The organism is Roseivirga sp. AWQ4_251 (assembly GCF_056158225.1).
The window spans coordinates 746956-803438 of record NZ_JBSWSW010000001.1 but is presented as its reverse complement, the minus strand read 5'-3'; the positions used below and the strand labels follow the sequence as shown (position 1 = coordinate 803438).

65 protein-coding genes (1 of these 65 running past the window's edge) are annotated in these 56483 nt (G+C 39.2%); 56 read left to right on the top strand and 9 right to left on the bottom strand.

The window, feature by feature from the left end:
• From ACXACJ_RS03685 to dapB, 5 genes are all read left to right on the top strand, one after another.
• On the top strand, positions 1 to 493 hold the 3' end of the coding sequence (locus ACXACJ_RS03685) for a prolyl oligopeptidase family serine peptidase (RefSeq protein ID WP_475132921.1). 1598 nt of this gene lie to the left of the window's left edge; 493 of the gene's 2091 nt are visible here — the last part of the coding sequence; its start codon lies beyond the left edge, outside the window; it ends in the stop codon at positions 491 to 493.
• A gap of 324 nt (positions 494 to 817) precedes the next feature.
• Positions 818 to 1582 carry a ParA family protein gene (locus ACXACJ_RS03680; RefSeq protein ID WP_475132920.1) on the top strand — a complete coding sequence of 255 codons (765 nt, stop codon included), beginning with the start codon at positions 818 to 820 and terminating at the stop codon, positions 1580 to 1582.
• Positions 1583 to 1669: 87 nt separating this feature from the next.
• The gene (locus ACXACJ_RS03675) at positions 1670 to 2578 is read left to right on the top strand and encodes a ParB/RepB/Spo0J family partition protein (RefSeq protein WP_475132919.1); all 909 of its coding nucleotides are present in this window, start codon (positions 1670 to 1672) and stop codon (positions 2576 to 2578) included.
• On the top strand, positions 2578 to 3162 hold the full coding sequence (locus ACXACJ_RS03670) for a DUF5683 domain-containing protein (protein ID WP_475132918.1): 585 nt from the start codon (positions 2578 to 2580) through the stop codon (positions 3160 to 3162). The genes ACXACJ_RS03675 and ACXACJ_RS03670 overlap by 1 nt, the downstream gene beginning before the upstream one ends.
• Complete coding sequence (gene dapB / locus ACXACJ_RS03665) at positions 3159 to 3875, top strand: 4-hydroxy-tetrahydrodipicolinate reductase (RefSeq protein ID WP_475132917.1); 717 nt, start codon at positions 3159 to 3161, stop codon at positions 3873 to 3875. Before ACXACJ_RS03670 ends, dapB begins: the two co-directional genes overlap by 4 nt.
• A 64-nt stretch (positions 3876 to 3939) precedes the next feature.
• Here the strand turns inward: dapB and ACXACJ_RS03660 are convergent, their stop codons facing one another.
• Positions 3940 to 7170: a S41 family peptidase gene (locus ACXACJ_RS03660; protein WP_475132916.1), complete on the bottom strand. Its 3231-nt coding sequence runs from the start codon at positions 7168 to 7170 to the stop codon at positions 3940 to 3942.
• Positions 7171 to 7553: 383 nt separating this feature from the next.
• Here ACXACJ_RS03660 and ACXACJ_RS03655 point away from each other — a divergent pair, with 383 nt between their 5' ends.
• The 4 genes from ACXACJ_RS03655 (at position 7554) to ACXACJ_RS03640 (ending at position 10179) form a co-directional block, all read left to right on the top strand.
• The gene (locus ACXACJ_RS03655; RefSeq protein ID WP_475132915.1) at positions 7554 to 8204 is read left to right on the top strand and encodes an alpha/beta fold hydrolase; all 651 of its coding nucleotides are present in this window, start codon (positions 7554 to 7556) and stop codon (positions 8202 to 8204) included.
• A gap of 41 nt (positions 8205 to 8245) precedes the next feature.
• Complete coding sequence (locus ACXACJ_RS03650) at positions 8246 to 8425, top strand: hypothetical protein (protein WP_475132914.1); 180 nt, start codon at positions 8246 to 8248, stop codon at positions 8423 to 8425.
• Positions 8426 to 8571: 146 nt separating this feature from the next.
• Positions 8572 to 8916: a YciI family protein gene (locus tag ACXACJ_RS03645; protein ID WP_475132913.1), complete on the top strand. Its 345-nt coding sequence runs from the start codon at positions 8572 to 8574 to the stop codon at positions 8914 to 8916.
• A gap of 33 nt (positions 8917 to 8949) precedes the next feature.
• Positions 8950 to 10179: an RNA polymerase sigma factor gene (locus ACXACJ_RS03640; protein WP_475132912.1), complete on the top strand. Its 1230-nt coding sequence runs from the start codon at positions 8950 to 8952 to the stop codon at positions 10177 to 10179.
• On the opposite strand, the gene ACXACJ_RS03635 is transcribed toward ACXACJ_RS03640, so the two are convergent.
• The 5 genes from ACXACJ_RS03635 to ACXACJ_RS03615 form a co-directional block, all read right to left on the bottom strand.
• The gene (locus tag ACXACJ_RS03635; RefSeq protein WP_475132911.1) at positions 10176 to 11426 is read right to left on the bottom strand and encodes a metallophosphoesterase; all 1251 of its coding nucleotides are present in this window, start codon (positions 11424 to 11426) and stop codon (positions 10176 to 10178) included. The two genes, ACXACJ_RS03640 and ACXACJ_RS03635, sit on opposite strands and share 4 nt — an antisense overlap.
• 140 nt (positions 11427 to 11566) lie before the next feature.
• Entirely contained in the window at positions 11567 to 15040 is a 3474-nt protein-coding gene (locus ACXACJ_RS03630; RefSeq protein ID WP_475132910.1) for an efflux RND transporter permease subunit, read from the bottom strand.
• Between the two features lie 27 nt (positions 15041 to 15067).
• Positions 15068 to 16234, bottom strand: coding sequence for an efflux RND transporter periplasmic adaptor subunit (locus tag ACXACJ_RS03625; protein ID WP_475132909.1), 1167 nt, complete (start codon positions 16232 to 16234; stop codon positions 15068 to 15070).
• Positions 16224 to 17579 carry a TolC family protein gene (locus ACXACJ_RS03620; protein WP_475132908.1) on the bottom strand — a complete coding sequence of 452 codons (1356 nt, stop codon included), beginning with the start codon at positions 17577 to 17579 and terminating at the stop codon, positions 16224 to 16226. Before ACXACJ_RS03620 ends, ACXACJ_RS03625 begins: the two co-directional genes overlap by 11 nt.
• Positions 17563 to 18378, bottom strand: a complete 816-nt coding sequence (locus ACXACJ_RS03615; RefSeq protein WP_475132907.1) for a TetR/AcrR family transcriptional regulator — start codon at positions 18376 to 18378, stop codon at positions 17563 to 17565. The genes ACXACJ_RS03620 and ACXACJ_RS03615 overlap by 17 nt, the downstream gene beginning before the upstream one ends.
• 28 nt (positions 18379 to 18406) lie before the next feature.
• Between ACXACJ_RS03615 and ACXACJ_RS03610 the strand changes: the two genes are divergently transcribed.
• The 4 genes from ACXACJ_RS03610 (at position 18407) to ACXACJ_RS03595 (ending at position 22036) form a co-directional block, all read left to right on the top strand.
• Positions 18407 to 19216, top strand: coding sequence for an alpha/beta fold hydrolase (locus tag ACXACJ_RS03610; RefSeq protein ID WP_475132906.1), 810 nt, complete (start codon positions 18407 to 18409; stop codon positions 19214 to 19216).
• A gap of 51 nt (positions 19217 to 19267) precedes the next feature.
• A complete protein-coding gene (locus ACXACJ_RS03605; protein ID WP_475132905.1) occupies positions 19268 to 19735 on the top strand; it encodes a RidA family protein in 468 nt (155 codons plus the stop codon).
• 201 nt (positions 19736 to 19936) lie between these two features.
• Positions 19937 to 20818, top strand: coding sequence for a hypothetical protein (locus tag ACXACJ_RS03600; protein WP_475132904.1), 882 nt, complete (start codon positions 19937 to 19939; stop codon positions 20816 to 20818).
• A gap of 99 nt (positions 20819 to 20917) precedes the next feature.
• A complete protein-coding gene (locus tag ACXACJ_RS03595; protein WP_475132903.1) occupies positions 20918 to 22036 on the top strand; it encodes an Sb-PDE family phosphodiesterase in 1119 nt (372 codons plus the stop codon).
• Between the two features lie 76 nt (positions 22037 to 22112).
• On the opposite strand, the gene ACXACJ_RS03590 is transcribed toward ACXACJ_RS03595, so the two are convergent.
• Complete coding sequence (locus ACXACJ_RS03590) at positions 22113 to 23261, bottom strand: MFS transporter (protein ID WP_475132902.1); 1149 nt, start codon at positions 23259 to 23261, stop codon at positions 22113 to 22115.
• 250 nt (positions 23262 to 23511) lie between these two features.
• Here ACXACJ_RS03590 and ACXACJ_RS03585 point away from each other — a divergent pair, with 250 nt between their 5' ends.
• The 3 genes from ACXACJ_RS03585 to ACXACJ_RS03575 all read left to right on the top strand — a co-directional run bounded on the left by ACXACJ_RS03585 (position 23512) and on the right by ACXACJ_RS03575 (position 25459).
• The gene (locus ACXACJ_RS03585) at positions 23512 to 23865 is read left to right on the top strand and encodes a hypothetical protein (RefSeq protein ID WP_475132901.1); all 354 of its coding nucleotides are present in this window, start codon (positions 23512 to 23514) and stop codon (positions 23863 to 23865) included.
• Between the two features lie 137 nt (positions 23866 to 24002).
• A complete protein-coding gene (locus ACXACJ_RS03580) occupies positions 24003 to 24506 on the top strand; it encodes a hypothetical protein (RefSeq protein WP_475132900.1) in 504 nt (167 codons plus the stop codon).
• A 206-nt stretch (positions 24507 to 24712) separates the two neighbouring features.
• Positions 24713 to 25459: a carboxypeptidase-like regulatory domain-containing protein gene (locus tag ACXACJ_RS03575; protein WP_475132899.1), complete on the top strand. Its 747-nt coding sequence runs from the start codon at positions 24713 to 24715 to the stop codon at positions 25457 to 25459.
• Positions 25460 to 25468: 9 nt separating this feature from the next.
• Here ACXACJ_RS03575 and ACXACJ_RS03570 read toward each other — a convergent pair whose 3' ends face one another.
• The gene (locus tag ACXACJ_RS03570; protein ID WP_475132898.1) at positions 25469 to 26473 is read right to left on the bottom strand and encodes an LLM class flavin-dependent oxidoreductase; all 1005 of its coding nucleotides are present in this window, start codon (positions 26471 to 26473) and stop codon (positions 25469 to 25471) included.
• A gap of 77 nt (positions 26474 to 26550) precedes the next feature.
• The gene (locus ACXACJ_RS03565) at positions 26551 to 27336 is read right to left on the bottom strand and encodes a hypothetical protein (protein ID WP_475132897.1); all 786 of its coding nucleotides are present in this window, start codon (positions 27334 to 27336) and stop codon (positions 26551 to 26553) included.
• Between the two features lie 109 nt (positions 27337 to 27445).
• Here ACXACJ_RS03565 and ACXACJ_RS03560 point away from each other — a divergent pair, with 109 nt between their 5' ends.
• From ACXACJ_RS03560 to ACXACJ_RS03365, 40 genes are all read left to right on the top strand, one after another.
• Positions 27446 to 28384, top strand: coding sequence for a helix-turn-helix domain-containing protein (locus ACXACJ_RS03560; RefSeq protein WP_475132896.1), 939 nt, complete (start codon positions 27446 to 27448; stop codon positions 28382 to 28384).
• 97 nt (positions 28385 to 28481) lie between these two features.
• Complete coding sequence (locus ACXACJ_RS03555) at positions 28482 to 29249, top strand: SDR family oxidoreductase (RefSeq protein ID WP_475132895.1); 768 nt, start codon at positions 28482 to 28484, stop codon at positions 29247 to 29249.
• 216 nt (positions 29250 to 29465) lie between these two features.
• Positions 29466 to 29681: a DUF5071 domain-containing protein gene (locus tag ACXACJ_RS03550; RefSeq protein ID WP_475132894.1), complete on the top strand. Its 216-nt coding sequence runs from the start codon at positions 29466 to 29468 to the stop codon at positions 29679 to 29681.
• 4 nt (positions 29682 to 29685) lie between these two features.
• A complete protein-coding gene (locus ACXACJ_RS03545; protein ID WP_475132893.1) occupies positions 29686 to 29859 on the top strand; it encodes a hypothetical protein in 174 nt (57 codons plus the stop codon).
• A 1-nt stretch (position 29860) separates the two neighbouring features.
• Positions 29861 to 30256: a hypothetical protein gene (locus ACXACJ_RS03540; RefSeq protein WP_475132892.1), complete on the top strand. Its 396-nt coding sequence runs from the start codon at positions 29861 to 29863 to the stop codon at positions 30254 to 30256.
• A gap of 48 nt (positions 30257 to 30304) precedes the next feature.
• Positions 30305 to 30559 (top strand): hypothetical protein, encoded by a 255-nt coding sequence (locus ACXACJ_RS03535; RefSeq protein WP_475132891.1) that lies wholly within the window; start codon positions 30305 to 30307, stop codon positions 30557 to 30559.
• Positions 30560 to 30637: 78 nt separating this feature from the next.
• Positions 30638 to 31234: a hypothetical protein gene (locus ACXACJ_RS03530; protein ID WP_475132890.1), complete on the top strand. Its 597-nt coding sequence runs from the start codon at positions 30638 to 30640 to the stop codon at positions 31232 to 31234.
• A 75-nt stretch (positions 31235 to 31309) separates the two neighbouring features.
• Complete coding sequence (locus ACXACJ_RS03525) at positions 31310 to 31933, top strand: hypothetical protein (RefSeq protein ID WP_475132889.1); 624 nt, start codon at positions 31310 to 31312, stop codon at positions 31931 to 31933.
• A 64-nt stretch (positions 31934 to 31997) separates the two neighbouring features.
• A complete protein-coding gene (locus ACXACJ_RS03520; RefSeq protein WP_475132888.1) occupies positions 31998 to 32555 on the top strand; it encodes a hypothetical protein in 558 nt (185 codons plus the stop codon).
• Positions 32556 to 32647: 92 nt separating this feature from the next.
• Positions 32648 to 33337, top strand: a complete 690-nt coding sequence (locus ACXACJ_RS03515; RefSeq protein WP_475132887.1) for a helix-turn-helix transcriptional regulator — start codon at positions 32648 to 32650, stop codon at positions 33335 to 33337.
• 84 nt (positions 33338 to 33421) lie between these two features.
• Entirely contained in the window at positions 33422 to 34372 is a 951-nt protein-coding gene (locus tag ACXACJ_RS03510) for an alpha/beta fold hydrolase (protein ID WP_475132886.1), read from the top strand.
• Positions 34365 to 34943, top strand: a complete 579-nt coding sequence (locus ACXACJ_RS03505) for a YdeI/OmpD-associated family protein (RefSeq protein ID WP_475132885.1) — start codon at positions 34365 to 34367, stop codon at positions 34941 to 34943. The genes ACXACJ_RS03510 and ACXACJ_RS03505 overlap by 8 nt, the downstream gene beginning before the upstream one ends.
• Before the next feature lie 291 nt (positions 34944 to 35234).
• Positions 35235 to 35726, top strand: a complete 492-nt coding sequence (locus tag ACXACJ_RS03500; RefSeq protein WP_475132884.1) for an SRPBCC family protein — start codon at positions 35235 to 35237, stop codon at positions 35724 to 35726.
• A gap of 8 nt (positions 35727 to 35734) precedes the next feature.
• Positions 35735 to 36595: an alpha/beta fold hydrolase gene (locus ACXACJ_RS03495; protein ID WP_475132883.1), complete on the top strand. Its 861-nt coding sequence runs from the start codon at positions 35735 to 35737 to the stop codon at positions 36593 to 36595.
• A gap of 584 nt (positions 36596 to 37179) precedes the next feature.
• Positions 37180 to 37353, top strand: a complete 174-nt coding sequence (locus ACXACJ_RS03490) for a hypothetical protein (RefSeq protein WP_475132882.1) — start codon at positions 37180 to 37182, stop codon at positions 37351 to 37353.
• 89 nt (positions 37354 to 37442) lie between these two features.
• Positions 37443 to 37700, top strand: a complete 258-nt coding sequence (locus ACXACJ_RS03485; protein WP_475132881.1) for a hypothetical protein — start codon at positions 37443 to 37445, stop codon at positions 37698 to 37700.
• A 190-nt stretch (positions 37701 to 37890) separates the two neighbouring features.
• Complete coding sequence (locus ACXACJ_RS03480; protein ID WP_475132880.1) at positions 37891 to 38589, top strand: GIY-YIG domain-containing protein; 699 nt, start codon at positions 37891 to 37893, stop codon at positions 38587 to 38589.
• 122 nt (positions 38590 to 38711) lie between these two features.
• Positions 38712 to 39455 carry a hypothetical protein gene (locus ACXACJ_RS03475; protein WP_475132879.1) on the top strand — a complete coding sequence of 248 codons (744 nt, stop codon included), beginning with the start codon at positions 38712 to 38714 and terminating at the stop codon, positions 39453 to 39455.
• 148 nt (positions 39456 to 39603) lie between these two features.
• Complete coding sequence (locus ACXACJ_RS03470; protein WP_475132878.1) at positions 39604 to 40368, top strand: hypothetical protein; 765 nt, start codon at positions 39604 to 39606, stop codon at positions 40366 to 40368.
• Positions 40369 to 40520: 152 nt separating this feature from the next.
• A complete protein-coding gene (locus ACXACJ_RS03465) occupies positions 40521 to 41345 on the top strand; it encodes a hypothetical protein (RefSeq protein ID WP_475132877.1) in 825 nt (274 codons plus the stop codon).
• A 221-nt stretch (positions 41346 to 41566) separates the two neighbouring features.
• The gene (locus tag ACXACJ_RS03460) at positions 41567 to 42331 is read left to right on the top strand and encodes a fatty acid desaturase family protein (protein ID WP_475132876.1); all 765 of its coding nucleotides are present in this window, start codon (positions 41567 to 41569) and stop codon (positions 42329 to 42331) included.
• Positions 42332 to 42412: 81 nt separating this feature from the next.
• Positions 42413 to 42916 (top strand): hypothetical protein, encoded by a 504-nt coding sequence (locus ACXACJ_RS03455; protein WP_475132875.1) that lies wholly within the window; start codon positions 42413 to 42415, stop codon positions 42914 to 42916.
• Positions 42917 to 43153: 237 nt separating this feature from the next.
• The gene (locus ACXACJ_RS03450) at positions 43154 to 43882 is read left to right on the top strand and encodes a hypothetical protein (protein ID WP_475132874.1); all 729 of its coding nucleotides are present in this window, start codon (positions 43154 to 43156) and stop codon (positions 43880 to 43882) included.
• Positions 43883 to 43913: 31 nt separating this feature from the next.
• Positions 43914 to 44288, top strand: a complete 375-nt coding sequence (locus ACXACJ_RS03445) for a barstar family protein (RefSeq protein WP_475132873.1) — start codon at positions 43914 to 43916, stop codon at positions 44286 to 44288.
• Between the two features lie 109 nt (positions 44289 to 44397).
• Complete coding sequence (locus ACXACJ_RS03440) at positions 44398 to 44871, top strand: CYTH domain-containing protein (protein ID WP_475132872.1); 474 nt, start codon at positions 44398 to 44400, stop codon at positions 44869 to 44871.
• Positions 44872 to 45103: 232 nt separating this feature from the next.
• Positions 45104 to 45448, top strand: a complete 345-nt coding sequence (locus ACXACJ_RS03435) for a PadR family transcriptional regulator (protein ID WP_475132871.1) — start codon at positions 45104 to 45106, stop codon at positions 45446 to 45448.
• A complete protein-coding gene (locus tag ACXACJ_RS03430; RefSeq protein WP_475132870.1) occupies positions 45438 to 46028 on the top strand; it encodes a hypothetical protein in 591 nt (196 codons plus the stop codon). Before ACXACJ_RS03435 ends, ACXACJ_RS03430 begins: the two co-directional genes overlap by 11 nt.
• Before the next feature lies 1 nt (position 46029).
• The gene (locus ACXACJ_RS03425; protein ID WP_475132869.1) at positions 46030 to 47364 is read left to right on the top strand and encodes a serine hydrolase domain-containing protein; all 1335 of its coding nucleotides are present in this window, start codon (positions 46030 to 46032) and stop codon (positions 47362 to 47364) included.
• A gap of 107 nt (positions 47365 to 47471) precedes the next feature.
• Complete coding sequence (locus ACXACJ_RS03420; protein WP_475132868.1) at positions 47472 to 47984, top strand: MepB family protein; 513 nt, start codon at positions 47472 to 47474, stop codon at positions 47982 to 47984.
• A 15-nt stretch (positions 47985 to 47999) separates the two neighbouring features.
• Positions 48000 to 48491, top strand: a complete 492-nt coding sequence (locus tag ACXACJ_RS03415; protein WP_475132867.1) for a hypothetical protein — start codon at positions 48000 to 48002, stop codon at positions 48489 to 48491.
• 175 nt (positions 48492 to 48666) lie between these two features.
• Positions 48667 to 49770, top strand: a complete 1104-nt coding sequence (locus ACXACJ_RS03410) for a DUF5677 domain-containing protein (RefSeq protein WP_475132866.1) — start codon at positions 48667 to 48669, stop codon at positions 49768 to 49770.
• Between the two features lie 119 nt (positions 49771 to 49889).
• A complete protein-coding gene (locus tag ACXACJ_RS03405; protein ID WP_475132865.1) occupies positions 49890 to 50036 on the top strand; it encodes a DUF2256 domain-containing protein in 147 nt (48 codons plus the stop codon).
• Entirely contained in the window at positions 50033 to 51505 is a 1473-nt protein-coding gene (locus ACXACJ_RS03400) for a cryptochrome/photolyase family protein (RefSeq protein ID WP_475132864.1), read from the top strand. Before ACXACJ_RS03405 ends, ACXACJ_RS03400 begins: the two co-directional genes overlap by 4 nt.
• Before the next feature lie 321 nt (positions 51506 to 51826).
• The gene (nhaD, locus tag ACXACJ_RS03395; protein WP_475132863.1) at positions 51827 to 53104 is read left to right on the top strand and encodes a sodium:proton antiporter NhaD; all 1278 of its coding nucleotides are present in this window, start codon (positions 51827 to 51829) and stop codon (positions 53102 to 53104) included.
• A gap of 137 nt (positions 53105 to 53241) precedes the next feature.
• Complete coding sequence (locus ACXACJ_RS03390) at positions 53242 to 53565, top strand: ArsR/SmtB family transcription factor (RefSeq protein WP_475132862.1); 324 nt, start codon at positions 53242 to 53244, stop codon at positions 53563 to 53565.
• Between the two features lie 9 nt (positions 53566 to 53574).
• Positions 53575 to 54036, top strand: coding sequence for an SRPBCC domain-containing protein (locus tag ACXACJ_RS03385; protein WP_475132861.1), 462 nt, complete (start codon positions 53575 to 53577; stop codon positions 54034 to 54036).
• 27 nt (positions 54037 to 54063) lie between these two features.
• A complete protein-coding gene (locus tag ACXACJ_RS03380; protein ID WP_475132860.1) occupies positions 54064 to 54429 on the top strand; it encodes a hypothetical protein in 366 nt (121 codons plus the stop codon).
• A gap of 86 nt (positions 54430 to 54515) precedes the next feature.
• Complete coding sequence (locus ACXACJ_RS03375; protein ID WP_475132859.1) at positions 54516 to 55094, top strand: YdeI/OmpD-associated family protein; 579 nt, start codon at positions 54516 to 54518, stop codon at positions 55092 to 55094.
• Position 55095: 1 nt separating this feature from the next.
• Positions 55096 to 55719 carry a YdeI/OmpD-associated family protein gene (locus ACXACJ_RS03370; RefSeq protein ID WP_475132858.1) on the top strand — a complete coding sequence of 208 codons (624 nt, stop codon included), beginning with the start codon at positions 55096 to 55098 and terminating at the stop codon, positions 55717 to 55719.
• An 84-nt stretch (positions 55720 to 55803) separates the two neighbouring features.
• On the top strand, positions 55804 to 56436 hold the full coding sequence (locus ACXACJ_RS03365; protein WP_475132857.1) for a hypothetical protein: 633 nt from the start codon (positions 55804 to 55806) through the stop codon (positions 56434 to 56436).
• The last annotated feature ends 47 nt before the right edge of the window (positions 56437 to 56483 follow it).

The following is a 56483-nucleotide window of genomic DNA, read 5'->3' as shown; positions in this document are numbered from 1 at the left end:
TGAAGGTTATACAAGTTCAGAATATTTAGGGACTACAGGCGGGTCAAACGGTGGGCTAGTTGTTGCTTCAGCTGCAATATTAAGACCTGACCTTTACAAGGTAGTAGTTCCTGTAGCCTCGCCAAATGACATGATCAGAGTTGAAAAATTCACTGTAGGAAAGTTACACACTCAAGAATATGGCTCTGTTACTTCTAAAGAAGGATTTGAAAATCTAAAGCAATACTCACCTTTATATAACATTAAAACAGATGTAAATTACCCTGCAATGCTTATTGTCACTGGAGATAATGACGATAGGGTCCCTCCATTCCACTCATATAAGTTTGCAGCTGCCCTTCAAAATAGATCAGCACAAAAGAACCCCATTTTTTTAGAAGTTGGTAATGACCAAGGACATAAAGGGCAAGAAGCTCTTCTTGAAAAAATTCAGGAAAAATCGGATATATATGGCTTTATTATGGGTATGATTAATAACATAAAGTACTATTGAAAAAATATTTAAACACTCAATTTCCCTGCTAACAAGCAGTTATAAAGAGTTCATACATTCATCATTTTCAATTGACCTTGAGGACTTATTTCTTTCAATGATTCTTATATCTTTGTAGGCTATTGTTGAACCATCTTTTGCCTAAAACGAAATGTTCCCTGTCGGTTTTCAACAATGTACATTTCGGTTCAAAACAATGGATTATTGCTTCTTTACACCTCTCCATTACACTTATAATTAAGCAGTTATGGAAAGAAACAAAAGCAATTGGCTCAACTCTAATCACCAAATAACTGGACTAGAACCACTTTTTAGAATTGACGAATGGGTAAAATAATTGCCATAGCTAACCAAAAAGGCGGAGTGGGTAAAACTACATCGGCCATGAACCTTGCTGCAAGTTTAGCGGTATTGGAATACAAAACCCTTGTAGTAGATGCCGACCCTCAGGCCAATACTACTTCAGGCCTTGGTTATAACCCAAGAGAAATCACCAACAGTATTTACGAATGCATGGTGGGCAAGGAAGAAATCAGTAATTGCATTATCGATACTGAAGTAAACTTTTTGCACCTGCTGCCATCACACATTAACCTTGTTGGTGCTGAAGTTGAAATGGTAAACCTTAACAAAAGGGAAGAAAAAATGAAGGAAGTTATGAGCCAAATTAAGGACGATTATGACTTTATCATTATCGACTGTGCCCCTTCTTTAGGCCTTATCACCATTAACGCCCTGACAGCTTCCGATTCCGTTATCATTCCTGTTCAGTGTGAATATTTCGCTCTTGAAGGATTAGGCAAGCTCTTGAACACAATCACAATCATTCAAAAGCGTTTGAATTCAAAACTGGAAATTGAAGGCATTCTGCTCACCATGTATGATGTTCGACTAAGGCTATCTAACCAAGTTGTGGAAGAAGTAAATACACATTTTAAGGATATGGTTTTTGAAACAATCATACCTAGAAATGTAAAATTAAGTGAATCTCCTAGCTTTGGCCTACCTGCCATTGTACACGATGCAGAAAGTAAAGGATCTCTGGCGTATCTTAGCCTTGCAAAAGAGATTGGAGATCGCGTAAATTAGAATTCTGAAAATATTGATCCGGTAAAATGAGCGGAGCCACAAGACTTCGTTCATTTTTCTGTATCCATTAATCTATAGTATAATCATATGGCAGCAGCAAAAGCACCGAGAAAGAAAAATGCATTGGGAAGAGGTTTAGGTGCACTACTTGAAGATTCATCAACAGATAACAACAAAAACCTTGAGAGCTCCAGTAACATCGGTAGCATCAATGAAATTCCGTTGAGCCAAATCGAGGTTAATCCTTTTCAGCCAAGAACTCATTTTGACAGACAAGCGCTAGAAGAACTTTCTGAATCCATCAAAGTTCAAGGCATCATTCAGCCTATCACCGTTCGAAAACTGAACGATTCGGAATATCAGCTGATTTCGGGTGAACGAAGATTCCAAGCTTCCAAAATGGCTGGTTTGGAAAAAATACCTGCCTACGTAAGAACAGCCGATGACCAGCAAATGCTGGAAATGGCTATTATTGAAAATATTCAGAGGGAAAACCTTAATGCCATTGAAATTGCATTAAGCTACCAACGACTGCTTTCTGAATGTAAAATTAAACAAGAAGAACTTGGTGAAAGAGTAGGCAAAAACCGAACTACTGTTAATAACTACCTTAGATTATTAAAACTTCCACCAGACATTCAGGTTGGTCTTCGCGATAATAAAATATCGATGGGGCATGCCCGTGCCCTTATTAATATTGAAGATGTTGATAAGCAACTTCATATTTACAAAAAAGCAGTTGAAGAAGAACTTTCTGTTAGAAAAGTAGAGCAGTTGGTACGTGATTTGATGACTCCGAAGGAAGAAAAACCTAAGGCTGAAAAGTCGGATAGCCACCACAGATCGTACGAAGTACAGCAGATTCAAACAAAGCTATCTTCACACTTTGGCACTAGGGTAAACCTAAAAGCTGACGGTCAATTCAGAGGAGAAATAAAAATCCCTTTTGTTTCTACTGAAGACTTGAACCGCATATTGGAGATCATAGACCTATAATGCCAAAATTCGTATTCTCTTTACTTCTTTTAATAGCCGGTTTCAGCCTAAAAGCTCAAACCTCTGCTGATAAAATATCGGACCAAGTGGTGCTTGGAGATACCATTCAAACGCCACTAAAAATCAAAAAGAAATACGATCCCAAAAGGGCTTCTACTCTTTCAGCAATATTTCCTGGCTTAGGTCAAATCTATAATGACAGTTGGTGGAAAGTCCCTATTCTTTATACTGGAATGGGCGTTGCTATTTACTTTATTGATTATAATAATGGTGAATTCATCAAAGCAAGGAGAGGCGTTAAAAAACTTCTAAACTCACAAAAAAGAGGAGAAACCATCAATCAAAATGAACTAAGGTTATATCGTTTAGCAGCTGATAGTTTTCAGAAAGACCGCAACTTAGTCATCATAACGCTTATAGGTATTTATGGTCTCAACATTATTGATGCTGCAGTAGATGCACACCTGAAAGGTTTTGACGTAAGTGATGACTTAGCCATGAACTTTAAACCTAAAGTTGGTGTAATCAGTAACGGCACGCCTTACGCAGGTATTGGCATAACAATTCCAATCAGATCAAAATGAATATTTTATTATTAGGCTATGGCAAAATGGGTCAAATGATCGAAAAAATTGCCATTAGTAGAAACCATTCTATCGCTGGTAAAATCAATATTGATAACAGAAGTGAGCTTCAATCGCTAGATACAGATAAAATTGACGTTGCTATTGATTTTAGTCAGCCCGCGGCAGCACCAGCCAACATCAAATGGTGTATTGATCATAAAATTCCTGTTGTGGTTGGAACAACGGGATGGTTAGATCAAAGAAAAGAAATTGACGAGTACTGCAAGGCTCATAATGGCACTTATCTGTTCGCTTCTAATTTCAGTATAGGCGTAAACATCTTCTTCAAAGTGAACCGCTTTTTAGCCGGTCTAATGAATGGTCAAAGCGCTTATGAAATTTCGATGAAGGAAATTCACCATACCCAAAAACTGGATGCTCCTAGCGGAACTGCCATTACTTTGGCTGAGGGAATTCTTTCTGAAGTAGAAAGGAAAAGTTCATGGATAAATGAACCTACCGATAAAACAGATGAGATTTCGATTCTTTCGGAGAGAGTGGACCCTGCTCCTGGAACCCACAGCATTCATTATGATTCAAAAATTGATTCCATCGAAATCACTCATACTGCACATTCGAGAGAAGGATTCGCCATGGGTGCTGTTTTAGTTGCCGAATGGCTTCCAAGCCAGCAGGGAGTAAAATTCATGGATGACTTTCTACAGTTTTAAAAAAATAGTTAAAAACAAAATGGGGCAACTTAGTTGCCCCATTTTGTTTTATTCAGCAAATGAATCAATTATTCACCTCTTTCAATAATTCTTCAATAGCTTTTTCTAATTGTTGATCGCGACCGTGATCAATCACGCCCGGCATATTCTTGATTTTAAAATCTGGTTCTGTTTGGAGGTTTTCCATCCACTTGCCATATCTGTTTTTAGCACTTACCGGCACTACGCCCCAACGGCCACCGTCAGGCAAACCTTCCCAGCCTGCGAAACTACAAGTACCTGGTGTTGGCATTCCTACAGTTTTTCCAATTTCTAAATCGGTATAGCCTTGTGCGAAACAATGTCCATCAGAATAATTACTTTCATTGAACATAGCCAATGTAGGTTTGGTCCAACGAGAGGTTGGTTCGCCCCCTACTACCTTAGCCGCTGTAGCATAGGTAATGAATGGAGTTCCTGTAAAGAACATGGCCAAATCAGCTACGAGGTCTCCCCCACCGTTGAATCGAGTGTCTACAATAACCGCTTTCTTATCGAAATATTTGCCCATCATATCTTCGTAAATACTTCTATAAGGACCATCGCTCATACCCGGGATATGTACATACCCTAGCTTACCGTTACTTTTCTTCTCTACTTCTTCTTCGTTGATTTTCACCCATCTTTCATAAAGTAGGTTTCTTTCTTCTCCCAATGAAATCGGCTTCATTGTAATTTGTTGCCTCTCTTTAGTTGAAGGATTATATATTTCAAGAAGGGTAAACTGATCAGCTTTTCTATTCAGATAAACTGCCACATCCTTTTCAGGAGAAATGGTTTCTCCATCGATTTTTTCGATGATCATACCTTTTTTAACATCAAGGTTTGCTTTATCGAGAGGACCACCTTCAATTACTTCTTCAATTAAAATACCATCACCTTTGTGTTTGTAATCCATGAAAATTCCGAGAGAAGCAGTTGCATCGGCATTCGGAATACTAGTGCTATAGCGGGCTCCTGAGTGAGAAACATTTAGCTCGCCAAGCATTTCAGAAAGCATTTCAGAGAACTCGTAAGAATTACCAATATAAGGTAAGTACTTGGCGTACTCTTTTCTCATCAATTCCCAATCTACACCATGGAAAGTTGGCTCGTAGAAGATGTTTTTGGTTCTGATGTAAACGTGATCGAACATATATTGCCTTTCTGCAACAGCATCATACTCCATTTCTCCACGAATATTTACACCTTCTCGTTTACCGTTTTCAGGATTGATTTTTGAAATTCTTCCTCCACTTACCAAATACAAATTCTTTTGATCTTTGTCCCAAGTCAAACCACCATAACCGGCATCTAGCCTAATGGCCATTTTGGTTTCTTTGGTTCGTAAATCAGTACTCCAAAGGTTCATGCCTTTTTCAAAACGCGCTAAATAATAAAGCTTCTCACCATCTTTTGAAAGAACAGCATCGCCAAGGCTTGAAGAATGAATGGTTAAGCGTGCTTTGCGCTCTTTCATGTTATCCCAATCAAACTCTAAATCCGCAACTTTCTTCTCGCTAGCTTTTTCGTCCTTTTCCTTTTTATCAGTTTTTTCCTTGTCGTCTTTCTTGGTTGCTTTTTCAACCTCCTTCATCAAGTCGTAATCTTCCTTACTCATGTTGAATTTATCCCAAGCATCTTGATCGAAGAACATGGTGTAAACATCACTTTGACTGCTTCCGCTGGTTGCATAACTCTTCAAACCATTGCGATTGCTAAACCAAATCATCTGCTTTCCATCATTCACCCATTTCGGGCTGCTATCGCTATATCCGCTTTCAGTAAGATTTACTCTTTTAGAACCATCGGCCGCCATTAACAACACTTCACTGTTGCTCAAAGATTTGCTCCAATCCACCAAAAGCCACTTACTGTCAGGGCTCCAAGTAAAATACTTGTCGCCATCTCTCATATGGAAAAGATCTTCTGGCGTTAGAAGTGTAGTTTCTTTACCAGAATCTAGATCTCTAACCTTTAAAGTTCTGCGACCTTCAACATAGGCTAACTTTTTGCCATCGGGAGAAAAAACCGGCAAATAATTGTCCTGCTTGCTTTCAACCAAAACCTCCTCTTTCAACAAAGTTGAGGCAAAGAAGAATGGCTCTTGGTCTTCTCTTTGGCGAGTAGCTTTGTAAATATTCCATTTACCATTACGCTCACTTGCATAAACCACAGATTTTCCATCGGGGCCAAAAGTCACAAACCTTTCTTGTTCTGGTGTATTTGTAATTCTTTTGGTTAAACTGCCATCAACGGAAGTCACAAAAACTTCTCCACGTGCGATAAAGGCGATTTCTTTTCCGTTTGGAGCAATGTCCATTTCGCCAACTCCTCCATTAATTGAAATGTACTTATCGGCATTGGCTTTATCTTGAGTATGCACTGTAATGGCCACTTTTTGTGGTTTACCGCCTTCGCGCATCGTATAAATTTCGCCATCGTAGCCAAAGCTCAAAAGTCCATTTCCGAAACTTAGAAAACGAACAGGGTGAATTTTGAAACTGGTAAGTTGAGAACGGTTGGCAGGGTTATCTAATGAAAGTTTGTGAACGTTGAACGTACCGCTTTCTTCACTCAAGAAGAAAATGCTTTTCTCATCTGCGCTGTAAACTGGTTGCCTATCTTCTCCTACATAAGAAGTAATCATTTTGTGGCTATCCGACTTTTTATCATAAACCCAAATATCTCTAGCAATAGAAGAAGTATGATGCTTTCTAAATTCATTCTCACCACCTTTTTTATCGTGGTAAACCATTTGGTTTCCGCTTTTACTTACTTGAACATATTCAGCAGGAATGGTAAAAATTTGATCCACTCTACCGCCAGTCACAGGCACACTGTACAACTCTGACTGAGACCCGTGAGGATACTGTCTGTGTTCTGCTAAATCTTGGCGAAGCGCTCCGAAAAGCACTGCCTTATCGTTGCTGGTAAAAGTAAAAGGTTGCTCATCGCTCGAATGAAAAGTCAATCGGGTAGCTGGGCCACCATCAACACTCATGGTAAATACATCGAAATTACCATAGCGATCAGAAGCAAAGGCAATGGTTTTTCCATCGTGGCTCCACACTGGCATATAATCATGCGCTTCATGGAAAGTCAATTGAATGGCATCGCCTCCTGAAGAAGCTACTTTGTACAAATCACCTTTGTAGGTAAAAACGATTGTTGAACCATCGGGTGATATGGAAGGATATCGGAGCCATTTAGGCGCCTTCTGAGCATTTAAGCTCACTGTTAAGAAAGTTAGTAGAAGTAACGTGTACTTTTTCATAGAAAGTTGTGCAGTAGTTTATTGGGTGAATCTATGAAAAAAGTGGCTAGAATAGGAAGAAAGAAATACGAGCGGAAGATTTTATAAAAATCGTACCGTTTTTTGAATCTTCCTCCAACATCGAAATTGGCCTTTCCCGTAATTATTGTCGTTCGGTGTGCAATGTTTTTCTTAATTATAAAATAGAGAGAAATCTCAACTTTTCACCTAACACTATGGAAGCCTAATGAGTACTGAAATACATTTTAAACGTTCTGGATTTCATTTTCGAACGATTGCCATTCTATTAATTTTCAATTTGGTAGTATGATAAATTACAACATATACCTGCTAGCTTTGAAGCAGAGTTTAGGTAGATGTGTACTACAAAATTGCACCTATAGATGAATTCACTTTACAATAGCCCAAAGGCTAAAGAGGATATTAAATCGCTTTATTTTCAAAAGCTTGATAGCCTTGGCATTACATACAATACTCAAGTTATTGAAACCAGTTTTGGCAACACCAACATTGTGGTTACAGGCTCACAAGAAAAGCCTCCCGTTGTATTGATTCACGGCACAAATGGCTGCGCCCCAATTGCCTTGGATGCTATGCAGGGCTTATTCACTGATTATAGAATTTACGCTATCGATGTAGTGGGCCATCCTAACTTGAGTGAAGAAAAAAGACCATCGGTAAATGGTAACGCTTATGGCCAATGGATGCACGAAATCTTATCGCGCCTTCGCTTAAGAAACGTTTTTTTAATCGGGATGTCCTTTGGAGGCTTTGTTAGCTGGAAAATCCTTTCATTCGATCAATCGCGAATTGATAAAGCCATTTTAGTAATGCCGGCAGGCATTGTAGATGCTGGGCACAGCAATGCGCTTCAAAAATTGTTTATACCAATTCAGTTGTATCGTTCTACACGTAACCCTGAATATTTGCATAAAATCCTAGACGAACTTTTTGAGCAGAGATCTGAATTTATCGCGGATTATCTGTCTAAAGTTTTCTCGAATTCAAAACTGACACTACCCTTCTACCCTTAATTACGGAAGAAGAAGCTCAACGCATTCATATTCCCGTTCATGTGATTGCTGCTGACAAAGACTTACTTTTTCCTGGTGAAAAATTGATTGAACGCTCTAAAAAGCTTTTTCCATCAATTGCCCAAACTTGGCTTTTGGAAAACAGTAAACATATCCCTACACCCGAAAACTATATCAAAATCAATCAATTCATCAGAAACATATTGAGTGAAGGCGTATAATCGGTCGCTTCTTCCAAAGAACAATCCACTTGGGAGTTCAATACATATTTAAGAACTTATAAAAGTTTTTGGAGTCAGGTGTCCAATTCAAAAGGCTTCATTTGTCATTGAATTGAAACGATTTTCTAAACTTAAAAAGAAGAAATATGGATGAATTTATGCTGATTTTCAGACACGAAGATGGAGGCAAACTGGCTTCTCCTGAGCAAATTCAAGCTTGGATGAAACAAACTATGGACTGGCTTGGAAGCATAGCTGCTCAAGACAAACTTGTGAGCCATGGCAACGGCCTTGCTTTTGACGACAGCAAAGTTGTTGGTTATAATAATGTGGTAACCAATGGGCCATTCGGGGACATTAAGGAAACCATTGGCGGCTTTGTTGTGGTTAGGGCTGAATCTGTGGATGAAGCTGTAGAATTTGCCAAAGGAAGCCCAGTTCTTCAAGGTGAAGGCAACACGGTAGAAGTCAGAAAAATTGCGAAGCATTAATCTAATTCAGGAGGTTTAAAAGCCTCCTTTTTTATGCAAACTCCAGAGTTAATTCCCCACCTTTTTAGGCAAGAGTTCAGCAAAATTGTGTCGGTGCTGTGTAAAAGCTATGGTTTTAGCCATATTGAAACCGCTGAAGATATTGCTAGCGAAACTTTTACCACGGCTCTGGAAGTATGGCCTAGGCAAGGTATTCCTGAAAAACCAACGGCATGGCTCTACACCGTAGCAAAAAACAAAGCCAAAAATCAACTCAGCCGACTTCAGAATTTCGATAAAAACATTTCCCCAAATATTTTCACGCCTTCTTCGGAAGTTCTAGAAATAGATTTAAGTCCTGCGAATATTGAAGATAGCCAGCTTCAAATGCTATTTGCCATTTGCCAACCAACTCTTTCTGCGGAATCACAAATCGGCTTGGCTTTAAGAATTTTATGTGGTTTTGGGATAGAAGAAATCGCCAATGCTTTTCTCAGTCAAAAGGAAACCATCAACAAAAGGTTATTTCGAGCCAAAGAGAAACTTCGGAAAGAGAAAGTCACCATCACCTTCCCTACCGAACCAGAAATCGACAACCAACTCGACAATGTGTTAACCACGCTCTATTTGCTTTTCAACGAGGGTTATTATTCAGAAAGCCAGAATGCAATCATCAGAAAAGAACTTTGTTTGGAAGCCATGAGGCTGATGTACTTGCTCAAACAAAACTCAAAAACGAATTTACCCAAAGTGAATGCGCTTCTGGCTCTTATGTGTTTTCAAACTTCCCGAATTGAAGCGCGCACAGGTGAAAATGGTGATATGATTTTATATGAAGACCAAGACGAAAGCTTATGGGACAAAACATTAATCACAAAAGGAGCAGAACTTTTAAAAGAAGCTTCACGAGGAGATTTTATCTCTAAATATCACATTGAAGCCAATATTGCTTTCTGGCATACGCAAAAGAAGGACAGCCTTGAAAAATGGCAAAACATTCTTCATCTCTACAACCTTCTTTTGGTGCAAGAGTACTCGCCCATTGCCGCTTTAAATCGAACCTATGTTATTCACAAAGTTTATGGTGCCGAAAGGGCTATTGCCGAAGCTGAAAAATTGAAGTTAGATAACAATCATTTTTACTTTGTGCTTCTCGCAGAGCTTTATCAAGAAGTTGACAATGACAAGGCTCTTAAACACCTAAACACAGCACTTTCAATTAGCCAAAACCCAACTGAAAGAGATTTAATTCAATCTAAAATAGAAAAGCTCAAAGCTGTTTAAACTGGCGTTCTGCTCAATTCTATGATGGTAATTTCCGGAAGAATACCAATACGACCAGGAAAGCCCAAAAAGCCAAAACCTCGGTTTACGTACAAATGCTGACCACCCTGGGTGTATAAATCCGCCCACTGTTTGTACATCCACTTTGAAGGGCTCCAACGGAAATCCCCAATCTCCACCCCGAGCTGCATTCCGTGAGTATGCCCAGCAAACATCAAATCGATATCGGCATAATTAGGCCTTACTTGAGCATCCCAATGACTAGGGTCGTGAGAGAGTAAAAGTTTAGCATCGCCTTCTGCATTCAAATATGCCTCATCCAGTTTTCCATATTTTGGGAAGCGGCCAATGCCCCAATTCTCCACACCAAGAATAGCAATCTGATCTCCGCCAATATTCATTAAACGGTTTTCATTCATCAGCAAATCCCAACCTAAATCTTTATGGACTTTAATCATGTCTTGCAGGTTTTGCTGCTTGGCCGCCATCGATGGCCATACCATATATTCTCCATAATCGTGATTCCCAAGGGTGGAATACACGCCCAAATCAGCTTTGATTTTAGAGAACATATCAAAGTAATCCTTCACTTCTTTGGTTTGATTGTTAACCAAATCACCCGTAAAGAAAATGGTGTCGGGCTTTTCATTCAGGAGTAAATCGACACCGCCTTGAACAGCCTTTTTATCGAAGAAACTCCCACTGTGAATGTCAGACAATTGGCCAATTCTCATTCCGTGAAAGCCCTTAGGCAAATTAGGAAGATAGACTTTTTTTCTTCTGACTCTATAATCATATGCCCCGGAAACAATCCCAAAACTCATGGTCACTACAGGTAAGGTAGCAGCCGCCACAGCTGATTTTGCCAGAAATTGCGAACGCGTTATCTTCTTTCCTGTAACTGCTTCTTTTCTGGCTTGTCTCTTCTTTCGCGATTCAAAAAAGAACTTGAGAACTCTTCTGATATCATCAATAAAGACAAAAACCAGCCCTAATAATTTAGCTGCATAGGACATGAAGATGATGGAAATAATGAACATGAAGGATACTGTTCCCGTTTGGGAAAACCTTAAACTTATTACAAGCCCCATCATTACAATGGCCTGTAAAAGATAAGCTCTCTTAATCCACTTGGCTCTATTGGCTTTTACGTTCTTTAAAAGTGTTTTTGTGGCTTGGTAAGCATAGAATTCTACCCATCCCAAAAACATCAACATCAACAAAAACGGCAGTATTCCTATCTTCATAATTTCTTTAACTCTACTTTTTAACGGTCTGCAAAAAAAGAGCTCTCGGGAACCACCCCGAGAGCCACCAAATCAACCTTAACTATGAACGGTGCCATTTTCAGACACCATAATCACCACATAGTATTTTGAATCAAACATCAAGCCAAAACTTCATTTGAGGTTCCGCCATTAGTTTGTAATCCGTTTTTCTTTGCTTCTTTTTTTCCAGCTATTTGGTACATCACCTTATCGGCTATTAAATACATAGTTGGAACAATGATTAGGGTGAAAAAAGTTGCAAAAGTAAGACCAAATATGATTGTCCAAGACATTGGTCCCCAGAACACAACATTATCTCCTCCTAAGTAGAAATCCGCATCGTATCTCACGAACAAACCGATAAAGTCGATGTTCAATCCTACGGCCAGCGGCACCAAACCAAGAATGGTTGTAATCGCTGTAAGCAATACAGGACGAAGCCTAGTTTTACCTGAAGTGATGATAGAATCCAAAATCTCATTCATTGGCAAACGATCATCTTCTGAAAGCCCCAACTCTTCTCTCCTACGCTTTCTGGTCAACTCAATAAAGTCAATCAATACGATCGCGTTATTCACCACAATACCCGCCAAGGCTATGATACCTACCATGGTCATGATTACAACGAATTCCATGTTGAAGATTACCAAGCCAAGGAACACTCCAATGGTACTTAACAGTACAGAGAACATGATAATGAATGGAGCAGTAATTTTATTGAACTGCGAAACAATGATCAAGAAAATGGTGAATACGGCAATCAAAAGAGCTTTTACCAAGAAAGCCATGTTTTCAGCTTGCTCTTCTTGCTCACCCGTAAAGGCATAATTATATCCTCTTGGCATTTCGTAGTCAGCCATCAAATCTTTCAACTGTTCGTTAATTTCAGTTCCGTTGAAGCCATCCAAAACGTTCGAACTCAAAGTCACAACTCTGTCCAAATCCTTTCTTTTAATCGAACCGTAAGTTGAACCATAATGAACATCGGCTACAGAAGAAATTGGCACTTGAACCAGTTTACCAGTTCCTTGATCTCTGAAAGTGATGTTCTTATTAAGAAGCGCGTCTACATTATAACGGTAATCTTGATTTAAACGAACGTTGATTTCGTAATCATCCTCACCTTCTTTGTATTTAGAAACTTCTTTACCGAACAATGCGGTACGGATTTCATTGGCAATGGAATAGGTAGAAAGTCCAAATCTTCTGGCTTTATCTCTATCGATGTCTACAATCAATTCTGGTTTACCAAGTTCAAGAGAGCTTTTCAGCTTCTCAATTCCTTTGATTCCAAACTCATCAATTTTCTGCTGAACATCTTCGGCAATAGCAATAAGCTGCTCCAAATCTTCACCAATAATCTCCATGTTGATTGGCTTACCTGTTGGAGGTCCAGCGGCATCCTTATCTACAGTAAGTGTAACACCAGGCTGCAACTTGATTTGCGAACGGATGTCGTTCATAACATCAGAGGTGCTTAGGTCTCCACGAAGTTTACTTTCAATAAAGTTCACCGTAATACGAGCCTTATGAGGTTCTTCCGATTGGCCCACCGCAGTTGGGTCGCCAGGATCGGCCGCACCTTGGCTGACGTTGGTAGTTACCGATTCTACAATTCTTTCATAAGGCTTAATGATATCGAAAATCTGAGTTTCAATATTCTCTGCGAAATCATTGGTGGTTTCAATGTCGGTTCCTACAGGAAATTCCACAAAAACGTTTACATAGCGTGGTTCATTTTCTGGGAAGAAAAGGACTTTAGGCTGAAACGCTCCGAAAATCATAAGGGAAAGCACGAGCATAACCACTGAACCGCCCAAATACCACCATGGGTTTTTCACAGCGCTTTTCAATGTACCTTCATACAAATTCTCTAACCAAGGCAAGAAACCAGCTTGGAATCTTCTACTCATTGGCCCAAGAGCGTAAATATTAAGCAGCGTAATTACACCGATCAACAACAACAGGTTACCAAACCAAATAGCATGAAGAACGAAGGCAAAGATTAAACCTATGATAATCGCCAAACCTGATCTGATTAATATTTTTCTATGATCATAAACCTTTTTACCGTCCAAACTCATGTAAGAAGAGATAAACACAGGGTTGATAACCAAAGCCACGAACAAAGATGAACCTAAGGTAATGATCAAAGTCAATGGCAAGTACAACATGAATTCACCAATGATACCTGGCCAGAAAGCCAAAGGAATAAATGCTGCTAATGTAGTCGCGGTAGAAGAAATAATTGGTAAAGCCACTTCACCAACACCTCTGCGGGTAGCAGCCATTGGTGTTAAGCCTTCTTCCATCAAACGATAAACGTTTTCCACAACCACAATACCGTTATCTACCAGCATACCCAAGGCCATAATCAAACCGAAAAGGGTCATGGTGTTGATGCTAATGCCAGCAAGTCCAAGAATCATAAGAGCCATGAACATGGACAATGGAATGGCCATACCCACGAACAGAGAGTTTCTAGTTCCTAGGAAGAACATCAAAACGGTAACTACCAGAATTACCCCGAAAATGATGTTGTTACCCAAGCTGTTTACTTGCTCACGAGTTTCTTTAGATTGGTCGTTGGTAATGGTAACTTTTGTAGATTCTGGAATTTGACCATCGGCTCTACTTTGATCGATCAAGGCCATGATTTTATCTGTAGCGATAAGCAAGTTTTCACCGCTACGCTTCATAACATCAACCTTTACTACAGAATCTAGGTCCAAACGAGCGTAGTTTTGCTTGTCTTTGTAGCCAAATTCTACAGTTGCTACATCTCTTAGGTAAACAATATTACCATCTTCACGACTGATAATAATGTTCTCCATTTCCTTAGGATCTTTGTATTCACCAATAATCCTAACGTTTCTTCTTAAACCATCTGCTACAACATTACCGCCAGAAAGGGTTAAGTTTTCTGCAGTAATGGCATTTTCAATATCAGTAAAGGTTACTTTTCTAGCTTCAAGTTGAAAAGGGTCAACCTTGATTTCAACTTCCTTCTCGTCTACCCCAACGATGTTTACCTTCGATATTTCAGTGAACTTTTCGATTTCATCTTCAAGGAATTCTGCGATATCATTCAACTCGTCCAAAGATTTGCTTGGATCGGTTAAGTTGATGTTCAGAATTGGGAAGTTTTCAGAAATACTGAATTTCACTACGCTTGGGTCGGTTTTCAAATCAGAAGGCAATTCTGACTTAGCACGGTCCACAGCGTCTTTCACATCAATTACTGCTTCGTCTACATCTACCCCTACTTGGAATTCAACCACAATGGCCGAATAATCCTGAACAGAAGTTGATTGAATATTATCTACACCTTCAATAGTGTTGATTTCCTTTTCTAGTTCCCGAGTAATCAAATTCTCGATATCGGCCGGAGAGTTACCAGGGTGAACCGTACTTACATATACAGTAGGTTGTTCTACTTCTGGAAAATTCTCTTTGGGCAGCGTTATGTAGGAGTATATACCGGCCGCTGTAATAATCAGCGTAAGCACATACACCGTGATTTTATTGCGAAGCGACAGGGAGGTTAAACCAAACTCCTTGTCCACCACACGTTCTTGGTTATTTTCAGCCATAATGCTTTAAAATTCTTAGGTTGAAGATTAATTCTGCACTTTTACTTTAGTGCCTTCAGCAATGGTACGAGCACCTTTATCGATTACTGTTTCGCCTCCACTAAGGCCAGTCAATACTTCGGTTTTGTTGTCGTAAGAAAGTCCCAATTTCACATGAACTTTTTTAGCTTCTGAACCTGATAAGGTGTATACAAAATTACCTTCTAAGTCTTCTTGAATAATTCTTGAAGGCACAACCACAGCTTTATCGTCTTTGTAGTCTGTAATTTGAACAAGCGTAACCAAATTGGCTTTTAAGTACTCGTCTACTTTTGGAAGTTTCACCTCCACCACAAAAGTTCTGCTGCCAGGGTTAATTACATTACCAATACTTGTAATGGTTGAAGTGAATTCATCGCCAAGTGTTGGGATCGTAACATCCACTTTATCGCCCACTTTGAATTTGCCAATGTAAGCTTCAGAAACATCGACATTGATGTACATATCGGTGTTGCTTACTAAGAATGCTACCTGAGATCCCATTTGAACAAACTGACCTGCTTTTACGGGAACTTCTTCGATGCTACCAGAAAACGGAGCGGTGATGTTGGTTTTGCTCAGCTGCGTATTAAGACTTTCTAATTGCTTTTCTAAAGCCTCTTTTTCATTCTTAGCAGTTAAGTAATCTACTTCGGTACCAATGTTCTTCTTCCAAAGTCTTTCTCTTTTTTGGTAAATCGTGGTAGCGTAATCCAAACGGGTTTTCACCTCATCGATTTGCTTTGTGATTTGCTCAGAATCGATAATTGCCAAAACCTGGCCTTTGCTCACGGTTTGCCCTTCCTTGATTCTAAGTTCTTTCAAAAGACCAGAAGCTTCTGCACTTACGTAAACGTTCTTTCTTGAAAGCACATTTCCTCTTACCTCTATCTTATGGTCAAATTCGGTAGTGTCAACTTTCAAAGTGGTTACCAATGCCGCAGCTTCATTGCCATTGAAGAAAGAAGGATCTTCTTCTGCAATTTCCTTTTCAAGGTCAGCAATTTTAGTTCTGATGTCTTTCAGTTGCTGCCTGGCTTCGGTTAGTTCTTTTTTCTTGGCGTCTAAGCCTTCAGTTTGGCCTCCACATGCCGTTAAAACGAAAACAGCAATAAGGATTGTGGCGATTGATTGAGCTTTCATTAGATTGATGTATTTCAAGTTCTTAGTTGTCATTTGTTTTGAGTTTTCCTAGGGCTTTATCCAAGTTAACTTTCGAAATTATTGCGTTGTATAAGGCATTCAAATAGTTGGTCTCTGCCTCTTTATAGTCCTTTTCAGCATTGGTAACCTCTAGGTTTGAGCCTATACCGGCACTGAATTTTTCTTTGGTGCTGTTTCTCACTTCTTGGGCAAGGTTCATATTCTCTTCTTGCACATCGAGCTGCTCTAAACTTACATCCAAAGCTTGTTTAGCTTCTTTCAACTCCTGAAGCAAACTGTTAGTCAATTGCTTGTATTGATTATTCAAGGTTTCAAGCTGGTATTTTCTTCTTTCGACAGTGTACTTTTTACGAAGTCCGTCAAAAATTGGAATGGTTACGTTTACACCAACACTTGAGTAAGAAAACCATCTGTTAGGATCCCAAACCTCACTGAATTCGCTACTACCGGTATTTCTACCCCAAGCAGCACTCAAATTCACTTTAGGAATGTAGCCTGATTTGGTGTTTTTAATATCGAGCTCAGCCAGTTGCTTCAAGTAATCCAATTGCTGAGTTTCCACTCTATCGGAAAAACTAAATCCGTTGATTTCTGCTAGAGAATAATCGAAATCGATTTGTTCAAGCTTGTCAGAAAGGAAGATATCTTCGTCTACCGGCATACCCATGGCAAGTTTCAGCAAGTTTTTACTTACCGAAATTGACTGCTCAACTCCGCTCTTTTCAGACTTTAAGTTGTTAAGCTGAACCTGCAAACGGCTTACGTCTAGCTTTTCAGCAAAGCCATTTTCGTAAAGTGTGCTGGTTTCATCTAAAGTAGATTGTAATGCGCCAATGTTGGCATTAATCAAATCGATGCGGGTTTGATTTACCAAAACCAAATAATAGGCTTTAGTAACTTGCTCAACTACATCGGTTTCGGCTTTGTATTTATCTACAATTACCTTTTCTCTTAAAACTTTGGCGGCTTTTAAGCCAATAAAGAAAGATCCATCCCAAATCATTTGGGTAGCTCTTACGTTCAAATCGCCTTGGTTTTTGATACCAAATGAAATTCTACCTTCTGTACCTGGAGGAACCGATGGATCGAAATTACTGATGTCCAAGATCGAGCTCTGAAGCACCAAATTGTTGGTATAGCCGAAAGTAGCATTCACCTGAGGTAAACCGTCTGCTCGGGTTTCCCCCACTTGAGCTTCGGCATCTAGGCTAGTTAATTCGGCATTTAAAATTGATTCATTGTGCATTAAGGCATATTCTATGGCCTTATTCAATGAAAACTCTGTTTGCGCTGTTACTGCTACAGTACACAGCATAAGCATAAGCACTAAAGAATACCTGTTAGTTCTGCGCTTCATTATAATTCGCGTTTGTTGTTGTTGTGTATTGATTGAAAAGTTGATGACCTTCTATGGTAAATAAACCATGTATGAAATGATCGAATAGTTGCATTTGAATTTTTTCTAGTGTGTATTTTCTGGAAGAAAAGAAATTACCAAGAATGAAGAAGTGAACTTGCTCTATACGCATAGCGGCTAGAATTTCGGCATCAATGTCAGGCCTGAAGTAACCTTCCTTCTGCCCTCTTTCAATCACTTTCATGATTGACTTTTTCATTACCTTCCCCTTAAACTCTTCGTACATCCGCCACGCTTTAGGGTAAAACTTTTGAAGTTCATTCAACAAGTTCAATTTCATTTCCTTCACCGTATCCCTTAAGCAGGTAGATAGCAGCAAAAGCTCATGAACACTGTTTTGACTTCCGTCAGTCGACCCTAAAAACCTCTTCGCCTCTGCATCAAAAAAAAGTTTTGCAGTGGTGTTCACCAATTCCCCTTTATCTTTGAAGTACTGATAAATGGTTTTCTTGGAAATACCCAATTCACGAGCAATGTCATCCATGGTAACAGAACGTATACCATATTGACCATACAGCTCGGCAGCCTTCTCTATGATTTTATCCTTGACTTCCATTTCGATTGCAAAACTAAGGAAACTTTCATCTTCTCCAAAGTTTCCGATTGACTGAATGACGTTGATTTTCAGTACTTTGTTAACCAGAATTAAATATTCTTTAAAAAATGTAAGTTGCAATCGACTGCATAAACCAAAGAATATTTGCCTCTCAAGAATTGTTTTACCGAATTGATTTGGCATTTTAGCCACATAGAAGCTCAGAGAATTGATGAACAACCCACTGCATGGAAATATTACAATCAAAACACATTCTTTAAAATATACCATATACCCTGGTGGTAGCCGTACTTTGGTTTGTTTTCACGGGTTTGGCCAAGACCATTCTGCCTATAAGAGCGTTTATGAAGCAGTAAAAGGGACACATTCGGTATACAGTTTTGATTTGCCTTTTCATGGCCGCAGTTCATTTGAAGAGCTGAAAGAACCGCTGAAACCAGAAGACTGGAAATTGTTTATGGTTGAATTCTTCAAAAAGGAAGGAATTTCGAGCTTCGAAGTGATGGGTTTTTCGATGGGAGGAAAATACGCAATGGTAACCACAGAACTTTTCCCCGAAATGGTAAGCCATATGCATTTAGCCGCTCCCGATGGCATAGGAACACACTTTTCATATAAGTTATCTACCCACTCCCATTTGGTCAGAGGAATTTTCAAATCTCAAATTGAAAAACCATGGCTCTTCAACGCGTTAGTAAAAATTGCAAGAAGCCTGAGATTGATGAACAGCTACACCTTGCGTTTTGCCGAAAGCCAAATGAACACTGTCGAAAAACGAGCACAAGTGTATAGAACATGGGTTTTTCTACGTCAGTTTTTTCCGGATTTGGGACAATTGGCGCAAGCCATAAAAGCTTACAGCATCAAAACCACTTTTTATTTAGGCAATCACGATCGGGTAATTGATCGCGCAACAGTTCAACCCTTAATAGACTTGATTCCAGACTGCGAAGTAAAAGTTTTAGAAAGCGGCCACACTCAATTACTCAAAGCTGTAGCAGAATCGTTGAGCCCAGCTTAAAATTTCAGTTGTATATTAGATCGAAACTTTCACTTTTTTGATCTATAACAAATGAAAAAACTTCTCCCTCTTTGCATTTTTATTTTACTTTCTGGCTGCCATAAACTGCATCATAACACAAAAACCGAAAAACAGTTGGAGCACTATCAGTCCGAGGTAATGGCTCCACTTAATCTTCCTTTTTCGGATGCGGTGATTGTAGGCAATATGATTTACCTCTCTGGCCAAATCGGGAATATTCCTGGCAAATTAGAACTTGTTCCCGGAGGACTTAAAGCGGAAACTAAGCAGGCCATGGAAAACATAAAAGCAATTTTAGAAGCCAATGGTTCTTCTTTTGATGACTTGGTGAAGGTAACCGTTATGATGGCTGACATTAACGAGTGGGGAGATTTTAACCAAGAATATGTAAAGTACTTTGAAGGCAAAAAGAAACCTGCAAGAAGCGCGCTCGGAGCTAATGGTTTGGCATTGGGTGCTCGGTTAGAAATTGAGTGTATTGCCGTAAAGCGGAAATAATCAAAGCCTAAAATAACTTATACAAAGTCAATGCGTTAACACTTTAATTCTTCACCCTGAATTTTTCGCATGAGGTTTATTTGGTTCTTCTTGTTGTGTATTTCACTCAGCACCTCGTGCTTTTGCCAGAAATACAGCAAGTCCCAAACCGATAAAAAAATATGGCAGTACTTAGAAAAGTATAGCCCCTCCAGCTTCCAGATGATGAAAACGCTTTACGACCTTCCTCAGGGTTTTACCATTCAAGGGGTTAGCATAAATCTTTCAAAAGAAAGTGAACCCAATTTTTGGGTGAACAACAAAACGGATAAAGGCATTGTGAACGCACTAAACACGGTTGTTCACGAATCCATGCACGGCCTAACTTCACGCTATCCTTATAAATTTTTAGAAGAAAGGAGAAATGAAGATTACAACATAAAGGATGATTACTCGGCCTTCTATATCAGTGCTGAAGAGATTTACATTATTAAACACACAGAAATTTTCAATAGCCACAGAATCGCCAAAAACGTACCTAAAGACCTAAAAACCTTTCGTTTCAGCCCATATATTTCACCTAGAAAAAATAATCTAGGCAGCCAAGCGGACGGCATCTTCGGGCTAATGGACGAGTGGAACGCCTACTATCATGGCACAAAAGCAGCATACGACCTTTTTGATTTTTACAGGGAGCAGTCAGAAGGAAATCAAGCCATATACTTAGAATATGTAAACAATATGGCTGGTACTTATTATGCTTATTACGAATTCAAATATTTCATTCTGAAATACCTTGAACTGGCGAAACAAGAAGAACCAGAAATCTATCATTCCCTGATGACGAACAAAACTTTGCGAAAAGCATACACCGCCATCAACAATGCTTACGCGAACCTAATTGAACAGTTTGAAGCTCAATTAGACGACATCACTATAATTGCCCAAAAGGCAGATGAAACCACAAGAGTTTACAAAGATCAAGGCTACTTTTTCATCAACGGAACTGGCGTTGGACTTTTTACCGAAGAAGCCGATCTGTTGAAAAAAGAACTCTCAAAAAAATACCTCAGAGAACTAGACGAAGCTTTTCAAATCAATTAATTTAATGAGTTCAGATACCTTCTGAATTTGTAAAGGATAAAACATTGGCGTAACAGCAGAGTAACACTAGGCTTCTACTTTTGGTAGAAACCTACAACTATGAAAAAACTGCTTACCATTTACCTACTGAGCATGAGCCTCGGTGCTTGGGCTCAAAGCCACAACCACACTTTTGGACGCAAGATCGTTTTCCCGAATGTGGATGGATTCTTTACCATGAAATGTGACTTGCACATTCACACTGTATTTTCTGACGGAAGCGTTTGGCCCGACATCCGAGTAATGGAAGCCGATAAAGATGGCTTGGATGTAATTTCTCTTACTGAACACCTAGAATACCAACCCCATAAAGCTGACATTCCACACCCAAACCGCAATAGATCTTTCGATTTGGCTACGAAATTAGCCGCCAACAAGCCATTGATGGTGGTAAAAGGTTCCGAAATCACCAGAAGCATGCCTCCGGGCCATAACAATGCCATTTTCATTCAAGATGCCAACAAACTGCTTTTAGACGATGCTTTAGAAGTTTTTCGCGAAGCTAACCGACAAGGCGCTTTCACTTTCTGGAATCACCCAGCTTGGGTTAGCCAACGCCCTGATGGCATTGCTAGAACTGAACCACTTCAAGATCAACTGATTCGTGAAAAACTTTTGCACGGAATAGAAGTGGTGAATGGCCAAATGTATTCAGAAGAAGCTCTTCAACTTGCACTGGACAACAACTTAACCATTATGGGAACTTCAGATGTGCACGGCCTAATTGACTTTGATTATCAACCTGAACATGGCGGCCACAGACCTATTACGTTGGTTTTTGCTAAAGAGAAAACTGAAGAAGCCTTAAAAGAAGCTCTTTTTGCAGGACGAACTGTGGTTTGGTACAAAAACACTTTGGTAGGAAAAGAGGAAAACATGAATCTACTTACTGATGCTTCTCTTTCTATCACTGCCGCCAATTACCCAGCAAGAAGACAAGTGGCCAATGTGACCATAAGCAACAACAGCGATGTTACTTATATGCTGAAAAACCAATCGGAATACACTTTCCACGAAGACACCGACATTTTAACTATTCCAGCGCAAGGCAGCTTAACCTTTATGGTGAAAACCAAAGAACAATTGAAAAACTTCATTTTGAAATTCGAAGTGTTAAACGCCATTGTTGCCCCTGAAAAGCATCCTTCTATTCAACTTTCTGTTTCAGTAGAAGAATAAGCAGAAAAGGTTGTTCCGGAGCTTTGTTGAAAGATTTACATCGAATAAATCATGGTTCTGGAACAACTTTATTTTATCAAGAACCTTTCAGAACCTTTGTGACCATCAGCAAAGCACAAAAGGTAAGAAGAGCGAGAAAAAGGAAACCATTCTGCAATCCCCATTCTTCGGCCACGAAACCGATAATTACAGGCCCCATCAACAAACCGATGTAACCTGAAGAAGCCACTGAAGCAATTCCAACTGCGGGCTTTACCTCCTTTTGTTTGGCAGAACTACTAAATAAAATGGGCACAATTACAGAATAACCCAATCCTGTGAGGCTTAAACCCAATATGGCCAATTGATAACTTCCCTGCTGAAGGGCAATCAGCCCCAAAATACTGATGGTGCACCCCAAAACAACCAACCGAAACACTCCGTATTTCAAAATGAGATTATCGCCCAAAAACCTGCCCAAAGCCATAAGCGCAGCAAAACCCGCGAAACCCAATCCAGAAATTGCTGCTGGTGCTAAAAGATTCTCTTTCAGATAAATTGTACTCCAATCTGTAATAGCCCCTTCGCTTAGCATAATACAGAAACCCACAATCGCCAAACCCAATATTGATTTTGGTGGCAGCCTAAAACTATGCCCTTCTACTTCTCCTAAATCTGAATTGACCAAATGCTTAGAAACAAAGAGCATTAGAACAGAAAGTAGCAAAGACCAAATGAGCATATGCAAAAACGGAGAAGCGCCCAAAGCAATAAAAAGCCCCGAAGTCCCCGCGCCAATCATACCTCCAATGCTAAAAAAACCATGGCAAGCGGACATAATAATGGTTTGCTTCTGTTTTTCCACTTCAGCGGCCACCGCATTCATGGCAATATCTGTAAGCCCCATACTTAAGCCAACTAAAAACAAACCGACAATCAGCCAAATGAAATTAGGAGCGACAACGGGAACAATAATAGCGGCTAAAAAAGATAGGATGCCTAGCATTGTTGCTCGTTTTTCTCCCAAAGCATGAATAATTCGGCTATAAAAAGGCAATAGAACGGTAGCGCCCAAAGGCATAAAAAACAAAGCCAACCCGAGTTGACCATCGTCAATAGCCAAACGAGACTTTATTTCAGGTAAACGGGTTACCCAAGCACCAAAAATTATGGCCAGGGCCATAAACACCATCCCCACTGCCCTGCTTTCTTTTCTCCAGAGAAATGCTTTCAATGTTTTAATCATAGCTCAGTTGTTTGCTTTACAAAGCAAGGCATTCCGCTTATCACATAAATACGGCATTTTGACGGGTTTCAATACAAAATTCACTTCAGTGATTAAACACCTAAAAACCAACCCATTAAAGTGGCGCAAAACTAAAGAATTTTGATCTCTTAAAAATTGCAAACGTTTTCCAAAGTATTTTTTTAAATTTTTTAACAATTAGTTTCTTGAAATACCAAGTAAGACTCTAACTTCGCATCCGATAATTGTTATGATTATAATGTTTCGTTTTTCTAAAGTCTTAGTCGCTGGCTTCACCGCCCTACTCCTTATGCTAGGGAGTACGCGTGAAACAGTTTCTACTTTAGTATTGCATTATTCTCAAGAACATAAATCTTTCAAAGGCATTGAGGAAATCAGCAACAGTCTTGAAGAAAATGAATTTTCGTTTTCTGTAGACGTCCTGAAAAAGTTAGACAATCCGCCTTTGCTCTTTCAAGAATTTGAAGGCTTACGTTTCGAGTCGTTTTCAGAAAAGCTTACGCCTAATTACTTAGGGCAAAATGACTTAGGAAATCCTACCAAGCTTTATATTCTCTACCACAATTTACGACTGGTCTGCTGATCATCTGGTTTTAAAATGTTGAATTACGTGCTGTAATTCCAGCATTGCTTTGCTTTCCTAAGTCTCATCGGAAAGTCAGTTTTTATCCATTACCATTTTGATCATCGAAAAACAAGCTGTTCTACAGTTTGAAGGCTTTGAAAACACCTATTTCACAGTTTTCATTTAAAGAAATTGGAGTACGCTCTGCGGCCTCACATGGCTTAACATGTGGGCTTCACAGTACCGCATTCCCTATGCTTTCATATACTGAGAGCACAGAACAGCAATTTGCCACGAGCATTTTCGACCAGCAATTCAGCCGCTCAGGCTGGCCCGGGATTGTAGGGGTACTAAAAAACAATCCCGGTGCCTTGCTGGATTTCTCAATCCCCAAATGGAATAAAAGCTTCACACATGAGCCAGAGGCCAAAAGCTTTGATAAACCAGAATTAAATAAGACAAAAAGTCGTGATGATAATTCACGCGTAACGACAAAGAAATCAAAGGTGTACATCGCAAGGTTTTCCACGAATTCAGGACGTGATGCTAGCACCTTACAAAACAAACTTCGAGTGGGGTCGCCTGTTTGTAAAAGCATGGAGCGATCTCCTCACTCTCTCTCCCTTTATCCGGAAGCGATACGCGCTTCCGGATATTAATTGGAGAATTAAAAATATACTTTCTTCATAGTCGACATACGGTCGGTTAAGTAAGTAGAGTAGCGTTGGTTGATGTTTCAGGCCCGTAATCGGTTTTTCCCCGAAAGCGGGCCTGATGTTTTTTATACCTCTCATAATTATGGTTCAGCTTTATGGAATTCCCAAGAGGAATGCATCCTGTTAACAGCTAACCTTAAAATGACAAAATGAAACCGCTATTAACCATTAAAAGTCCTTGTCCAAAAAAGTGGGAAGAACTTGAAGAACAAGGCCATGACTTAAGTAAATTCTGCACTTTTTGCTCCAAAAACGTCCTTGATTTAACCAATAAATCAGAAACTGAAATTGAAGAAATTTTAGCCCGTTCTAAAGGCAGCGTATGCGGGAAATTAAGACCAAAGCAGATCAGTAAATCCCCAAGCTGGAACCACAATTCCCTTACAAATCTTTCTAGGCAAATTCTTTCGGTTTTACTATTTGGAGTCGTTGCTTTACCTAATGCAAAAACCTTCGCCCAATCTAAGAACAACCCTCAAACCATTGTATCTGAAATAAACAAACCGCTCGCCATTACCATGCTCAAACAAGATTCACTTCTAGTATTTTCAGGCAGAGCGATTGAAAAGGAGAGCCAAGAACCTCTTCCTGGAGTGCTCATAAAAATTGGGAACAATGAATACCACTCTACGGACAAAGACGGACATTTCTCCTTTAGCATCAACCCTTCTACAGTTCAAGCTAAAAGCACGCTTATCACATTTTCGTTCTTAGGCTACGAAAGTCAAGAATACAAAATACCACCTGAATCGAACACAAACTGGCTAGTTGAACTGTCTCCAGAAGAAATGATACTAGGCGAAATCGTTGTACAAAGAGGCATCAAATACTTGCCGAGCAAAATTTGGAGAACCATTAAATCCGTCTTCAGAAGCAAAAAAGCCTGCAATATTTAGCCGTTTTGATCAGCCCTTCATAACCTCAGAGAAGATTCTGTAAGAATTCACTCTATCAGAATGATCGAAAATATGAGAAGCCACCATAATCTCATTGATACCCGTTTGCGCTATAAAATCATGAGTTTTCTCAGCAACGGTTGCCTTACTCCCGATAAAGGCGTATTTCAGCATTCTTTGAAAAGCTTCATGCTGCGAAAGTGCCTTCAACTCGTAGGTCATATCTTCAGGCGGTTGCATATAATCGATATTGTTGGTTAAAACACCATACATCATCCTGATCAAAGAAGTAGACAGTCGCTCGGCAGCTTGATCGCTTTCTGCTGCAATCACATTTACACAGGCAATGGTGTACGGCTTTTGCAAATAAGCTGAAGGTTGAAAATTATTGTGATAAATCTGAAAAGCATCGAAAAGCTGAGCGGGCGCAAAGTGGCTCGCAAAAGCATAAGGCAATCCCATTCTGGCCGCCACATGAGCACTATCGGTACTAGATCCCAAAATATACAAAGGCACATTCACACCTTCAGCTACGCTTGCCCTTACGTTTGAAGATTTGTTTTCTAATGAGAAATAGCGTTGAATTTCGGCCACTTCATCAGGAAAAGCCATTACAGATTTCATTCTATCGGAACGAATGGCATGAGCCGTAACCTGATCAGTTCCTGGTGCTCTACCCAAGCCCAAATCAATTCTGTTCGGAAACATAGAGCCAAGGGTTCCGAACTGCTCTGAAACAATTAAAGGCGAATGATTCGGGAGCATAATACCTCCAGAACCCACTCTGATTTTCTCGGTTCCTCCTGCAATATGGCCAATTAAAACGGCTGTTGCAGAGCTGGCAATGCTGACCATATTGTGGTGTTCGGCCAGCCAAAACCTATGATAACCGAACTTCTCTGCATTTTGGGCCAAGTTTAAGCTATTAGCAAAGGTGTCGGCAGGTGTAGAGCCAACGCCCATTGAGGCCAGTTCTAAAATCGAGTATTTTATATTTTGAATATGATCAGGCATGTGAAGTTCATTTTGACATTGAATACATAAACAGATTCAAATGCCAATAATTCCATCCCGTTCAAATTTATATTGAGTTAAGCCTTTCTCATCTTTTTGAAAGGATTGGTATGTCTGTTTTTACAACCATGCAACACAATGAAAACCAACAAGATAAAAGCCACCAATAAGGCAGTCCATTGTAAAATTGGGATTTCACCCCAGTGCCGCACCGCAATGGCAACCAAAGCCCAAACCCCTACTCCAGCAAATTCACGCATGTTTCGGGCGTAAATCATAAAGAGATTTAGCGCCCCAGCAATCACCACCATAATGAGCGCCCACTGTGTTTCTGAAAACAGTGCACTCCATTCAACTTTAGCCAAATAGGCCGAAATATTCGCAATAGTAGCCACAGCAATCCATCCGCTGTAAAGGCAAATAGGCCACCAAATCCAAACAATCACTTTCAGCGGTGCATCCCAGCGTTCCATATTCAAGCGGAAAACGATTTGAAGCAATGCCATCAGAATAACCAACATCACCAGAACGCTTGCTCCCGTTTGTTCCGTAAGCCAAAACCAAAGCCAGCTCATATTTCCCAAATTCACGACCAAAAGCCATGGCCCTATTTTGCGGATAGTGCCGAATTCGTCTCTATTGCGAAAAGCCATCACCAACTGATTGACACCTAAAACCAACATACTCAGAAAAATCAATCCCCAAATGGAGAAAGCATAGCCTGCTGGTGTGAAAAGATTATCATATTCCTGACTTAAGGAGGCGACTGTATTTCCATGAAGTCCAGCGGTATTCACATGGTAATTCCAGTAAATCATAGCAATGATCACTAGCATATTTAAAACGGCATATAACTTCTTCATAACAGGCTGATTTGCGACTTCTCAACTAAAATCTCAGCATTACTGTTTTAGACTATTGGAATTTCCGTTAGCTGTACGCTAACTTTGAATTTTACAAACCGAAATTGTAATGAAGGAAATTAAGAAGACATCTTTGGAAGAGTTCTACAAGGAAGCAGCTGCCTTTACGGGCAAAAACATAAATACACTGCTTCCTCCCGGTATCAATAAAGAAGTCGGCCATTTCAATGTCTTCGATATTTCGGAAACCATTCGGGAAGTAAAGAGAAAGAATGTAATGCCTTATAACCGAAGGTCTTATTACAAAATCAGTTTGATCAGAGGTAAAAACAGAGCAGAATATGCAGATAAAGTGATTGACGTTCAGCAGAATGCTTTGCTTTTTGCGACCCCGAAAATCCCTTATCATTGGTATCCTCTGGATGAAAACCAAGGAGGTTCCTTTTGTGTGTTTACGGATGAATTTTTGATTAAAAACAAAACCGGTGTGGTACTCGATGACCTTCCTATTTTTCAAGCTGGTGGATATCCTGTTTTCGAAATCCCTGACGCCAAAGCCGATGAAATTGAAGTGGTTTTCAGGAAAATGAAGGAAGAAATTGCTTCTGATTACGCCTTTAAATATGACTTGCTAAGAAACTATGTGCTGGAATTGATTCATTATGGGCAGAAGCTCCAGCCCGTAACCAACCTCCACCCTAGTAGCAATGCTTCGGCTCGGGTAACTTCATTATTTATAGAATTGCTCGAAAGGCAGTTCCCCATAGAATCGCCCAATCAACGATTGACTTTAAGAACTGCGAAAGAATATGCCGAAAGATTGGCTATTCACGTAAACCATTTGAACAAAGTGCTTAAAGACAGTACCGGCAAAACGACAACGGATATCATCAGCAACAGAGTGGTTCAGGAAGCTAAAATATTGTTGAAGCAAACCGATTGGAGCGTTTCTGAAATTGCATTTTGCCTGGGATTTGAAGAAGTGGCTCACTTTTCAAATTTCTTTAAAAAACAGACCTCTTTGGCTCCTCTGAATTTCAGATCTTAGTTCGATATTTGATTTTCGCAAATCATGGATTGAACTGCGCAAACCCAAAGCTGCATTTCTCCTCACCTTTGTTCCATCAAGTTTAAAGCAAAACGAAATGGAATCAACAAAGAACAAAATAGCCTTGGTTACGGGTGGTAGCCGTGGCCTTGGCAGAAACATGGCCCTTAATTTGGCAAAAAAAGGAATTGATGTGGTACTTACTTACCACAGTAATCAAACTCAAGCCGAAGAAGTAGTTGCCGAGATTGAAAAACTGGGTCAGAAAGCGGCAGCTTTTCAATTGGACGTAAGTAAATCGAATACTTTCGATGCCTTTATTGAAAAAGTTACCGGGCATTTGAAAGCAGAAACCGGCAGTAGCAACTTCGACTTTCTGATTAATAATGCCGGCACCGCGCTTTATAAACTCTTCGCGGAAACCACTGAAGAAGAGCTGGACGATATGTTCAACATTCACTATAAAAGTGTGTTTATGCTTACCCAAAAAGCATTGCCATTTTTAAACGATGGAGGCAGAATCATCAATATTTCTTCTGGTTTGGCCCGTTTTTCATTTCCGGGATCATCGGCCTATGGTGCCATGAAAGGAGCCATTGAGGTTTTGAGCCGTTATATGGCAAAGGAACTCGGAGCCAGAGGAATTGCAGTGAATGTAGTAGCGCCTGGCGCTATTGAAACCGATTTTGGTGGTGGCAGAGTGAGAGACAACAAAGAGTACAACGATATGGTAGCCAGCATGACCGCCCTTGGCCGTGTAGGTTTGCCAGAAGATATCGGTGGAATTGTGGCTTTTCTATGCTCAGAAGAAGGCCGCTGGGTAAATGCACAACGCATTGAAGCTTCTGGCGGAATGTTAATATAAATTGAACTTCCCATTTTCAATTTAACCAAAGCCTTTCTCGGTAAAACGAGAGAGGCTTTTTGCATGATAGGCAGAAACTGAAAATCAAAGGCAACCTCGCCCCTCCAGAAACATAAGGAATTCAGGGAAAAGTAAGGCAATAAACATTTAACAAGTAGCTTATTACGGAAGTTTTGAGCAAATTCCGCATATAAAGGTGTTATATGTCACGAGTAGATGATTGAAAAATTAATTCCAAAGGATAAGCTAGATGAAGAAACAGCTCAAAAATTGTTTGGAAAAACTTACGAAGAAGTAAAACCGATCATTCCTGATTTAATGGAATGGATACAAGACATGAATTGGCCAGTTGCAAGAGTTGTGGCAGACTATTTAATAACCATTTCAGAATATCTAACGCAGAGAAATCATTGCAATTTTGAAAGGGAATGATGAAATGTGGAAATATTGGTGTATTGGAGTTTTTGGATTCTATTCGAAAAACACCTTAGATCAACAGGTTATTGAAGAAATACACCGGATAGCTTATCAACCCACTAAAGCTGAATTCGAACATGAATGTCATAAGCAAGCATTAAGAGCTCTAAAAGAACGAAATCCAGTTGATTAATATGAGTTGGGATTTATTTGTACAAGACTGGGGAAACGCTAGAACTCTCAATGAGATTCCAGGTGACTTTGAACCCAAACCTATTGGGAATCGGAAAGACATCATTGAAATGATTAAAGAAGCCGAACCCACAGTAAGCTTCGAAGATGAGTCTTGGGGAACTCTTGAAAACGATCAATTTTCAATAGAATTCAACATGGGAACTGATGAAATTCTGAACTCATTCGCTATGCATATAAGAGGGAACGAATTGGCATTCCCCTGCATCGCCAATATTCTAAAACAATTGAACCTTCGAGCAGCAGACGGATCAACTCCAGAATTCTTTGATACGAATAACGCTATTGACTGTCTCCAGAATTGGATTGAATTTAGAAACAAGTTGCTTGAAAAGTAAAGCATATAACAGTCGCTAAAAATCCAGTCACATTAACAGACATTGTAATTGATTGAACAGAACAAATATGATTCAAAAACAAGCTATGAGATCGTGACAAAAAAGGTAGTATTCGGTAATAACTTTGATTCTGAAATCGACTTATTTAAAATTCCTTTGTATTCCTGGGGTGTATATGTGTCTGAGAGATTGAAAAACGAGCTTGAAAAAGAGAAAATTACTGATACAGGATTTGCGGAAAACAAGGAGAGGTTAGGTGTACTTTGGAAACCGCATTTTCCAATAATAGAATTTGAAAATTAAAAACGTTAGTTAACAAGGTGTATAGCGCATACCATACGAGACACGTACCATACACGGAACTTACCAGCAATATCGCCTATGAGAAAGTTTGATCTTTGGTTAGAATTTGAAGAAACAGAAGATAGGGAAAATCTGACCAATGACTTTGCTAGCGTCATAGTTACTCTTGACGATGGCAGAAAATATAGAATCAACGTCTTGACTTTCAATTATTTGAATGAAGCAAAAAAGAAAGAAGGCAATACCTATGCGATTCCACCTGATCTCTTCGTATCCGAACTAACACGAAACTGTATAGAACAGTCTATTTCAAAGCTCTTAGATGAAGGTGAACTAGAAGATCTACTGAATCCAACTATTTTCAATTTAAACTTTTTGGATCCTTGGTGGAACATTATGGAAACACCCGATCTGGGAGAAGCAATCAATATCGAATTAAAGAAAGAGCTGCATCAAAATCATAAGCTCCATAATATAAAATATCAACTTTTAGCTAAGAGACAGGATACGGATGAAATTCTAATAAAGCTTGACTCAGGTGAATTAGCAACAATCCACATGACCTGGAGTGGAAAGGAAGAACAAGGAAATTACCCATTAACTACATTCTTCTGCAACCCACAGGATTTTTGGTTAAAATCTATGAAATGGTCAATCCTTGAACAACAAGGGTGAAGCTGACAACATCCACTATAAATAAGTTTATCAATCAGAATAGTTGAGATCAAGAAACATAATTTTTAAGAAAACATGTTGAAATACTCCGTTGTGATATGCTTAACCATTTCAGTGGTTTTAATGGGAATCGCAACTTTGGTTTACCCTGGTGGTTCATTGCAAAATGAAAACTCTATCGGATTCGATTGGTCTGAAAATTTTTTCAGCAATCTGTTTGAAGAACGTGCCATTAATGGCTCTGTGAACACATCCAGGATTTGGGCACTTGTAGGAATCGCACTCCACTCTCTGGGCTATGGCATCTTTTTTATCCATATGTCAAAGAAAATCTCAGTAAAACACGCAGCCACGGTTTTAAAAATCATAGGTATAGCCAACATATTATTCACCTTCTTAATTGCCACTCCCCTACACGACATTATGGTAACACTATCTGCCACATTGTTCCTGATTAGCTTATTCTACATAAGCGTGTTTATCCTAAAAACAAAGCGCCATTTCCTCAAATTCTCTTCTGTACTTTGCTTATTGGTCTACTACTATACCTTATTCTTATATGGTTCGGGCCATTGGGGTGTATTGGCCATTATGCAAAAAGTATGTTTTATCAGTTCAATGCTCTTGATTTTAGGCCTAGAGTATTTCACCAAACAAGAAGACTTCAAACTCAATAAACCCAACAGGCAAAAAGTCTGAACAAAAGCATTTTGCTTCAGACTTTTAAAGTTTTTTTTCAGATAAATCATTGATAAACAGCTAAATGAAACCAACAAAAACATTTATTCTTCTTATCATTTTAGCTTTTGGTCAGTCATGTTCAAAATTAGACTCTGAAAAGAAAATTCAAACAGCCTTTCAAAATTGGAAGCAATCTCAGATTAAGAACAATAAGTTTGTGGCTGACTCATATTGCAATTTTGACTATGTAATTGTGCATGAAGAAGCTGGGTTAATTTTGGGATTTCCCGATCAAATTAATTTTGACTATGCAGACCTCAATGGAGATCAAAAAATTGATGCGCTAGTAACATTTTTTCCTAATCAATGTGATGGTGGAAACACGGTAGCATGGATTCAATACCAATTGTTAATTCTCAGCAAACAAAGTGAATACAATGTAAATGACAGTTTTTTCGAAAAAATTAAACTCAGCACAGAATCCGGTTTTTATCATCTGGACAGCATAGATAATACGGGCTTTTACGGAACTTTTTTCGACTTCAAATCAGACGATGGTTATTGTTGTCCAAGCATAGAAGAACCGATAAAAGTTAACTTTAAAACGAAAAAGATAGAAATAATAGAAACGGCTTATTAGCACTAAACTTATGCTGTACAGTCTTCATGAAATAAGGATGTAAATCTATCATTTGCTCAACACCACCATCAACAAACCACAACAAATACCGAATGGAAGGAGATGAAGTCAAAAGGATTTCGAGGCTGACAGCAATTTTAACTCAGCTGCAGACCAAAAGAATCGTAACCGCAGCGAGCCTCTCGGAGAAGTTTGAGGTAAGCAGGCGAACGATCTACCGGGACATCAAAGCACTGGAAAAAGCGGGTGTCCCCATCCTCACAGAAGAAGGCAAAGGCTACATGCTCATGGAGGGTTATAGAATGCCTCCGATCATGTTTACGGAAAGGCAAGCCAATGCCCTGATACTGGCCGAGCAGCTGGTACTGAAAAGCAAAGACGCCTCTTTTGTGCAGGATTATGGAGAAGCCATCGACAAGATCAAATCCATCCTTGCCTACACCATTCAGGATAAAGCCAATTTACTGGCCGACAGAACACAATATGACGAGGCGCTAAATCAGGAACGAAACAGCAGCAACTTGTCTGATTTGCAAAATGCGCTTACCAACTATCAGCTGGTGAAAATACTGTACACCAACAAAGAAGGCTCCACTTCCGAACGAGTGATCGAGCCATTTGCCATAGTCAATGCTGAAAACTGGTACCTGATAGCGTGGTGTCGCTTGCGAAAGGAGTTTCGTTTTTTCCGACCAGATCGGATTGAAAAAATGCAGGTTCTTCAAGAGTATTTTAAGCCACACAACCTCACCTTGCAAGAGTATTTTGACAAATACCAATAATTCTCAAAGACCCTTGACATAGGGCTGTCTCACGCCAGTCATACGTTTGCCTCAAATCTTAAAAAACACAAAATGACAAATGTTATGAACTCAGTTCTTGTCGAAACTGGATTCCCAAAACCTCAGTTAATTTCAGTAAATGGTGTAGAACTGGAAGTCTTTGAAACAGGTAAAGAAAACAAAGGGAAACCCATTGTGCTCTGTCACGGCTGGCCGGAGCATGCTTTTTCATGGCGCCACCAGATACCCGCTCTTGTAGAAGCCGGCTATCATGTGATCATTCCAAACCAGCGTGGATATGGCAACTCCTCTCGCCCGGAAGAAGTAACGGCCTACGACATTGAGCACCTGGCTGGAGACCTGGTGGCGCTGCTCGATCACTACGGATATGAAAATGCCACATTTATAGGTCATGACTGGGGAGCCATGGTCACATGGTGGCTGACTTTACTTCACCCTACGCGTGTAAAAAGAATCATTGCGCTGGCTGTTCCCTATCAGGTGCGGGGAGAAAGACCGTGGATAGAGTGGATGGAAGAAGTACTGGGTGGCGATTATTACTTCGTTCACTTCAACCGACAACCGGGCGTTGCTGATGCTATACTGGATGAAAATGCAGCACAGTTTCTTCGCAATATTTTTAGAAAAAACATTCCACAAACCATCCCGGAACCAGGCATGGCCATGATCAATCTTGCCAAAGCCGAAATACCTCAAGGAGAACCCGTGATGAATGAAAGTGAACTGAACGTTTTCATCTCTGCTTTCGAAACCACCGGATTTACAGGGAGTATCAACTGGTACAGAAACCTCGATCGCAACTGGCATTTGCTGGCCAATGCGAATCCCATGATCCAACAACCTACACTTATGATCTATGGAAATAACGATGTGATCCCTAAATTCGAAGGATTATCGGCATTCGTCCCCAATGTGGAAGAAGTAAGCCTGGACTGTGGCCATTGGATTCAGCAGGAGAAACCCGAGGAAACCAACCAGGCCATCTTGAAATGGTTAGCACAACAAAATGGATAAAGATTTAGAGACATACTGTCCTCAGAGTCAAGCAGACTGGCGCCAATGGCTGGAGAAAAATCACCAGTCAAAGCAGTCTGTTTGGCTGATCTACTACAAGGCATCTACCAGGGTGCCTTCCCTCACCTGGAGCGAAGCGGTAGATGAAGCCCTTTGCTTTGGGTGGATAGACAGCACCCGCAAGACCATAGATAGCGAAAGGTATATGCAGTATTTCTCCAGGCGAAAACCCCGAAGTATCTGGTCGAAAGTGAATAAAGAAAAAATCGTCCAATTGATAAAGGAAAAACGCATGCAGAAACCCGGTTTCGACAGCATAGAAGTGGCTAAGAAAAACGGCTCCTGGGAGACTTTAGATGAAGTGGAAGCACTGCAGGTGCCAGAGGATCTTGCAGAGGAATTGGCCCGTCACCAAAACGCCACCGAATACTTTGACAGCCTGAGCAAGTCCGTCAAAAAGATCCTGCTATACTGGGTCACCTCGGCCAAAAGACCCGAAACCCGCCAAAAAAGAATTCTGGAAGTCGCACAAAATGCCAGCGAAAAGCAGAAACCAAAGCAGTTTAGATAAGAGTTTCTAAGAAGGTCTTTAAGCCAAAGCCGCATTTTACAAAGGCCCCAGATCTCTTCTCCCCTCTGAGTTTTAAATAACAGTAAAAAAACCTCACAAAAAATTACGAAACCAAAAAGTTGCGCATATATTTACAACCAAATGGTTTCGATAAGTTCTAAATACATCAAGCTTTATTATCATTGAGAAAACTTTAATATCAAATCGCAGGCAGTTTCAAAACAAATGCGGAACTTAATAAGCGTGAACTTGTGAAACCAGAATCATTTGCAATCCTTAAACACACAAGAAATGACCAATCTGAAATTTGATTTCACGGTAGACAAGCAAGAAAAGACGGTTTATATCAAAAGGGAATTTGACGCCAAATTAGACTTGGTTTGGGATGCCTTTACCCAAGCTGATCTGCTAGACCAATGGGTGGCACCCGCTCCTTTTAAAGCCAGAACCAAATACATGAATTTTGAAGTAGGCGGAAAAAGATTTTACGCCATGGTGAGCCCCGATGGTCAGGAAGGTTGGATACTTCAAGAATACAAGTCCATTTCACCCAAAACCAATTTCAAACTGTTCAACGTATTTGCCGATAAAGACGAAAACCCAGCTCCTTTCGGTTCTGATTGGGATTATACATTCAGCGAAAAAGATGGCAAAACCACTGTGTTCATTACCATCTTCAACGAATCGCTAGAACGAATGGAAAAAATGATCGAAATGGGCTTCAAAGAAGGATATACCGCATCAATAAACAATTTGGAAGAGCTTTTGGCCTCCATGAAATAACATTCATTATGAAATCTATTTTTCTCAACCCCGTATCGATTGCCATTCTACTTTTTTGCGCTGCTTTGCAAGCCAACGGGCAACAAGTAAAACCTGCTGAAAGTGGCTATGCACCCGTAAATGGCATCGAGGTTTATTACGAAGTCTATGGTAAAGGCGAACCGATCATTTTATTGCATGGCTCCTTTTATACCATAAAAATGAACTGGGCTGAGATTATTCCTGAACTGTCGAAAACCAGAAAGGTGATTGCTCTTGAAATGCAAAGTCATGGGCATTCACCTTATTCCGACAGAAAATTGGATAATGCCGTTTTGGCAAGCGATGTGAAAGAAGTAATGAACTACTTAAAAATCGACAGCGCTGATGTGGCTGGCTATAGCATGGGCGGCACCATAGCCTATCAATTTGCCGTGCAGAGCCCTGAGCGGTTAAAAAAGTTGATTGTTATATCGTCAACCTATAAAAGTGATGGTTGGTTACCTATCGTAAACTCTGCTTTGGAAGATTTCAACCCCGAGTTTTTCGATGGCACACCTCTCCAAACCGGGTATGATGCCGCAGCTCCTGATAAAACAAAATGGAGAAAGTTTGTAGAGCAAATGATCGTGTTCTCAGAAGAGCCTTTCGATATGGGGGATTCCAATATTGCCAAAATTACTGCGCCTGTACTCATTATTGCGGGCGATAATGACGGGCTTGACAAAGTAGAGTTAATGAAAACTTACCAGCTTTTGGGAGGAGGAATTACAGCCGATATGGAACCGATGCCCAAATCTCAATTGGCCATTATTCCTTCGCAAAGCCACGTGAGCGTGATGATGCAAACCAAAGCTATCTTGGCTTATCTCAATGATTTTTTAAACTGAGATTCATCAGTAAACTTACACCACAAATAAATCGGCTCCTTTTCAATCAGTAAGCATTAGCAGTAACTAAATAATTCTGCCAAACCAGCTACATATTTGCTCCAGTTCCCCAATAACCGCCAAATCGAAAGCTAGTTAATCACTCCAGAAATATGAGGAATTACAGAAAAAGTAATGCAATAAACATTTAAGAAGTAGGTTATTGCGGAAGTTTTTGGCAAATTCCGTATAATAAACGTGTTGCAGTGAATCCCCCGTAACTTGAGAGAACGTTGAAACTGGCAATCTTTAGACTCTATCTACCTATAACGATCATAGGATTCGAGCTAATTACAAAATGGTGGTTTGGATTAGCAATTGATGCCAAGGATGTTTTCTTCTATGGATTCCCATTCATATATAAATGTGAGGGTTTTCACACATCGCTGTCAACACAATATTTCTTACTCCCAATGGTTGCGAACTTATTGATTTACTTCCTAATCATCTTCGCAACTGGTGAACTTATTATCCAAACACGAAAAATTAAGGTTCCCAGAATAATAGCACGAATATTATGGGTTGGACTTAGTATTTTCTTAGGAGTGAAAACATACTTTTCCATAGCTGTCTTTGACGACCGCTACTATCTAACGAGGAACTTTGAAGTGGTAATCTTTGGAACCGGCATTTCAACCATTGGACAGCATTCCACAGATAGATCTCAATTGAACGAACAATTGGAAAACTGGAACAACCAAGACAACATTAAAAAATGACTTTTCACGAGACAATTAATTGGTTATCAGAGAAGAATACTGATTACAAAATACTCTTCAACAAATTATTACTCTCTGACTTGACAGTAATGAATAGAGCAATTTGGGACGGTCATACAACATCTAACGAAATTAAAATTGAGTGCCTAAAATGGTCTAACGAACTAAGCCACCGGCTGTGGAATTTACTTTTTGAAATGGAAAACGGTCTGGACGATAAATCGGTAATCAAACTGGGTGAAAATCTTAAATTCTATCAACAACAGTCGAAAGAACTTTCTGGCCATCTTACAGCAACTTTCAAGGGAACAATTGAACGATTTAACTCCTTGCAAAATGGATTATGACGACACCACAACACATGCCATGAATGAATGAGGTTTCATCGGTCAGTATATTTTCGTGGAGTCCCGAAGTTTCGGGAGGAAAGTCCGCCACATGTTTTAAATTTAAAATCAAGGCGTGGCTATGTGCCAGACGAGAGGTTAGTGGAATCTAATCCCGCACTCATCATAGCTGATCGTTGGCACCATTTTAATGACAACAAGCAGACAACAAAATATTGACAGATTTTACGACCTATTGAATGAGGTGACTAAGAAGTTTCCGAAACAAACTTTAGATACAATATCAAAAAACACTCTTCCAGAAAAAGGTGTGTATTTTTTCTTTGAGGAAAATGAAAATCGAGAAAACTGCAATTCCAATAGAGTTGTTCGGATTGGCACACATGCAGCAATTGCTAACTCAAAGGCAACTTTGTATAACAGACTATACAATCACAAAGGCTCGAAAGACTTAACGGGAAACCACAGAGGCTCGGTTTTTAGAAAACTTATTGGATTTAGCTTCATTAACAAAGACCATTTAGACTTCTCCTATTGGGGCAATAAATCGAAAAAGAATGATAAATTAATTAAGCAGTCTGAGAAGTCCCTAGAAAGAATAGTTTCGACCTATTTACACACTTTACCATTTACTGTTCTTGAAGTCCCTGGTCCTTCATCAAAAGACAATGACAGAGCATTGATCGAAGAAAATTCTATTGCACTTCTTTCAAACTTTGAAAGGCCTGCAGTTGATAAATGTTCGAATGACTGGCTTGGAAAATACACAAATGACACTAAGGTTATTGGCTCTGGGCTTTGGAATAACAAGTGTGTGGAACGAAAAGAAATCAGTGAAGATTACTTTAAGACTATTGAAAAACACCTAAAGAAAATGAAAAACTGGTGACAACATAGCATATAGCTTATGCGGTTGAACGGCTAAGAGCAAGTTTCCGCTCCGTAGCCAGCTTGGAAAGTGCTTCGAAACCGCCACAAGCCATATGCAACCCCTTACCTTTCAGCTGAAAAATGAAACCAATAATTAAAATATTTGCAGTTCTGACAATATTGATTAGTTGCATTTCAGCTACTAACAAGATCAATTATTCAACTGTAAAAGTTGATTATGGTCAACTGATTGAAAAATATTTAAAGACAAAAGCAATTGAACCAACATTGGTGATTGAGAATGTAGATAAAAATGCACTTAACTTATTGAAGCATAAAATTAGTTGGGTAGAATTAGAGAAAGGACTTGAAATTACAGTTGACGGACAAACAATTACAACTTCTGACAAATTAACTTCAAATGCAGTTTGGGGCTCTGGTGCTGATAGTGTGAATTTTGCAAATTATTTACAGCAAGTAAGTCTTTATGAGCCTGAATCTTTGATTGGATTTGTTTTGACAAGTATTCCTTGTTCAGGACTTGGTTGTCAAGTTAATTATCAAATCATTTACGACTTAAAAACAGGCAAACAGACCTATTTCGGTCGCTTTCGGACAGGATTTGAACTTCAACTTTACAACTTCAACTCTGACAACAAAACAGACTATCTAAGTAAAACATTCTACGGCAGAAATGCTCGTGGAATTGACACAACCGAATATGTTTTATATAGTCAGACAAAAAATGGAGATTTTGAAATATTTGGAACAAGAGAACAAAAGAAGTTTTGGTTTAAGCATACTTACACGGAGTTTCAACAGAATCTTGACAACGAGAAATTTGAAGAAAATTGGATTGAAAAAATAAATAACATCGACAGATAACAATGCATATAGTTTTTGGCGGTTAATCAGCTAAATTCAAGGCCTTTGGCATTTAATAAGCTCACCTAAGAGGACAGGAAAGTACTTCGAAATCGCCACAAGCCATATGCAAACCGCTGGCGTGCATTGAAAGAACCACGAGAAACACATGAAGAGAATACTGACATTTTTCCTTGTAATTACTTCCGTAATTGTAAATAGACAAGAGATTAAAACATTGGACTTTAAGGAAGAAATAAAGAATTATGATATTTCGGCCTTATGGACTCTTGACAAGTTTCAAATAGAGAATGATACAATCAATGTTGACAGACTTGAGCCTCTCGGATACATTGGCGAAAATTTTCAACGATTTCAAATTCATTTTATATCTACCATCAAGAATCCTAATAATGGACTGCAGTATTTCATCTACGGAAAAACTAGAGTGAAAGAAAATGTCTGCACCTTTCAAGGAACGATAACAATTAGCGAATCCAAAACTTATGACGAAGGAGACATTCCGACTTTGAAACAAGGGTTTGCGAAAGGTCAATATGAATTTTTTGAAGACCCTGACGAAAATGGAACAGGATTTCTTAAAGGCAATTTTCAAACGGACTTCTACATTAACGAAAAGGGTGAGTTAAAATATGATGCTTTAATGTTTGTTGCTGACGGGTTTCAAAACAACCAATTTGAGGGAACTTGGACGAGTTACAAAACAGGCAATTCAAAAACGTGTAATTGGGGTGACTATAGAATTCCTGACAGTCGCGGGCTTGACATAGGTGCAGGTGAATTTAGTCCTTGGGACAAATATGAAGAATACGGATGGCAGAATTATATTCAAGCCTGGGCTCATTATACTGATAAACCCGAAGAAATTGAAGCAAGGAAGAAAGAAAAAGAAAAATGGTGGGCAGAAAAATAAAAGAACGCCATACAACATCACCTAAGCTTCAAGATGGATTACGGCTGCCAGCAAGGCTTTCGCTTTGTAGGCAAGTTTCGTGTCGGCCGACAGAAAAGTGCCTTGAAACCGCCACAAAGCCATATACAAATCGTTATGCACGATAAAGCAACATGAACGAAAGCATTTATTTAGGCGGATGGGAAGTCGACTTAAAGAACGAAGAGGAACTTAGTAACTTCATTATTCAACATCGACTGAACAAAAAAGACTTTGAAATTTTTACAGCTATTCAATCAGGTCTTGAAATCAGAACAGAGAACGGTAAAATCATCGAAGTTTTAAATCAGTTGGGAGACGAAAAGATTTCTGGCCCTTTAGATTTACCAATCCCAAACTCTAAACCTCATCAACTCTTTTGGCTCAGACCTTCGGCAACTGGGCGACATCAACTTGGAGGGGAAATGCCAAATGAATTGAAATTCAGCACCAACGATAGTTTTGCCCCGTTATATCTTGGACACCTAGATTGTAAGGATTCACACTTTTCATGGCTTGGCATAAACAAGCTACACCTCTTTTATCCATTGGACTTCTATCATGAACCAACCTTCATAGACTACACCAATGAACTTAAACCAGAGCTTTTATCCCAGGGCAGTAAATCGGAATTCAGGCCTATCGAACAACTTAGCTCATTAACGTTTGAAGCAACTAATAGTGTATCGATTGAAGAAGTTGAAAACGAATCTGACCCTATACATCAATGTGGTGTGCCGCTTTGGTACCAATATCCAGAACTCCCAAAATGTCCAAAGACAGGTGAACTAATGAAGTTCGTCTGTTCCATTTCGTCAACCAGACGAATAAACGTCATTAAAAAGGGAATCTTCGGAAGCAAAAAAACTGACAAGCTCTTAATGTTTGGAGATATGGGAACGCTTTATATTTTTTTTCACCCAACATCAAAGATTGCCTATTTAACAACACAATTCTAAATGTGCTTAACACATGCCATGAATGAATGGGGAGTTTTGTAGGCGAGGATATTTTCGTAGAGTCACGAAGTTTCGGGAGGAAAGTCCGCCACAAGTTTTAAATTTAAATCAAAGCGTGGCTATGTGCAAGACAAGAGAGGTTAGTGCTATCTAATCCCCACTCATCATAGCTAGGCGTTGTGGTTAATTAAAAAACTCAAAACATGACGCATCAAGAAATTTTGAGAAAGGTTGAATGGAAAGACCTAAAGAATTTGACAATTAGAGAAATGCTTATAGAGAATAACCTGACAATTCCTTGGGCTCTTTCCTCGTGGCTACTCGCTTATTTAGAATACTATTGGTTGGCACTGCCTTGTTCCGCTTTTTTCTTCTTGACCGGACTGAGACAAGTGCATAATGGATTTCACAATTCACTGGGGACTAATAAATTCTTGACTTGGCTATCACTATACATAAATAGTATTTTGATGATAGTTTCAATTCATGCAGTCAAATTCAACCACCTCAGACATCATAAATATTGTTTATCCGAAGAAGACCAGGAAGGGAAGTCAGCTCATATGACATGGTATGGAGCCATTTTATATGGACCAATTCATATGTTTAAGATTCATCAAATAACCTGGAAATTCGGAAATATAAAGTACAGAAGAAATATGATTTTAGAACTAGTTTCAATCGCAGTATTTGTTTTAATAGTTTTCTATTTCAATATCAATTGGCTCATCTATCACATCATAGCCATGATAATTGGAGAATTTCTAATGGCATTTTTTGCAGTTTGGACTGTTCATCATGATACTCATGAAGCCCCTGAAATTGCCAGAACTCAAAGAAGTGGGTGGAAAAACAAGATTACATTCAGCATGTTTTATCATCTTGAGCATCACTTATTTCCAGCAGTTCCGACAATCAAACTCCCTGAATTAGCAAAAAGAATTGATGAATCAATCCCTGAAATTGAAAAGAAACAAACATTTTAAAACTAACCTCAACAAGGTGTAATTGTCCATGCCTTGCGACCGCTTCGTCACGGCAATTACACGTATCGTTATTCTAGCAACATGAAAACTCGTTTGTTTACCATCGGAATTGCAGTTGTTATTCTGTCATGCAATACCAAACAAAGAATTGCTGAACTTGAGACTGATAAACAGGAATCTATTACCGGTGAACTATATTTCAAACTGATCGACTTCAGTAGTTTTTATGGTGTTCAGGACTTGACTTCCCAACTATTCGAAAATTACTTTGACAGCTTATTCATCACCCCTAACATTTCAGAACAAGACAGTCAACTGCTATCATCTTTTCAACTCCTGAAAAAACTCGATTTGGTAGACAAACCAACAATTCATTTACGGGTTGACTTATTAACTATTGTAACCGCATATTTGAACGAACGAGACTATGAACTGGTAAAGAAGTTTGATAGACAGGAACTTATTGCAGAAAACATGAAGGTTGAACTTAGCCTTAAAGGACAAAGCCTTGAAAACAACCTTTTCCTTTGTGACTCAATACTTTCAATGAGCAAAATCGAAGGAAAAACCTTCTGGAGGAAATAGAACGAAAAAGCAGCAAATGCTATGAATGAATTGAGTTTCATAAGTAAGAATAATTATGTAGAGCCCCGAAGTTTCGGGAGGAAAGTCCGCCACAAGTTTTAAATTTAAATCAAGGCGTGGCTACATCACTTTTGCGAAGCTTCAGCGGAGCAAAGTATACAAGACGAGAGGTTAGCGCTTTATAAGCTTCAATCATTATAGCCGAGACCGTTAACTGCGAGCTGAAAAACGTACAGAATGAACATATTACAGAAAATATCAAGACGTATAATTAAGATCTCATTTGACACATCTGTTTCTACAATTGAATATTTCAGTAAAATGGACAAGTATCATAAGCAAGTTGATGACTTAAGAAAACTTGAAAATGGAACTTTAGGGAGAGAAATAGCAAACTGCCTTGACAATCACAAACTGACACTTGTACCCAAATATGAAAGTCACGACTTAAAGCATGTATTGCTTGACTATAAAATGACTGCGGAAGATGAAATTAGGATGCAAGCATTTATGATTGGAAACGGGAACTATTCTATTCCTTCATTCACTATTTTCTTTTTCGGAGCTATTTTACTTCCAGACTTATGGTTGACCTTTTATTCAGATATGAAGAAGGGTCGACAAACTATCCCTATCTCAAATTGGACAATTGACAATTTCGCAAATAGACAATTAAGCAAATTAAGAAATGAATTAGCTCAAACAAGACAAAAAGGAACATACGCCTTTGACATGAAACGATTTACTCAATTTACTGCTCTAGCGACAGTTTTGGCAGGTGTATTTGGAATGTTATTTTGCTTACCGTTTTTGTTCTCGTCAAACATTGCGAACTTAGTTGGAGCAGGATTTCCATTTGTGGGCGGAGCAATATTAGTTGTCGGTGGACTATTAACCTTATCGAATTTAACGAAAGAAAAAAGTAAAAGCCAACAGGCAACAATAGCTAAGCTTCAAGTGAGCTGAAAGCTTGCTTCTTGTTTTTCGATTATCTGCTATGTTTGGTTTCAACCGACAGTTTAGTACTTTCTCCCCCCCTAATTATGGCGGCCCTAATGTCCAATGTGAACAACTCAATATGAAAGTATTTCGAATCAGAGGCAACAAAATCAAAAACTGGAAAACGTTCCATAAGGAGTTTAAAACTGAGATGAACTTCCCTGACTACTATGGCGAGAATATGAATGCTTGGATTGATTGTGTAGATGAACTGAGTAAAGAACCAACTGATATCGAAATAACAAAAGGACATCTTTTAAAGCAGCAAGCTCCTGAGCTCCTTGAAGCTATCCTAGAATGCTCGGCTTTTGTCAACTTTAGAAAAGTTGAACAGGGTGAGCCCCCCACTTTAATGGTCTCTACTCACACATGAGTTTCATTGTCTGCGATTTTGTTTTTGAGCGTAACAAAATAGACAATAAGAATATTTGGAAGAACTAATTAAAAAATCATTACAACCACTGGAAAAACCTGAGCTAATCATGGGATTTGAAATTGAACGTAAATTCTTGTTGAAAAATTCTGACTGGAGAATGTGGGTTGACAAAGAAACCTTGATCAAACAGGGCTATCTCAACTCCCATGCTGAGAGAACCGTAAGGGTTAGAATAAAGGATAAGGCTGCATTTTTAACCATAAAAAGCAAAACTCAAAATACCACAAGGCAAGAATTTGAATATGAAATTCCATTAGATGAAGCCGAGTCTTTATTAAAGCTCTGTGAGCCTCCATTGATTGAGAAAACCCGATTCGAAGTAAATCATCAAGGGAAAACCTGGGAAATCGATGAATTTACCGGAGACAATCTGGGCTTGATTATAGCAGAAATTGAACTGTCCAGCGAAGATGAAATATTCGACTTGCCCAGTTGGGTCGGTGAAGAAGTATCTCACGATACTAGATATTATAATTCTTCTTTAATTAAAAAGCCCTTTAGCGATTGGGGCAAAGACTAAAATTCGCATCTCTTTCAAACTTCTCTACTTACCCAAATTAGGCTTTGGGCAACAAAAAAACCATTTCAAAGAACCCTTTCTCTATAATTAGCTTCACTACCCCTTTTTTTAAGTAATTGATTTTCAATACTCTATAAATTATTGAAAATTTTCACACCTAATACATTGTATTACTATGTACTTGATCGTATACTTGCATTGTTATACTATGTATAAACTAAAGCAATGTATTTTGAAAAATGAATTTGTAGAAAAATGGAAATCACAAGTCAAGAAGGGAACCCTTTCCTTTATTGTCTTAAATGCCATAAGCAAAAAAGAGCTGTATGGCTACGAGCTCATCGAAATCATTAAGAGTACAACCGACATTGAAATTGCCGAAGGCACTTTGTACCCCTTAATGAACCGATTGAAAAACGAAGGCTTAACTACCTCAAAATGGGTAGAGCAAGAATCGGGAATCCCAAGAAAGTATTATGTGCTTACCGAAGACGGAAAATCCACTTTGCAGCTTATGAAAACCTACTGGGAAGAATTAGAAGCATCAATTAAAAAATTAACGAACAATGCAGTTTAAAGAAATACAGTTTACAGACAGTAACGCTCAAAGGGTATACAAAAACTATATCAACAGCATAAAGAACGTAACAAAACCTTTGTCACAGGCCGATAGTACGGAAGTGCTTATGGAGTTCAACAGCCATATTTATGAAAGCCTACAAAACCATGAAAACCAAACAGAACTGGACACTTTATTGAACGCCATAGACAAATTAGGCGCTCCAGAAGAAGTTCTAAAACCCCTAATTGCGGATAAACTATTGGAGAAAGCTACAAAGTCTTTCAATCCAATAGATGTTTTTAAGGCTCTAGCGCTGAACATCACCAACGGAATTGGTTATACCATTTTTGCCCTTTTATACCTCTGCTTAGGCGCGTTCATCTTCCTAATCTTCGCCAAACTAATAAATGGTGACAAAGTGGGTATGTTCGTGCAAAATGAGGAGTTCAAAGCCATCGGAATTATCGCTGACCCTTCTAATTATCAAGAGGTTTTAGGCAATTGGTTTATCCCCGTAATGCTCGTAAGCACAGTCGCGCTATACCTCATCATCACACTACTATTAAGGATCAAAAAATCAATAAAAAACAAATAGTATGAAGCATCTCGCAGTATTCATCACTCTTTTGGTTGGCCAAATTACTTTCGCTCAACAAGCAACCATCACCCCTGAGAAAAAGGAGAAAATCCAAGCATACATCAAGCATTTTCAAGAAAATGATCAGTTGATGGGTACAGTGTCAATAATGGACAACGGAAAAGAAGTGATCAATGAAACTTTTGGACCTATCAATAAAGAAGCTTTAAATGCTTCGTCTGAAAGAAAATACACCATTGGTTCCATCACAAAACTTTTTACGGGTGTACTCATCGCAAAGCTGCAAGAGCAAGGAAAAATCAGTCTTGATGAGAAATTAAGCACTTATTTTCCCGAGATTCCGAATGCCGACAAGATTGAAATAGCCCATATGCTCAACCATACAAGTGGGCTGAAGGATTTCGTTTCGAAGGGAGATAGTTTGCATTTTTGGCTGAAAGAACCCAGAACTCAAAAAGAAATCATTGATGAAATCGTAGCGCAAGGTGTGTCTTTTCAACCAGGCGATTCTATGAGCTATTCAAACTCGGCTTATTATGTTTTGGGTAGAATTTTAGAGAAGAAGCACAAAAAGCCCTTCGAGCAAATTTTGGCCGATGAAATCACCAAACCCTTCAACCTGAACAACATTGTTGCTTTATCTGAAGGCAATTCACACAAGAACATTGCAAAGTCTTATGAAAAGAAAAACGGTGCATGGGCTGAAATGGAAGAGTTCTATTTCCCGAATGTGCTCAGTGCTGGCTATTTAGCCACTTCAGCTACGGACTTGAATGCCTTTTTAAACCTGCTTTTCAATTATAAAATCATCAAAAAGGAAACCTTAGAAACTATGCTCCCTAAAGACAACGATTGGTTTGGATTAGGCATAATGAAGGCACCTTTTTACGAACACACAGGCTTCGGGCATGGCGGAGACACCTACGGAACCCACTCGGCCGCCACTTATACATTGGAGAACAAATTGGCCGTCACTTACATTATCAATGGTGAAAATTATCCCACCAACAACTTCGCCATAGGCCTTTTGAGCATTATTTATGACAAAGCGCATGAACTTCCCAATTTTGACGAATACACACCCGATAAGAAATTTTACGAAGCCTATTCAGGAACCTATGCTTCAGATAAACTACCTATAAATATTAAAATCTATAGCGAAAACGGGATTCTCAAAGCCCAAGGAGAAGGCCAGCCTGCCTTTGATTTGAACCCTGTCGAAAAACACATTTTTGACTTTAAGCGAGTTGGAGTTGTTATAGAATTTGATCCGTATCAGGAAAAGATGATTTTCAAACAAGGTGGTCAGGCATTTGAAATGACAAAGAAGTAAACTAAGCGCAATCAAGAAAAGGCTACCTGAGCTATAATTTGTTTGGGTAGCCGAGAACCTAGTTTTTTAGAATAGGCTTAACTTCCCTCCTATTTTTTCTTATACCGATGAACAAAGTCAACACCCTGAACCCTCTGCTAACAAAAGTCAAAACTGAGATTTACGATCCACTGTCATTTAAAATTTCAAACTTTTCAAATGAGCTTGAAGGCACGGAATATGATGCTTGCAGATTCGAACTTGAAGGGAAGAAAATCATTTGCAGAAGTTCAAAACTAACACCCAAGAAAACCGGTCAATTCGTTACCTTCTGGAATAGAAACCCACAAGGCGTTACTCAACCTTTTTCCGAAAATGACGAATTTGATTTTTATGTCATCAATGTAAAATCTGAGAATCACTTGGGCCAACTTGTGTTTCCAAAAACCGAATTAATCGATAAAGGCATTATTTCTACGGCTAAGAAAGAAGGGAAAAGAGGTTTTAGGGTTTATCCTTCATGGGACACAACCGAAAACAAACAAGCTCAAAAAACTCAAAATTGGCAACTAAATTACTTTTACGAAATCCACGAAAACACTGATTTACAAAAAGTTAACAAACTCTATCAAACCTCATAAAACACCTCTTCAACCATGAAAAACATTCTGATTTTACTCCTCGGTATTTTGTTAATCTCCTGCAGCCCAGAAAAAAAGCAAGAGCAAACCTCTGCTGAAATAGAAATGGCGACAGATCAAGCCACATCAAATTTCGACTGGCTATTAGGTAAATGGAAAAGGCTAAATGAAGTGGAAGGCAAAGAGACTTTCGAAAATTGGGACAAAGTAATTCCATCCAAATACGCTGGCATCGGGTTTACCATTCAGAACGGTGACACGGTAAAAAGGGAAAAGATGAGCTTAACGAAAACAAACGAGGTGTGGAAGCTGGCCGTGGAAGTGCTGGAAGAACCAGAACCCACCATTTTCAAAATGGACAGTTTTGGCAAATCAGAATTCATTTTAGTAAACGACTCCATTGATTTTCCCAACAAAATCAGGTATTGGAAAGAAGGCGAAAAACTAAAGGCTGTGGTTTCTAATGCTGAAATTGAAATCCCCTTTGAGTTTGAGAAAGTATTTTAGAGGGTAGAAGCTAGATTGTAGACTTTAGATATTAGACTTCAGATGTCAGACTAAGAGTGTTGAATATAAATCTACAATAACACACCATTAACTATTTATATAATTATGAAATAAAAAGAGTTTCAACTATGTTAGTCGATGGCAGTAACAACCAAACATAAAACAGTAGATTTTTTTGGGAAGGTATAAGTCAGTCGCAATAAAAGGCTTGTTCTTTGATAAGTTTGATGAACTCTTCGAGTCTTCTCTTATTTCTGCTATCCAAGAATCTAAGCTATCAGAAGAAGAGGTCATTGCTAAACTTGCACCGGAGTTCGAAAATCTGGTTACAGTATATGAAGAAACTATTTCAAACACATATTTAAAAAACCATGAATTCAAGCTTAATGAATTCTTAAAGTCACACTTCAAAAATCAAAAGACAATTGCTACAACAAATAAAGATTCATTTATCCCCTTCCATCTTTACATAAACGGATGTGCAATTGCTTTTGAGAAGATAACTAAAAAAATAGGCAGAAAAAGGATCGATACTACATTAAAAACTAATGTTTCACTATATGGATTAGTTTTAAGACGAGCTGATGAAATTTCTAATCTTTTGCTTTGTGGGCATATAGATGGAGCAATGATAATTTGGAGATCACTTTATGAAAATGCAATTATTCTGATGTTACTAGCAACAGAGAATGATTCAAAACTTGCTGATAAGTTCTACAAACATTCATTTCGAAACTCAAAAAACAAGGTTGCTAGTTTCAATAAACATCATAAAAAATTAGGGTTCAAGAAGTTGCCAAAATCAACTGACACCAAACTTCAAAAAGAAGAAGAGAGTCTTAAGGAAAAATATGGTAAAGACTTCCTATCAAATGACTTTGGATGGGCAGATGATCTATTTCCAGGGAAGCAAAAGGCAAATTTTAGATTAATAGAAGAAAGAGTTGAAATGAGTAAATATCGGCCATATTATCTATTATGTTGTGAGCAAATGCACTCAAACTTCAATGGATTTATCAACTTTATGGAAGGTGGTAAAATCATTCTTCCTAGACTAATGGCCCAGGAAATTGACTTAGTTCATTTTGTTGATCCAATGCAATTTACACTAAGTGTGTTGCATGATATTAATGATTACATGCTTTATGAATTTTCGACACCAACTGAATACGAAGTTAACCTCTTGCTCTTGGAAAAAATATTCGAACAACAACAAAAATCCTTTAGCAATTCAAAGCCCCCTAAATCTAAGTTTAACCAAGCTGTCCGAAAAGACTGATGCAATGAATTCACCCGGAAAAGTCCAGCTTACACATGATAGTTGGCTCTTAGCCACAAAACAAAAACCTAAACGCTTTGTTATGGCGTGGATCAATCTAAAGGAAATCCAGGTTTTATATGCGCAAAAGCGACCTTCCTTCTAAAATTTGCCCGGTGTGTGGTAGGCCATTTCAATGGAGAAAGAAATGGAAACTTGTTTGGGAAGAGGTTAAATATTGCAGCGAACGATGCAGAAGAAACCGAAACCAAAGCCTTAAAGCATGAAGGAAGTTTCAATCATTTTCCCTCATCAGTTATTTCAAGACCATCCTGCCATTAAAACCGGTAGGCCAATCTATCTGATTGAAGAATTTCTGTTCTTTAATCAATACAGTTTTCACAAACAAAAACTGGCTTTCCATAGGACTTCCATGAAGCAATTCGAAGCCTTTTTAACCACCAAAAAACACGAAGTTCACTATATAGAAAGTCAAGTTGAAGAATCGGATATTCGCAAATTCTTTCAGAAATACGATTTCGATAAAGTTCATATAGTCGACCCTGTAGATGATTACTTACTGAAAAGAATTCGCTCGGGCTGCAAAAGCCAAAGCTGTGAATTGAATATTGATGAGTCACCTGCATTTCTTACTTCGCAAAAAGAACTTCAGCACTTTTTCGACCCCGAAAAAAAGCACTATGCACAATCGGAGTTTTACATTCAGCAGAGAAAATCACTCAACATTCTTGTCGATAAAAACGCTAAGCCCGAAGGAGGAAAGTGGAGTTTTGATGCCGAAAACAGAAAGAAATATCCAGCTAAAAAAACACCTCCTAATATCAGTTTTCCAAATACTACGGATGCATACAAAGAAGCCCTTGATTACGTAGAAAAGCACTTCAAAAACAACCCTGGTGAAATTGCCAAGGAACCGATATATCCAACATCACATGAAAGTGCTGAAAAATGGCTTCAGCAGTTTCTCGAATATCGTTTTGCCGAGTTCGGAGATTATGAAGATGCCATTGTGGCCCGTCAATCCTTTCTGCACCACAGTGTTCTCTCCCCGCTGCTAAACAGTGGATTGCTAACGCCTGCCCACGTAGTAGACGAAATTTTGGCCTTCGCTGAACAGAACAATATTTCTCTCAACAACACAGAAGGGATTATTCGGCAAATTATTGGCTGGCGAGAGTTTGTCAGAGGCGTTTATGAAGCCAAAGGTTCCAAAGAAAGAACTAGGAACTTCTGGGGCTTTGGCCGCAAAATTCCGGATTCCTTTTATTCAGGCAAAACAGGAATTGAACCCGTAGACATTTGCATCAAAAAAATGCTCAAAACGGGTTACAACCATCATATCGAGAGACTAATGGTGTTGGGCAATTTCATGCTGCTCTGCGAATTCGATCCCGATGATGTCTATCAATGGTTTATGGAAATGTACATCGATTCTTATGATTGGGTAATGGTACCGAATGTATACGGCATGAGCCAATTTGCCGATGGTGGAATGATGTCCACCAAACCCTACATCAGTGGCAGTAACTACCTGATGAAAATGTCTGATTTTAAGAAAGGCGATTGGCAAAAAACTTGGGATGCTCTGTTTTGGAGATTTATGCATGTTCACCGCGACTTCTTCTTGAAAAATCCGCGCATGGGCATGCTCATCAGAACTTTCGATAAAATGGACAAAGAGAAACGAGAAAATCACTTAAAAACTGCGGAAGAATTTCTGAAATCTCTAGATTAGCCCATCATTTACCAACCTCCCGCTTCGCGAAGAAAGCATTGACCTAAGTTGAGTTTTCAACCCAAAAAACTTCGCTTTTATTAAACGCATAAAGTTTGAATCCGTAACAACTTAGGGCTTTGAATACAAACGTAAAAAGCCAATCATTTTAACAAGGGAAATGCCCTTTATTGATATGCAAAAGATCATATCCAACACGCAAAAAATCTCGACAAGAAACTCCCAAGCCTTTTCAAGCGCATAAGTAACTCTCCCTCAAATCGCATCAACCCAAAGTCGCGCTACTCTTTATCAATGGTTTTACCTAAATAAATAAGTCGTATGGACTTTACTAACATTGTTTTACTCGTTATTTTCTTGGCTGCCATTGTAGCCATATCTTTCGAACACACCCTAGAAATCAACAAAAGCTGGATTGCGCTTTTGGCCGGTTCCGCCATGTGGATGATCGTTTCGGTTGAAGCCAACGGCACCGAAATTCATCAAGCCATAGAAGAAGGATCTTCAGAAATCTTCGGGCTGATTGTATTCTTAATGGGCGCCATGACCATCGTAGAAATGATGGGGCATTATCGGTTTTTCACATGGCTGGAAACCAAACTTTCTGCCATAAAAATCGGTAAAAAGGGCCTTTTCTGGATCATGGGTTTCATCACGTTCTTGGCCTCAGGTGTACTCGATAATCTCACCACAACCCTTGTGATGATTCAAATCGGAAGGTTTATGTACCGTGATAAGCAAAACTTTCTGCTCTTTGTCATCAACACTATCATTGCCGCCAACGCTGGTGGAGCCATGTCACCCGTAGGCGATGTAACCACCATTATGATGTGGCTGGCTGGCAAATTCACGGCTTGGGAAATCGTGCTTTTTGGCGTTCTACCCTCTTTGGCCGCTTGGTCCATTCCGCAGCTTTTACTTACCCGAAAAATCAAAGATGAAGTTCGTGACAATACCGAATCTAAAGAAGTTCTTCCACTACAATGGAGCATCATTCTTATGGGTTTTCTAACCTTTGGTTTTGCGGTTTTGGTAAACGCACTCAACCTCCCTCCTTTCTTTGGCATTCTCTTCGGCCTAAGTGCGGCTGCCATTTTAATCGATTTCAGGCTTAAGCAAGGCAAGCTGAAAAAGAAAGCCAATAAAATCGTGAATGTCATCAAGAACATCGACATGGCTACGATCACTTTCTTTATAGGGATTCTACTGGCCGTAAATGCCTTGGCCTTTAGCGGAGTTTTAGGAGAAATCGCAAAACTGCTTTTCGGTCAGAATCCGGGAGAAAATGAAGCTGCTTTAATCGCAGGAAACTCAGTAATCGGTATGATTTCATCCGTTTTCGATAACGTACCATTGACTGCTGCTGTAATGGACATGTTACCTCAAACCGTGGCTCATCAATACTGGATTTTACTCGCCATCACCGCAGGGACAGGAGGCAGCATGTTGGTAATTGGTTCGGCTGCTGGTGTTGCCGCCATGGGGCAAGTTCCAGAATTAACCGTAAAAGAATACCTGAAAGCGGGATCAATGCCGGCATTAATCGGCTATATAGGCGCCATTTTAATCTGGTATTTACAAACCCTCGTCTTTCTTTAAAATAGCATTTCAGCATTAAAAAGAGGGAAATCAAGTTCGTTTGGTTTCCCTTTTTTGCTTTACTCTAGAAAAGAAAAATCAGTTTTTATTATGTAGTCAAATAACTACATTTATATTTGTAGTCAAATAGCTACATAATGAATTTAAGACGCGATGTATTCCAAGCCATAGCCGACCCCACTCGCAGGGCGATTCTTTTACTGGTTACTTCACAATCGTTGACTGCAGGAGCCATTGCTGCCAATTTCGACACGGCTCGCCCGACAGTTTCCAAGCATTTGCAAATCCTGACGGAATGTGAATTACTGAATCAAGAACAGCAAGGTCGCGAAGTTTACTACCACTTGAATCCGCAGAAATTAAAAGCTGTTGCCGACTTTCTTGAACCCTTCCGCCAAATGTGGGATGAGCGATTCAATAAGCTGGAAGACATAATGAAAAACTACAAAACCGATCAATAAAACATAGCCATGGAATTAAAAACGAAGGTTCATGCCGAAGATGGCAAGCAAGAAATATTCATCACCCGAACATTTGATTTGCCTTTAGAGCTGCTCTTTAAAGCGCATGTAGAAGCTGAAATTGTAGAACAATGGATGGGCACCAAAGTATTGAAGCTTGACAATCACAGCCTCGGCAGTTGGCAATACCTTACCACCGACCCGAAGGGCAACGAGCACGGGTTTTCTGGTACCATTCACGAGTTTGTACCTAATGAAAAAATCACCAGAACTTTCGAAATGGAAAATGCTCCTTTCGGCCCACAACTGGAGTTTCTGGAATTCGAAAAATTGACTGACCATACGAGCAAACTCACCATGCACGTGATTTACAGATCGGTGGCCATTCGCGATCAAATTCTGCAATTGCCCTTTAAGCAAGGGATTAACATGGCTCATAATAGGCTGGAAGAAATCCTTAAACAACCCTAATCCATCAATCACCCAAAAACCAATACTATGAACCTTTTCTTATGGATTTTGCAAGTTCTGCTTGCACTGCATACCATCATGGGAGCTGCTTGGAAATTCACCAATTCTGCCCAAACTGTTGAATCTTTAAAAGCCATTCCTCATGGCCTTTGGGTATCTCTAACAGTCCTTGAATTAATCTCTGGGATATGTCTCGTCTTACCAGCTATCAGCAAAAAACCTGGCACACTCGCTCCGATTGCGGCTTCTTTCATTGCTATTGAAATGGTTATTTTCTGCATTGTAGGCGCTTCTTCAAGCGAAGCCAATATGAGCGAAATAATGTATTGGGCCGTTGTGGCGTTAGTCAGTGCTTTTCTGGCTTACGGTCGTTTTTCGATCAAGCCATTATAGAATTAAGCTGGTTGGTTCCATCCATTCAAAAGCTGGACTATGGTATTTCAAAATAAGATTGCATAAGTTGACCAAAAGTTTTCTGTATGAACCCAAAGGTAGATTTCTTCTTTAATAAAGACTCAAAGTGGCAAGCCGAGTATAAACAGCTTCGGTCCATAATTCTGGATTGTGGTCTTGAAGAAGAACTTAAATGGGGCTGCCCTTGCTACACCATAAAAGGAACCAATGTGGTTCTAATTCATGGTTTCAAAGAATATTGCGCCTTACTTTTTCATAAAGGAGTTTTGCTAAAAGACACAGAAAACATTCTGATTCAACAGACTGAAAATGTACAATCCGCCCGCCAAATTCGCTTTACAAATCTTCAGGAAATCATTGATTTACAACCTGAGTTAAAAGCTTATGTCTACCAAGCCATTGAGGTTGAAAAAGCGGGTTTAAAGGTTGAAATGAAAAAGACTGCTGAATTCGAAATGCCAGAAGAATTTCAAGAGGCACTTGATCAAAATCCAGAACTCGAAAAAGCCTTTAAAGCCTTAACTCCTGGTCGTCAAAGAGCTTATTTGCTCCATTTCTCTTCTGCCAAGCAGGCCAAAACCCGTTTGGCTAGGATAGAAAAATGCACTCCGGATATTTTAGATGGCAAAGGTTTAAATGACTAGTATGAATCCTCAGATTGACAATTACTTGGCCGAAGGTTGTGGCCGCTGTGCACTTGGCGGAACACTCGAATGTAAAGTACACAAATGGACCAATGAGCTTAAGCAGTTAAGGCGAATTGTACTAGACTGTGGCCTTACGGAAGAATTGAAATGGAGTATTCCCTGCTATACTTTTCAAGGGCAAAATGTAGCTGTGGTAAGTGCTTTTAAAGAATATTGTTGTTTGAGTTTTTTTAAAGGCGCTTTGCTTCAAGACGCTGAAAAACTTCTGGAAAAGCCCGGTGAAAATTCACAGTCGGCTCGCATATTCAAATTCACTGATACACAAAGAATACTCGATTTAGAAAGCACTATTAAAGCTTATATTTTTGAAGCCATTGAAGTAGAAAAAGCGGGTTTGAAAGTGGATTTCAAACAAAAAGAGGAGTTGGTTTATCCAGAAGAATTAGAAACGATTTTCGGTCAAAACCCCGCGCTACAATCCGCTTTTGAAGCTTTAACACCCGGAAGAAAAAGAGGTTACGTGCTTCATTTCACCCAACCCAAACAGAGCAAAACAAGAGTTTCGAGAATCGAAAAATGCATTCCTAAAATCATGGAAGGCAAAGGCTTTTTCGATCGATAGTTTCGATATAGAGACCGCTGTAAATCAAGCAACTTTCTAATGGAAAAACGTGTCTAGTTTTTGGCCATTATGCCATCTAAATCTATGACTAAAACGTTGATAATTTTAGGCTTATGCTTTTTCTATATTTCAAGCCAGGCTCAGCAAATTGAAGGCAGTTCTTTCAACAAAGGTGAATATCGATTGGACATCAAACTACCTCATGTAAATCATTTAGCGCTAAACCCAAACAAAGCTTTCCGCGACAACCAAATTGGCTTTAACGGCTATGGCATCGGGCTGGAATACAGCTACACTGACAACAAATTTCTGGAAACCAGTTTTTCTTTCCCCCTTACTTTTGAATTGCCGTTTCCGGCTCCTGTGGACAAGGAATACAACAAATCGCTTTACTCCATTTACTTTAGCGTTACGGACAACTTCGTCTATAAGAAATTCACCTTTGGCTATGGCGTTAATTACGCTGTTAATTATTGGGAAGAATCTTACCGGAATTTAGGAAGTACCCCAACTCAATTACCAGACAATTCGTCTTTTTCTAACCAAGATTTTGGCCTCACTTTCAACACTTATTACAAACTAGGAAAGACTTTTTATCTAGGAATTATTTATCGCCCTAACCTGATTAACATCGACAATGGTGCTGATTTTATTTATGAGCATTTGATCAGTTTAGAAGCAAACTGGAGAATTAATCTAAATCGCAAGGAGAATTGAAAAAGTAGCCACTACTGCCCAAATAAAACAATCAACCACATTTATAA

What these genes read in the sequence shown, in the direction of transcription:
- ACXACJ_RS03680 (WP_475132920.1), top strand. Translation starts at nt 818, where the DNA reads ATGGGTAAAATAATTGCCATAGCTAACCAAAAAGGCGGAGTGGGTAAA.
- ACXACJ_RS03675 (WP_475132919.1), top strand. Translation starts at nt 1,670, where the DNA reads ATGGCAGCAGCAAAAGCACCGAGAAAGAAAAATGCATTGGGAAGAGGT.
- ACXACJ_RS03670 (WP_475132918.1), top strand. Translation starts at nt 2,578, where the DNA reads ATGCCAAAATTCGTATTCTCTTTACTTCTTTTAATAGCCGGTTTCAGC.
- dapB (WP_475132917.1), top strand. Translation starts at nt 3,159, where the DNA reads ATGAATATTTTATTATTAGGCTATGGCAAAATGGGTCAAATGATCGAA.
- ACXACJ_RS03660 (WP_475132916.1), bottom strand. Translation starts at nt 7,170, where the DNA reads ATGAAAAAGTACACGTTACTTCTACTAACTTTCTTAACAGTGAGCTTA.
- ACXACJ_RS03655 (WP_475132915.1), top strand. Translation starts at nt 7,554, where the DNA reads ATGAATTCACTTTACAATAGCCCAAAGGCTAAAGAGGATATTAAATCG.
- ACXACJ_RS03645 (WP_475132913.1), top strand. Translation starts at nt 8,572, where the DNA reads ATGGATGAATTTATGCTGATTTTCAGACACGAAGATGGAGGCAAACTG.
- ACXACJ_RS03640 (WP_475132912.1), top strand. Translation starts at nt 8,950, where the DNA reads ATGCAAACTCCAGAGTTAATTCCCCACCTTTTTAGGCAAGAGTTCAGC.
- ACXACJ_RS03635 (WP_475132911.1), bottom strand. Translation starts at nt 11,426, where the DNA reads ATGAAGATAGGAATACTGCCGTTTTTGTTGATGTTGATGTTTTTGGGA.
- ACXACJ_RS03630 (WP_475132910.1), bottom strand. Translation starts at nt 15,040, where the DNA reads ATGGCTGAAAATAACCAAGAACGTGTGGTGGACAAGGAGTTTGGTTTA.
- ACXACJ_RS03625 (WP_475132909.1), bottom strand. Translation starts at nt 16,234, where the DNA reads ATGACAACTAAGAACTTGAAATACATCAATCTAATGAAAGCTCAATCA.
- ACXACJ_RS03620 (WP_475132908.1), bottom strand. Translation starts at nt 17,579, where the DNA reads ATGAAGCGCAGAACTAACAGGTATTCTTTAGTGCTTATGCTTATGCTG.
- ACXACJ_RS03615 (WP_475132907.1), bottom strand. Translation starts at nt 18,378, where the DNA reads ATGCCAAATCAATTCGGTAAAACAATTCTTGAGAGGCAAATATTCTTT.
- ACXACJ_RS03610 (WP_475132906.1), top strand. Translation starts at nt 18,407, where the DNA reads ATGAACAACCCACTGCATGGAAATATTACAATCAAAACACATTCTTTA.
- ACXACJ_RS03605 (WP_475132905.1), top strand. Translation starts at nt 19,268, where the DNA reads ATGAAAAAACTTCTCCCTCTTTGCATTTTTATTTTACTTTCTGGCTGC.
- ACXACJ_RS03600 (WP_475132904.1), top strand. Translation starts at nt 19,937, where the DNA reads ATGATGAAAACGCTTTACGACCTTCCTCAGGGTTTTACCATTCAAGGG.
- ACXACJ_RS03595 (WP_475132903.1), top strand. Translation starts at nt 20,918, where the DNA reads ATGAAAAAACTGCTTACCATTTACCTACTGAGCATGAGCCTCGGTGCT.
- ACXACJ_RS03590 (WP_475132902.1), bottom strand. Translation starts at nt 23,261, where the DNA reads ATGATTAAAACATTGAAAGCATTTCTCTGGAGAAAAGAAAGCAGGGCA.
- ACXACJ_RS03585 (WP_475132901.1), top strand. Translation starts at nt 23,512, where the DNA reads ATGATTATAATGTTTCGTTTTTCTAAAGTCTTAGTCGCTGGCTTCACC.
- ACXACJ_RS03575 (WP_475132899.1), top strand. Translation starts at nt 24,713, where the DNA reads ATGAAACCGCTATTAACCATTAAAAGTCCTTGTCCAAAAAAGTGGGAA.
- ACXACJ_RS03570 (WP_475132898.1), bottom strand. Translation starts at nt 26,473, where the DNA reads ATGCCTGATCATATTCAAAATATAAAATACTCGATTTTAGAACTGGCC.
- ACXACJ_RS03565 (WP_475132897.1), bottom strand. Translation starts at nt 27,336, where the DNA reads ATGAAGAAGTTATATGCCGTTTTAAATATGCTAGTGATCATTGCTATG.
- ACXACJ_RS03560 (WP_475132896.1), top strand. Translation starts at nt 27,446, where the DNA reads ATGAAGGAAATTAAGAAGACATCTTTGGAAGAGTTCTACAAGGAAGCA.
- ACXACJ_RS03555 (WP_475132895.1), top strand. Translation starts at nt 28,482, where the DNA reads ATGGAATCAACAAAGAACAAAATAGCCTTGGTTACGGGTGGTAGCCGT.
- ACXACJ_RS03550 (WP_475132894.1), top strand. Translation starts at nt 29,466, where the DNA reads ATGATTGAAAAATTAATTCCAAAGGATAAGCTAGATGAAGAAACAGCT.
- ACXACJ_RS03545 (WP_475132893.1), top strand. Translation starts at nt 29,686, where the DNA reads ATGTGGAAATATTGGTGTATTGGAGTTTTTGGATTCTATTCGAAAAAC.
- ACXACJ_RS03540 (WP_475132892.1), top strand. Translation starts at nt 29,861, where the DNA reads ATGAGTTGGGATTTATTTGTACAAGACTGGGGAAACGCTAGAACTCTC.
- ACXACJ_RS03530 (WP_475132890.1), top strand. Translation starts at nt 30,638, where the DNA reads ATGAGAAAGTTTGATCTTTGGTTAGAATTTGAAGAAACAGAAGATAGG.
- ACXACJ_RS03525 (WP_475132889.1), top strand. Translation starts at nt 31,310, where the DNA reads ATGTTGAAATACTCCGTTGTGATATGCTTAACCATTTCAGTGGTTTTA.
- ACXACJ_RS03520 (WP_475132888.1), top strand. Translation starts at nt 31,998, where the DNA reads ATGAAACCAACAAAAACATTTATTCTTCTTATCATTTTAGCTTTTGGT.
- ACXACJ_RS03515 (WP_475132887.1), top strand. Translation starts at nt 32,648, where the DNA reads ATGGAAGGAGATGAAGTCAAAAGGATTTCGAGGCTGACAGCAATTTTA.
- ACXACJ_RS03510 (WP_475132886.1), top strand. Translation starts at nt 33,422, where the DNA reads ATGAACTCAGTTCTTGTCGAAACTGGATTCCCAAAACCTCAGTTAATT.
- ACXACJ_RS03505 (WP_475132885.1), top strand. Translation starts at nt 34,365, where the DNA reads ATGGATAAAGATTTAGAGACATACTGTCCTCAGAGTCAAGCAGACTGG.
- ACXACJ_RS03500 (WP_475132884.1), top strand. Translation starts at nt 35,235, where the DNA reads ATGACCAATCTGAAATTTGATTTCACGGTAGACAAGCAAGAAAAGACG.
- ACXACJ_RS03495 (WP_475132883.1), top strand. Translation starts at nt 35,735, where the DNA reads ATGAAATCTATTTTTCTCAACCCCGTATCGATTGCCATTCTACTTTTT.
- ACXACJ_RS03485 (WP_475132881.1), top strand. Translation starts at nt 37,443, where the DNA reads ATGAATAGAGCAATTTGGGACGGTCATACAACATCTAACGAAATTAAA.
- ACXACJ_RS03480 (WP_475132880.1), top strand. Translation starts at nt 37,891, where the DNA reads ATGACAACAAGCAGACAACAAAATATTGACAGATTTTACGACCTATTG.
- ACXACJ_RS03475 (WP_475132879.1), top strand. Translation starts at nt 38,712, where the DNA reads ATGAAACCAATAATTAAAATATTTGCAGTTCTGACAATATTGATTAGT.
- ACXACJ_RS03470 (WP_475132878.1), top strand. Translation starts at nt 39,604, where the DNA reads ATGAAGAGAATACTGACATTTTTCCTTGTAATTACTTCCGTAATTGTA.
- ACXACJ_RS03465 (WP_475132877.1), top strand. Translation starts at nt 40,521, where the DNA reads ATGAACGAAAGCATTTATTTAGGCGGATGGGAAGTCGACTTAAAGAAC.
- ACXACJ_RS03455 (WP_475132875.1), top strand. Translation starts at nt 42,413, where the DNA reads ATGAAAACTCGTTTGTTTACCATCGGAATTGCAGTTGTTATTCTGTCA.
- ACXACJ_RS03450 (WP_475132874.1), top strand. Translation starts at nt 43,154, where the DNA reads ATGAACATATTACAGAAAATATCAAGACGTATAATTAAGATCTCATTT.
- ACXACJ_RS03445 (WP_475132873.1), top strand. Translation starts at nt 43,914, where the DNA reads ATGTTTGGTTTCAACCGACAGTTTAGTACTTTCTCCCCCCCTAATTAT.
- ACXACJ_RS03440 (WP_475132872.1), top strand. Translation starts at nt 44,398, where the DNA reads ATGGGATTTGAAATTGAACGTAAATTCTTGTTGAAAAATTCTGACTGG.
- ACXACJ_RS03430 (WP_475132870.1), top strand. Translation starts at nt 45,438, where the DNA reads ATGCAGTTTAAAGAAATACAGTTTACAGACAGTAACGCTCAAAGGGTA.
- ACXACJ_RS03425 (WP_475132869.1), top strand. Translation starts at nt 46,030, where the DNA reads ATGAAGCATCTCGCAGTATTCATCACTCTTTTGGTTGGCCAAATTACT.
- ACXACJ_RS03420 (WP_475132868.1), top strand. Translation starts at nt 47,472, where the DNA reads ATGAACAAAGTCAACACCCTGAACCCTCTGCTAACAAAAGTCAAAACT.
- ACXACJ_RS03415 (WP_475132867.1), top strand. Translation starts at nt 48,000, where the DNA reads ATGAAAAACATTCTGATTTTACTCCTCGGTATTTTGTTAATCTCCTGC.
- ACXACJ_RS03405 (WP_475132865.1), top strand. Translation starts at nt 49,890, where the DNA reads ATGCGCAAAAGCGACCTTCCTTCTAAAATTTGCCCGGTGTGTGGTAGG.
- ACXACJ_RS03400 (WP_475132864.1), top strand. Translation starts at nt 50,033, where the DNA reads ATGAAGGAAGTTTCAATCATTTTCCCTCATCAGTTATTTCAAGACCAT.
- nhaD (WP_475132863.1), top strand. Translation starts at nt 51,827, where the DNA reads ATGGACTTTACTAACATTGTTTTACTCGTTATTTTCTTGGCTGCCATT.
- ACXACJ_RS03390 (WP_475132862.1), top strand. Translation starts at nt 53,242, where the DNA reads ATGAATTTAAGACGCGATGTATTCCAAGCCATAGCCGACCCCACTCGC.
- ACXACJ_RS03385 (WP_475132861.1), top strand. Translation starts at nt 53,575, where the DNA reads ATGGAATTAAAAACGAAGGTTCATGCCGAAGATGGCAAGCAAGAAATA.
- ACXACJ_RS03380 (WP_475132860.1), top strand. Translation starts at nt 54,064, where the DNA reads ATGAACCTTTTCTTATGGATTTTGCAAGTTCTGCTTGCACTGCATACC.
- ACXACJ_RS03375 (WP_475132859.1), top strand. Translation starts at nt 54,516, where the DNA reads ATGAACCCAAAGGTAGATTTCTTCTTTAATAAAGACTCAAAGTGGCAA.
- ACXACJ_RS03370 (WP_475132858.1), top strand. Translation starts at nt 55,096, where the DNA reads ATGAATCCTCAGATTGACAATTACTTGGCCGAAGGTTGTGGCCGCTGT.
- ACXACJ_RS03365 (WP_475132857.1), top strand. Translation starts at nt 55,804, where the DNA reads ATGACTAAAACGTTGATAATTTTAGGCTTATGCTTTTTCTATATTTCA.